Annotated in this window: 47 protein-coding genes, 3 tRNA genes and 2 pseudogenes; 36 read left to right on the forward strand and 16 right to left on the reverse strand. The window is 48.3% G+C overall.

Annotation, left to right across the window (positions count from 1 at the left end):
- Positions 1-1238 (reverse strand): glycoside hydrolase family 32 protein (locus OXH00_05960; GenBank protein ID MCY3740547.1); only part of this gene is annotated, 1238 nt, incomplete at its 3' end.
- A 197-nt stretch (positions 1239-1435) separates the two neighbouring features.
- On the opposite strand from OXH00_05960, the gene OXH00_05965 reads away from it, so the two are divergent.
- The 7 genes from OXH00_05965 to OXH00_05995 all read left to right on the forward strand — a co-directional run bounded on the left by OXH00_05965 (position 1436) and on the right by OXH00_05995 (position 10006).
- A complete protein-coding gene (locus OXH00_05965; protein ID MCY3740548.1) occupies positions 1436-2434 on the forward strand; it encodes a mannonate dehydratase in 999 nt (332 codons plus the stop codon).
- A 78-nt stretch (positions 2435-2512) separates the two neighbouring features.
- Complete coding sequence (locus tag OXH00_05970) at positions 2513-3298, forward strand: LamG domain-containing protein (GenBank protein MCY3740549.1); 786 nt, start codon at positions 2513-2515, stop codon at positions 3296-3298.
- A gap of 132 nt (positions 3299-3430) precedes the next feature.
- On the forward strand, positions 3431-4213 hold the full coding sequence (locus OXH00_05975) for a LamG domain-containing protein (protein MCY3740550.1): 783 nt from the start codon (positions 3431-3433) through the stop codon (positions 4211-4213).
- Positions 4214-4292: 79 nt separating this feature from the next.
- Positions 4293-5441 carry a tetratricopeptide repeat protein gene (locus OXH00_05980; GenBank protein ID MCY3740551.1) on the forward strand — a complete coding sequence of 383 codons (1149 nt, stop codon included), beginning with the start codon at positions 4293-4295 and terminating at the stop codon, positions 5439-5441.
- Positions 5442-5497: 56 nt separating this feature from the next.
- A complete protein-coding gene (locus OXH00_05985; protein ID MCY3740552.1) occupies positions 5498-6781 on the forward strand; it encodes a sulfatase-like hydrolase/transferase in 1284 nt (427 codons plus the stop codon).
- Positions 6782-6793: 12 nt separating this feature from the next.
- Positions 6794-7693 carry an ankyrin repeat domain-containing protein gene (locus tag OXH00_05990; protein ID MCY3740553.1) on the forward strand — a complete coding sequence of 300 codons (900 nt, stop codon included), beginning with the start codon at positions 6794-6796 and terminating at the stop codon, positions 7691-7693.
- A gap of 15 nt (positions 7694-7708) precedes the next feature.
- Positions 7709-10006 carry a glycoside hydrolase family 95 protein gene (locus OXH00_05995; GenBank protein ID MCY3740554.1) on the forward strand — a complete coding sequence of 766 codons (2298 nt, stop codon included), beginning with the start codon at positions 7709-7711 and terminating at the stop codon, positions 10004-10006.
- A gap of 6 nt (positions 10007-10012) precedes the next feature.
- On the opposite strand, the gene OXH00_06000 is transcribed toward OXH00_05995, so the two are convergent.
- The 7 genes from OXH00_06000 to OXH00_06030 form a co-directional block, all read right to left on the reverse strand.
- On the reverse strand, positions 10013-10936 hold the full coding sequence (locus OXH00_06000) for a site-specific DNA-methyltransferase (GenBank protein MCY3740555.1): 924 nt from the start codon (positions 10934-10936) through the stop codon (positions 10013-10015).
- A 26-nt stretch (positions 10937-10962) separates the two neighbouring features.
- Positions 10963-12201, reverse strand: coding sequence for a GNAT family N-acetyltransferase (locus tag OXH00_06005; GenBank protein ID MCY3740556.1), 1239 nt, complete (start codon positions 12199-12201; stop codon positions 10963-10965).
- Positions 12202-12511: 310 nt separating this feature from the next.
- Positions 12512-14500, reverse strand: a complete 1989-nt coding sequence (locus OXH00_06010; GenBank protein ID MCY3740557.1) for a leucine-rich repeat domain-containing protein — start codon at positions 14498-14500, stop codon at positions 12512-12514.
- Between the two features lie 304 nt (positions 14501-14804).
- The gene (locus OXH00_06015; protein MCY3740558.1) at positions 14805-15854 is read right to left on the reverse strand and encodes a zinc-binding alcohol dehydrogenase; all 1050 of its coding nucleotides are present in this window, start codon (positions 15852-15854) and stop codon (positions 14805-14807) included.
- 18 nt (positions 15855-15872) lie between these two features.
- On the reverse strand, positions 15873-16841 hold the full coding sequence (locus OXH00_06020; GenBank protein ID MCY3740559.1) for a phytanoyl-CoA dioxygenase family protein: 969 nt from the start codon (positions 16839-16841) through the stop codon (positions 15873-15875).
- Positions 16842-16845: 4 nt separating this feature from the next.
- Positions 16846-17880, reverse strand: coding sequence for a dTDP-glucose 4,6-dehydratase (gene rfbB, locus OXH00_06025; GenBank protein MCY3740560.1), 1035 nt, complete (start codon positions 17878-17880; stop codon positions 16846-16848).
- Positions 17881-17883: 3 nt separating this feature from the next.
- Positions 17884-18558, reverse strand: coding sequence for a hypothetical protein (locus OXH00_06030; protein MCY3740561.1), 675 nt, complete (start codon positions 18556-18558; stop codon positions 17884-17886).
- A gap of 324 nt (positions 18559-18882) precedes the next feature.
- On the opposite strand from OXH00_06030, the gene OXH00_06035 reads away from it, so the two are divergent.
- The 5 genes from OXH00_06035 (at position 18883) to OXH00_06055 (ending at position 23779) form a co-directional block, all read left to right on the forward strand.
- A complete protein-coding gene (locus tag OXH00_06035) occupies positions 18883-19821 on the forward strand; it encodes an aldo/keto reductase (protein ID MCY3740562.1) in 939 nt (312 codons plus the stop codon).
- 9 nt (positions 19822-19830) lie between these two features.
- The gene (locus OXH00_06040) at positions 19831-20139 is read left to right on the forward strand and encodes an MTH1187 family thiamine-binding protein (protein MCY3740563.1); all 309 of its coding nucleotides are present in this window, start codon (positions 19831-19833) and stop codon (positions 20137-20139) included.
- A gap of 14 nt (positions 20140-20153) precedes the next feature.
- A complete protein-coding gene (locus tag OXH00_06045; protein MCY3740564.1) occupies positions 20154-21455 on the forward strand; it encodes a hypothetical protein in 1302 nt (433 codons plus the stop codon).
- A 168-nt stretch (positions 21456-21623) separates the two neighbouring features.
- Positions 21624-22322, forward strand: coding sequence for a hypothetical protein (locus tag OXH00_06050; GenBank protein ID MCY3740565.1), 699 nt, complete (start codon positions 21624-21626; stop codon positions 22320-22322).
- 200 nt (positions 22323-22522) lie between these two features.
- Positions 22523-23779 (forward strand): hypothetical protein, encoded by a 1257-nt coding sequence (locus tag OXH00_06055; GenBank protein MCY3740566.1) that lies wholly within the window; start codon positions 22523-22525, stop codon positions 23777-23779.
- A gap of 90 nt (positions 23780-23869) precedes the next feature.
- On the opposite strand, the gene OXH00_06060 is transcribed toward OXH00_06055, so the two are convergent.
- Together OXH00_06060 and OXH00_06065 are read right to left on the reverse strand one after the other, a co-directional pair.
- The gene (locus OXH00_06060; protein MCY3740567.1) at positions 23870-24721 is read right to left on the reverse strand and encodes a sugar phosphate isomerase/epimerase; all 852 of its coding nucleotides are present in this window, start codon (positions 24719-24721) and stop codon (positions 23870-23872) included.
- A 77-nt stretch (positions 24722-24798) separates the two neighbouring features.
- Positions 24799-25692, reverse strand: a complete 894-nt coding sequence (locus tag OXH00_06065) for an NAD(P)-dependent oxidoreductase (protein ID MCY3740568.1) — start codon at positions 25690-25692, stop codon at positions 24799-24801.
- Positions 25693-25915: 223 nt separating this feature from the next.
- On the opposite strand from OXH00_06065, the pseudogene OXH00_06070 reads away from it, so the two are divergent.
- The 5 genes and pseudogenes from OXH00_06070 to OXH00_06090 all read left to right on the forward strand — a co-directional run bounded on the left by OXH00_06070 (position 25916) and on the right by OXH00_06090 (position 30851).
- Positions 25916-25980 (forward strand): annotated as a pseudogene (locus OXH00_06070) (helix-turn-helix domain-containing protein).
- A 372-nt stretch (positions 25981-26352) separates the two neighbouring features.
- Positions 26353-27207 carry a transposase gene (locus tag OXH00_06075; protein MCY3740569.1) on the forward strand — a complete coding sequence of 285 codons (855 nt, stop codon included), beginning with the start codon at positions 26353-26355 and terminating at the stop codon, positions 27205-27207.
- Positions 27208-27461: 254 nt separating this feature from the next.
- Positions 27462-28490 (forward strand): Gfo/Idh/MocA family oxidoreductase, encoded by a 1029-nt coding sequence (locus tag OXH00_06080; protein ID MCY3740570.1) that lies wholly within the window; start codon positions 27462-27464, stop codon positions 28488-28490.
- 226 nt (positions 28491-28716) lie between these two features.
- Entirely contained in the window at positions 28717-29733 is a 1017-nt protein-coding gene (locus OXH00_06085) for an alcohol dehydrogenase catalytic domain-containing protein (protein MCY3740571.1), read from the forward strand.
- Between the two features lie 278 nt (positions 29734-30011).
- On the forward strand, positions 30012-30851 hold the full coding sequence (locus OXH00_06090) for a deoxyribonuclease IV (GenBank protein ID MCY3740572.1): 840 nt from the start codon (positions 30012-30014) through the stop codon (positions 30849-30851).
- On the opposite strand, the gene OXH00_06095 is transcribed toward OXH00_06090, so the two are convergent.
- On the reverse strand, positions 30826-31032 hold the full coding sequence (locus tag OXH00_06095; GenBank protein MCY3740573.1) for a hypothetical protein: 207 nt from the start codon (positions 31030-31032) through the stop codon (positions 30826-30828). The two genes, OXH00_06090 and OXH00_06095, sit on opposite strands and share 26 nt — an antisense overlap.
- Positions 31033-31099: 67 nt before the next feature.
- On the opposite strand from OXH00_06095, the pseudogene OXH00_06100 reads away from it, so the two are divergent.
- The 6 genes and pseudogenes from OXH00_06100 to OXH00_06125 all read left to right on the forward strand — a co-directional run bounded on the left by OXH00_06100 (position 31100) and on the right by OXH00_06125 (position 39064).
- Positions 31100-31300 (forward strand): annotated as a pseudogene (locus OXH00_06100) (copper ion binding protein).
- Between the two features lie 750 nt (positions 31301-32050).
- Positions 32051-33649, forward strand: a complete 1599-nt coding sequence (locus OXH00_06105; GenBank protein MCY3740574.1) for a cation transporter — start codon at positions 32051-32053, stop codon at positions 33647-33649.
- 58 nt (positions 33650-33707) lie between these two features.
- Complete coding sequence (gene obgE, locus OXH00_06110) at positions 33708-34997, forward strand: GTPase ObgE (protein ID MCY3740575.1); 1290 nt, start codon at positions 33708-33710, stop codon at positions 34995-34997.
- Positions 34951-36114: a glutamate 5-kinase gene (gene proB / locus OXH00_06115; GenBank protein ID MCY3740576.1), complete on the forward strand. Its 1164-nt coding sequence runs from the start codon at positions 34951-34953 to the stop codon at positions 36112-36114. The genes obgE and proB overlap by 47 nt, the downstream gene beginning before the upstream one ends.
- A gap of 139 nt (positions 36115-36253) precedes the next feature.
- Complete coding sequence (locus tag OXH00_06120; GenBank protein ID MCY3740577.1) at positions 36254-37516, forward strand: glutamate-5-semialdehyde dehydrogenase; 1263 nt, start codon at positions 36254-36256, stop codon at positions 37514-37516.
- 186 nt (positions 37517-37702) lie between these two features.
- Entirely contained in the window at positions 37703-39064 is a 1362-nt protein-coding gene (locus OXH00_06125; protein ID MCY3740578.1) for a hypothetical protein, read from the forward strand.
- Here OXH00_06125 and OXH00_06130 read toward each other — a convergent pair.
- From OXH00_06130 to OXH00_06145, 4 genes are all read right to left on the reverse strand, one after another.
- Positions 39054-39770 carry a glycerophosphodiester phosphodiesterase family protein gene (locus OXH00_06130; GenBank protein ID MCY3740579.1) on the reverse strand — a complete coding sequence of 239 codons (717 nt, stop codon included), beginning with the start codon at positions 39768-39770 and terminating at the stop codon, positions 39054-39056. The two genes, OXH00_06125 and OXH00_06130, sit on opposite strands and share 11 nt — an antisense overlap.
- A gap of 61 nt (positions 39771-39831) precedes the next feature.
- Positions 39832-41274, reverse strand: a complete 1443-nt coding sequence (locus OXH00_06135; protein MCY3740580.1) for a sigma-54 dependent transcriptional regulator — start codon at positions 41272-41274, stop codon at positions 39832-39834.
- 28 nt (positions 41275-41302) lie between these two features.
- Positions 41303-42592: an LLM class flavin-dependent oxidoreductase gene (locus OXH00_06140; GenBank protein ID MCY3740581.1), complete on the reverse strand. Its 1290-nt coding sequence runs from the start codon at positions 42590-42592 to the stop codon at positions 41303-41305.
- A 38-nt stretch (positions 42593-42630) separates the two neighbouring features.
- Positions 42631-43404, reverse strand: a complete 774-nt coding sequence (locus OXH00_06145) for an aldo/keto reductase (protein MCY3740582.1) — start codon at positions 43402-43404, stop codon at positions 42631-42633.
- Between the two features lie 133 nt (positions 43405-43537).
- Between OXH00_06145 and OXH00_06150 the strand changes: the two genes are divergently transcribed.
- The 13 genes from OXH00_06150 to OXH00_06210 all read left to right on the forward strand — a co-directional run bounded on the left by OXH00_06150 (position 43538) and on the right by OXH00_06210 (position 54275).
- A tRNA-Leu gene (locus OXH00_06150) sits at positions 43538-43623 on the forward strand.
- A 23-nt stretch (positions 43624-43646) separates the two neighbouring features.
- Positions 43647-43720, forward strand: a tRNA-Met gene (locus OXH00_06155).
- 187 nt (positions 43721-43907) lie between these two features.
- A complete protein-coding gene (locus OXH00_06160; protein ID MCY3740583.1) occupies positions 43908-44579 on the forward strand; it encodes a DUF1080 domain-containing protein in 672 nt (223 codons plus the stop codon).
- Between the two features lie 16 nt (positions 44580-44595).
- Entirely contained in the window at positions 44596-45444 is an 849-nt protein-coding gene (locus tag OXH00_06165; GenBank protein ID MCY3740584.1) for a phytanoyl-CoA dioxygenase family protein, read from the forward strand.
- 174 nt (positions 45445-45618) lie between these two features.
- Positions 45619-45692: transfer RNA gene (locus tag OXH00_06170), tRNA-Met, on the forward strand.
- Positions 45693-45753: 61 nt separating this feature from the next.
- Positions 45754-47196 carry a tRNA lysidine(34) synthetase TilS gene (gene tilS / locus OXH00_06175; protein MCY3740585.1) on the forward strand — a complete coding sequence of 481 codons (1443 nt, stop codon included), beginning with the start codon at positions 45754-45756 and terminating at the stop codon, positions 47194-47196.
- Positions 47171-47734 carry a hypoxanthine phosphoribosyltransferase gene (hpt, locus tag OXH00_06180; protein MCY3740586.1) on the forward strand — a complete coding sequence of 188 codons (564 nt, stop codon included), beginning with the start codon at positions 47171-47173 and terminating at the stop codon, positions 47732-47734. The genes tilS and hpt overlap by 26 nt, the downstream gene beginning before the upstream one ends.
- Positions 47735-47840: 106 nt before the next feature.
- The gene (locus OXH00_06185) at positions 47841-48626 is read left to right on the forward strand and encodes a cytochrome c (GenBank protein MCY3740587.1); all 786 of its coding nucleotides are present in this window, start codon (positions 47841-47843) and stop codon (positions 48624-48626) included.
- 293 nt (positions 48627-48919) lie between these two features.
- Positions 48920-49465 (forward strand): hypothetical protein, encoded by a 546-nt coding sequence (locus OXH00_06190; protein MCY3740588.1) that lies wholly within the window; start codon positions 48920-48922, stop codon positions 49463-49465.
- A gap of 99 nt (positions 49466-49564) precedes the next feature.
- Complete coding sequence (locus OXH00_06195; GenBank protein MCY3740589.1) at positions 49565-50350, forward strand: M23 family metallopeptidase; 786 nt, start codon at positions 49565-49567, stop codon at positions 50348-50350.
- On the forward strand, positions 50316-51824 hold the full coding sequence (locus tag OXH00_06200; protein MCY3740590.1) for a transglycosylase SLT domain-containing protein: 1509 nt from the start codon (positions 50316-50318) through the stop codon (positions 51822-51824). Before OXH00_06195 ends, OXH00_06200 begins: the two co-directional genes overlap by 35 nt.
- Positions 51825-51872: 48 nt before the next feature.
- Positions 51873-53129, forward strand: a complete 1257-nt coding sequence (locus OXH00_06205; GenBank protein ID MCY3740591.1) for a Gfo/Idh/MocA family oxidoreductase — start codon at positions 51873-51875, stop codon at positions 53127-53129.
- Between the two features lie 81 nt (positions 53130-53210).
- Complete coding sequence (locus OXH00_06210) at positions 53211-54275, forward strand: Gfo/Idh/MocA family oxidoreductase (protein ID MCY3740592.1); 1065 nt, start codon at positions 53211-53213, stop codon at positions 54273-54275.
- Positions 54276-54365: 90 nt separating this feature from the next.
- Here OXH00_06210 and OXH00_06215 read toward each other — a convergent pair whose 3' ends face one another.
- The gene (locus OXH00_06215; protein ID MCY3740593.1) at positions 54366-55553 is read right to left on the reverse strand and encodes a mandelate racemase/muconate lactonizing enzyme family protein; all 1188 of its coding nucleotides are present in this window, start codon (positions 55551-55553) and stop codon (positions 54366-54368) included.
- Between the last annotated feature and the right edge of the window lie 33 nt (positions 55554-55586).

Consider the following 55586-nt stretch of genomic DNA (forward strand, 5'->3'; position numbering starts at 1 on the left):
CCACGTTCCCTGAAGAACGCAATACGCGTGAACTCCTCTTTCTGCGGTGAACGGAGCACATTCAGTTCAACCATCGGTGCCGATTTCGGGTCAATTTCGAGTTCAAGCTCCATCGCATTGCCATTGATGCCTTCCAGCACGATCTCTTCGTTCGCGGGGAGTGTCATCGCATTGACATGCTGATGTTCATACCGCAACGATTCAATATCACCCGCAGGCTCGATGCCGACTTCATCTCTGGAGAGGAGTGTCAAGCGACGCGGCAGCGTCATGATCTGATTCCAACCCTTGGTAGGCTTCGCCGGGTTCATGTTATAGATAACGATCAGTCCACCGTTCCCGTCAGGTGTCGCCGAGGGTGCGTGGACACCCGCTGGAGATGCCGCCCCGAAATTGTTCTTCGCACCTGCTGTCACGACGAACTTGTCGCGTTCGGTGTCATAATCACCGAGCAGATATTGTCCGCCGCTCATGTGGCTAAAGAAAAGGAGCATGTGGCGATCTCCGATGGGCCAGAAATACGGACACGCCCCATCATCACCCACCAATGTGAACATATCGTCTTCAACAAATGGGTGTAGATAGACCCAGTTCGCTAAATCGGCTGAACGGAGCAGGAAGTTGGCACGAATTGGTTTACCACCGGGTCCGTGCGGGAGTGTGCCACCGGAAAGCGAATAATACATGTCGTCTTTCTTCCAGATACACGGGTCAAAGACGCGGTAAACCGGAGTCGTGCCGTCCGCGTGTTTCGCCGGGATGACCGCTTTGCCGGATACCTTCTCCCAATTCAGAAGCAACGGATCGCTCGACACGGCAACCATATTGCCGACAACTGTGCCATGATACATCGCGATCACACGGTCTTCTTCTACAAGCGTCGCACCCGAAAAACAGCACCTTTCGGGGTTCGGGTAAATTGCATACGGCAAATCGCGCCAATGGATGAGGTCGTCGCTTATCGCGTGTCCCCAATGCTGTCGTGTGTCTTCAGGTGGATACGCCTGATAGAAGAGATGCCAGCGTCCTTGCCAGAAACAGAGCCCGTTCGGATCATTGAGCATCGCTTCGGGGTTGATGTAGTGATAAATCGGACGGTGCGGATCGCCTTCATAGGTTTTCCGATAAGCGTTAAGCCGTTGCATCAGCGGATTCGTTTCCAATTCTGCTTCTTGCGCTTCCAGCGTCTCCGCAAACGTGTAGTACGGTACACGCGAGGTGTAATCTTCGTTTGCCATCGTTTCTCCTCTGTGTAATTTCTATGAAATTCTATAGTTTTTAGCATACCATAGAATTGATCGTATGTCCAAAAAATTTTCCATTGACATTTTTGAATTGACACGATTTTTAGGGCATGCTATACTGCACAAATCCGTTCTGAGTAAAAAGTCAATATAGGACATTTAATCGTTGAATCGTTGAAGGAGGGGGAAGGATGGATAAAATTGAGAAACAACCCGGCAAAAAAGCGGAGATGCACGTCGGTGTTCAAGGTATCGGGACATCTCCCAAAGAGTTGACATTCCTCATGCGGCACGGTGTAACGCATATGGATACTACTCCCGAAGACACTGAAACCGAAACGCTGATTCGACATAAGGAAGAAGCAGCGGAAGCGGGTGTCAGTCTTGAGATGATTCATATCGGGATGCCGAGGAGCATTACGCTTGCGCAAGATCCGCAGCGCGACAAAGATATTGAGGAAGTTTGTAAGACGATTGAGAATGCTGCGGCGGCAGGTTTACGAGGTTTGAACTATAACTTTTGCATCCTGCAAAATCAACGAACTGAGAGCACGTTCGGACGTGGCGGTTCAAGCTACAGCACTTTCGATTTCTCCAAGTACGATAATGAAACACTTTCAGAAGCTGGTGAGGTAAGTCGCGAAGAAGCGTTTGATCGGATCGCTTATTTCCTTGAGCGTATAATTCCAGTCGCTGAAGAAAACAAAATCCAGATGGCATGTCATCCGAACGATCCACCCGCCCCTATCTTGAGAGGTGTCGAACGCTGGAACTACCCCGTTTTTGATGGCATGAAACGTTACGCTGAAATTGCGGAGAGCCCCTACCATGGATTTAACTTCTGCTGTGGCACTGTGTCGGAGGGTTTAGACGATCCGGGTACTGAATTCTATGAAATTATCCAGTATTTCGGCGAGCAGAAGAAACTTTTCAATATTCATTTTCGTAACATTCGCGGCGGACTGCACAACTTCCAAGAGGTCTGGCCCGACGAGGGACACCTTGACATGCACAGAGTTGCGCAGACCCTCCGAGATGTAGAATACCCCTACATGTTAATGCCTGACCACGCACCAGGGCATCCAGACGATCCATCGCCACCGGGTGTTTCTGGTAGAGTTAGACAGGCGTGGGCATTCCAGTTCGGATATATTATCGCCCTGATTCAGGCGGTCAATTCGGTAGCGTAGGTTAATTTGGTTTCAATGAGAGCAATACACTGAGTCAAAACGTATCTTAACGGTAAATTCAACCTTTGGGAGGTAAAAATGAAATCCATTATAACGCAATTAGCGATCATCACCATCAGTCTGAGTCTGATCTTCACAGTACATACTTACGCGGAGATCGATTTTAGCACCGCAAGGGGCATTTGGCTACTTGACGAAGGTGACGGCAATGTTATCAACGATATGTCTGGAAACGAGAATCATGGTGAACTTCAGGGTGGAGAATGGGTCGAAGGTCCTGATGGCCCTGCCTTAAGTCTAAATGGACAAGATGATCGGGTTATCATCGCAGATTCCGATAGTCTGTATCTCGAAGAGGCATGGACGATCACCGCATGGACTTTTGTGAATACAACCGAGAACGGTTTTGGACATATTCTTGGCAAAAGACCTGCATCTGGAACCGTGGCGAATTACGCGTTCAGGACAAGCGGCAATGGTCAAGGCTGGGAAGCATACTATGCACGAGACGGTTGGAAAGGTGCCTGGAATCAAGGTTCAGTCAAGAAAGGGGAATGGTTGTATATGACCGCAACCTATGACGGAACAGATACCATTAAAATCTATGAAAATGGCACTGAAATCGGTTCCGTTGGGGGGATGGGTGGACCGGCTCCCCGAAATGACACTGTGGTCAACATCGGCGGTTGGACCGACAACACTTCAGAGACACTTGACGGTATGCTCGCTCAGGTCGCGCTTTTCAGTGTCGCCTTGGCGGAAGAAGATATAAACACCCTCATGGAGGACGGGCTATCATCCTTAGCAGCTGTTGAGCCTTCTAACAAACTCGCAACGACGTGGGCAGACATCAAATCTCAATAATAGATGCGGCAAATTGGGTGCGGTCAGTGTGTCCTTTGCAAACTATCTGCACCCGTTTCGCAATTGCTAATTTTACCCAGTCGAAACAAGTTGGCTTATAGCAAACTGAATCTTTAAGGAGATAAAATAAAAATGAAATCCATTATAGTCAGTTTAGCGATTATCACCATCAGTCTGACCTTCGCAGTACATACTTATGCGGAGATCGACTTTGAAACCGCAAGGGGCATTTGGCTGCTCAACGAAGGCAAAGGCGATGATATCGAAGATATTTCTGGAAACGACAACCACGGTGAACTTCAAGGCGGAAAATGGATTAAAGGACCGGATGGCCCTGCCCTCAGTTTAAACGGCGTAAATGATCGGGTTATCATCGCAGACTCCGAGAGTATGTATCTGGAAAAGGCGTGGTCAATTACTTCATGGGTGTATGTCAACAAAACCGAGAACGGTTTTGGCCATATTCTCGGTAAAAGACCTGCGAATGGAACCGTAGCAAATTACGCCTTTAGGACAAGCGGCAATGGCACCGGTTGGGAAGCTTACTTTGCGCGAGACGGTTGGAAAGGTGCCTGGGGGCAAGGAAATGTGAAGAAAGATGTCTGGTTGTATATGACCGCAACGTACGACGCAAAGGATACCATCAAGATCTACGAAAATGGCGTTGAAATCGGTTCTGTTGGAGGGATGGGTAAACCAGGGCCCCAGAATGACACCGAGGTCAACATCGGCGGTTGGACTAACAATACCTCAGAGACACTTGACGGTATGCTCTATGAGGTTGCAATCTTCGCTTCCGTACTGGAAGAAGACGACATAAACGAGCTGATGGAGAAGGGGCTCCTAACACTCATGCCTGTTGAACCTTCTGGTAAACTTGCCACGACATGGGCAGGCATCAAATCTCGGCAATAGATTCGGCAAATCAAGTGCAGCTGGTGTGCTCACTGAACGACTGGCTGCACGCATTTGATATTTGCTGTAAAGAGATAGCATGACCGAACATATTGAACGTGCAAGAACATTGAATCGTCAAGCATGTAATGACGTTGATCACGGACAGCTTGATGCGGCGAAAGTTGCCTTAAATGCAGCAATTCGTCTCGCACCGGATTTGGCAGCACCGTACACTAATTTGGGTGTCTTGCACTGTTGGGAAGGTGAGTTAGACAAAGCCATCGGTTTACATCTTAAAGCACGTCGCCTCGATCCGAATCTCTCAGCACCCCACACGAATCTTGGTGTCGTTTATGCGTGGCAAGGGAAACTTGACGCAGCATTTCAATCGCTTCAGACAGCACTCCAGTGCAACCCAAACTCCGCTGAGGCATATACGAACTTAGGGTTCGTCTACATCTCCCAAGGAAAACTTGATAAGGCTATAAGCGCATCAGAAAAAGCAATTCAACTTGGCGATGGTGGAGAAGCACAGTTGAACCTCGGGCTGATTTATAGTTGGCAAGGACGGTTTGATGAAGCCATTGAACTTTATCAAAACGCGCTTGAAACCGATCCAACGCTGGCAGAACCTCATAATAATCTCGGACTCGCTTACCTGTTGCAAGGCGAACTTGCGCGTGCTATTGATGCATTCAAGACTTCAATTGAACTCGACGGTGGTGAAGAACCGCATACAAATCTTGGACTCGTGTACAGTTGGCAAGGAAAACACGAGGAGGCAATCGCGTTGCACAAGGCAGCACTGGATATGGCACCTGATTCAGCAGAAGCGCAGATCAACCTCGGTTTCGTTTACATCTGCCAAAATCGGCTTGATGAAGCAAAGGTTATGTTAGAAGGCGCACGTCGCAGTGACCCAGATTCTGGAGAGGCAAATACCAACCTCGGAATTATCCTCTTTCACGAAGGCAGTATTGAAGCGGCTGTTGCTGCATACAAAAAAGCCGGAGCAACGGCTGAAGCGCGCAACAACCTTGGCATCGTCTACCATCAACAAGGCAAACGCGATGCTGCAATCGCGGAGTTCAAAGCGGCGATCGCAGCCGAAGATTTACAAGAAGCACATACCAATCTGTCAATCGTGACAGGTAGTGTAGGAAATATAGACACGTCAGAACTCCAGATTTCGCCAATTGGCGTGCCAGTCGGTGTCCCGGCTGTATGGTGTGAATTCGTGAATTGAAAAACTAACACTATATTACCACACACCTCGCGCGACAATATATTTATGGAAAAACTATGACACAATTGCCTAACGTCCTCCTTATTCTCGCTGACGACCACGGTTATGGCGATATTTCGGCACACAACGGCCCCTCAATCCAGACCCCGAATATTGACCGGATTGCTGAACACGGAACACGGTTTACCAGATTTTACGCGAACTCCTCCGTCTGTTCGCCAAGCCGGGCATCCCTCATGACCGGACGCTATCCCGATAGGGCCGGCGTGCCAGGTGTGATTCGCACGCATCCAGAAAATAGTTGGGGGTATTTTCGACAGGATGCGGTCACGCTCCCTTCAGCCTTGAAACAGAAAGATTACCGTACCGCACTCATCGGTAAGTGGCACCTTGGACTCGAACCAGAGAATCACCCTTGCAAACGCGGATTCGATCATTTTCACGGTTTCCTCGGCGATATGATGGACGACTACTACACACACCGCAGACACGATATAAACTACATGCGTCACGGTTTTGATACCATTGATCCGAGAGGACACGCTACAGATCTCTTTACAGAATGGAGTATGGACTTCATTCGCGCACAAGCACAATCGTTTGAACCTTTTTTTCTTTATCTTGCCTACAACGCGCCGCATACCCCGATCCAACCGCCTGATGAATGGATTGCGCGGGTACAGGAACGCGAACCCGACATTTCACCGCAACGCGCAAAATATATCGCGCTCGTTGAGCACATGGACGCTGGTATTGGACGCGTACTCGACACGCTTGAGGACACCGATCAATTGTCGAATACGCTTGTTATCTACACATCGGACAACGGCGGCGCAATGAACGTTGGTGCTCACAACGGTCCGTTACGCGGGCAAAAAGGTGAAATGTACGAAGGCGGCATCCGAGTCCCTACGTGTGCAATGTGGCCCGGATACATCCAAGACGGATATGTTACGGATCAGGTTGCGCTGCTCATGGATCTGTTCCCGACGATATGTGAAGTGGCAGGCGCGTCAATTCCCGAAGGCATCGAAGGACGCTCAATTTGGCAGACGCTTCAAGGCGAACAGCAGGACTTCTCGGAGCGTATACTCTATTGGCTACGAAGAGAAGGGGGACAACGCTTCCTCGGACAGTGCCAACATGCCATCCGGCGTGGAGACACGAAATTGTTGCACAACAGCCCCTTTGAACCGTTGGAGCTCTACAATCTGTCAAACGACCCATTGGAAACAACGGATAACGCACAAACGGAGACAGCACTTTTCAGAGAAATGAGCCAACTATTTCAAGCAGAAACACAGAAGGCAGGGAGTGTGCCTTGGCAACGAGGAAATTAGGAGGATATTGTTTTGAAACAACAAAATGGACATGAGGCATCAGAACCTGACGACACTTTTGGCATGCACATCAACTCACAGAGCGCAGATAACAACAATACAATTAAACGCGTACAAAAACATGGCTATGCTACCCTTCACGATGCCGCGCGAGACAATGCCTATGAAGCCGTGGCAGCGTTGATAGAAAATGGGGCTGATGTCAACGCAAAAGACAAATATGGCTATCCACCGCTGCACTGGGCAGCGTGGCACAATGCTTATGAAGCGGCATCAGTGTTAATAGAAAATAGGGCTGATGTCAACGCAACGAACGATAAGAATTTTGCCCCGTTACACTGGGCAGCGTGGAATAATGGACACGAAACAGTAGCGGTGTTGATGAAAAATGGAGCAGATGTTAACACGAGGAACGAAGATGGGGACACGCCACTGCACTGGGCAGCATGGCGCAATGTCTATGAAGCCGAAGGCGTATCGCTCGAAAGCAACATAAATATTAATCCAAGGGACAAATCTGGTTATACCCTTCTGCACTGGGCAGCATGGCGAAACGCCTATAAAACAGCGGAAGCCCTAATCCAAAATGGTGCTGATACGAACGCAGCGAACAATAAAGGTCTCACACCGCTGCACATCGCAGCCGAGGACGATACCTCCGAAGTCGCAACGGTACTGCTTAAAAATAGCGCGAACGTCAACACAAAGGACAAAAATGGCGACACACCGCTGCACATCGCAGCATCACACAATGCACATGAGACCGCAGTAGTTCTGCTTGAAAACGGAGCAAATACCAGCGCAGCGAACGACAATGGGCATACGCCTTTGCATATTGCTGCAGAAAAGAGAGCACACGAAACCGTCAAGGTCCTCTGCGACCACCGCGAGCGAAAGGGATGGTCTTGGTAATCACTTCTCTATTCTATGATAAACACAAATAATCTCACCTTATGGTATCAGAAACCAGCCGCAGCATGGACAGACGCACTACCTCTCGGAAATGGGAGACTCGGTGCAATGGTGTTCGGCGGCGTGAAACGCGAACGCATCCAGCTCAACGAAGAAACCCTTTGGGATGGTGGTCCTCGCGATACCAATAATCCAAAGGCTTTGGAAGCACTCCCGAAGGTGCAAAAACTCCTATTCGAGGATAAAAACGAAGAAGCAACCAAACTTGCCGGTGAAACGATGCTCGGCGTGCCAGAACGCATTAAATCTTACCAGTCGCTTGGAGATGTGTTTCTGGAATTTTCACACAATGGTGCGACGCATTACCACCGAGAACTCGATTTAAACACAGGCATTGCCAAGACAACCTATCGCTGTGGTGATGTCAATTTCACAAGAGAAGTTTTTGCGACAGCCGTAGATGACCTCATCGTTATCAGAATCGAATCTGATACGACACGACAAATCGCTTTTGATATGACGATGACACGTGAGCAAGATGCCACTGTTGAGGCAATTGCCGCCAATATTCTCCGGCTTGACGGACAGTGTGGCGACGACGGCGTACGGTTTTCAGCCTACCTACAGGTGGACGCTGAAAACGGAACGATCGAGTCAACGGGAGAAAGTCTGTCTGTCAATGGCGCGGATGCTGCCACACTTTTTCTTTCCGCTGCGACGAGTTATGTAAGCCAGACGAATACGAGTGAAATGCCGAACGCGCTTTGTGAGGATTATCTGGCAGGTATTGATACAAAATCTTATGCAGCTATTCGCGCCGATCACGTTGCTGAACACCAATCCCTCTTCCAACGCGTCGATTTAGACCTCGGTGCTACGGATGCGGAAAATCTCCCTACCGACGAGCGATTAAATGCGGTAAAGGCGGGCGCGTCAGACCCAGGCCTCGTTGCACTCTATTTCCAGTATGGACGCTATCTGCTAATGGGAAGTTCCCGACCCGGATGTCTACCTGCGAATCTGCAAGGAGTCTGGAATGAACACATGAACGCCCCTTGGAACAGCGATTTCCATACCAATATCAACCTTCAGATGAACTATTGGGTCCCCGAAATCTGTAACCTACCAGAATGCCACACACCGCTATTTGATTACATGGACACACTCGTTGAACCCGGAAATCGGACAGCCAAAATCCATTACGGTGCTGATGGCTGGGTTGTTCATCATCTCTCCGATATTTGGGGGTTCACAACGCCCGCTGATGGTATCTGGGGGATTTCGCCTGTCGGTGCTGCATGGTTATGTGAACACGTCTGGGAACACTACCTTTTCGGTGGCGATAAGGACTTTCTCATAAAGCAGGGCTACCCACTGATGAAAGGTGCTGCCCGTTTTATGCTTGATTTTCTCGTGGAGGCACCCGAAGGCACACCCGTTGCGGGTAAACTGGTCACCAATCCGTCGCATTCACCCGAAAATAGTTTCCTGAAACCAGACGGCACACGCTCCCTCTTCACCTATGCCGCAACAATCGATCTGGAAATTATACATGAACTCTTCACCAACTGCATCGCTTGCATTGATGTCCTCAATGAAGATGCAGAATTCCGCGCTGAGTTAGTCTCCGCTTTAGAACGGCTTGCACCGCTCCAGATTAGCGAAAAAACGGGACGACTGCAGGAATGGGTGTTCGACTACGACGAACCTGAACCTGGCCATCGACACATGTCGCACATGTATGGACTCCATCCGAGTTGTCAGATTACGCTGCGTGGCACACCAGAGTGGGCGGCGGCGGCAAAGAAATCGCTGGAATATCGGCTGGCACACGGCGGTGGACATACGGGGTGGAGCCGCGCATGGCTCATCAACTTCTGGGCGCGACTTGAAGATGCTGAAGAGGCATACACCCATCTCCAAGCACTTCTGGCGAAATGCACCTTGACGAACCTCTTTGATACACATCCACCCTTCCAGATTGACGGCAATTTCGGAGGTGTCTCCGGTATAGCAGAGATGTTGATCCAAAGTCATGCAGGGGAGATTCACCTACTGCCTGCACTCCCGCAGGCATGGCGCACCGGACATGTCAAAGGTTTACGCGCTCGCGGTGGGTTTGAGGTAGATATGGCATGGGAGAATGGACAACTCACTGAAGCGCGACTTTATTCCACATTGGGGAATGACTGTACCGTCCGAACAACAGCCACTGTTAGCGTGACATGCAACGGACAATCGGTTGATACAGAACAATCGGATTCAGTTCTGACCTTCGGAACGGAGACTGGAAAAACATATATTTTCGCATAAGTCTGTTTATATTGATAAACGCGGTTGATCGCTGTACTGTTTAATCCGTTCGTTCGCCAGTCGAATATACTTCTCCTCAATATCGTAACCGATATAGTGCCGACCTGATTTCAACGCACTCAAACATGTCGTGCCGCTGCCACAAAACGGATCCAAGACAACATCGCCGACGAAGGTATAGAGCTGGATTAACCGATGCGGCAGCGCCTCAGGAAACGGTGCCGGATGTCCGATGCGTTTCGCTGAGACAGACGGAAAACGCCAGACGCTTTTTGTCCATTCTAAGAAATCCTCTTTACAGATTGAATTCTCTTTGCCGTTACGTTTTCGAGAGAAGGAGCCTTTAGAGAAAACGAGGATGTATTCATGAACGTCCCTCAGTACCGGATTCGCTGCTGACAACCAACTGCCCCACGCTGTTGAACTCCCGGCACTTGAGGCTTTATCCCAAATGATTTCACCCCGCATGTGGTAGCCGATCGCCAGCATATCTTCTATGATGTAACTATGCAACGGGATATACGGCTTCCGTCCTAAATTGGCGATATTGATACATGCCCTACCACCGGTGACCAATCTTCTATAGGTCTCGGCGAAAACAGTATAGAGGAGTTCCCTATATTCCGCGAGCGACAGATCTTCGTCATATTCCTTTTTGGCATTGTAAGGCGGGGATGTAACCATCAGGTGGATACTATCATCCGGGATTTCGGACATCTGTGCGCTGGAGGCACAATAGAGTCGATTGAGGTTTTCGGCGGGAATAGGATTCTCTATCCACGTATCAGGTTCCGAGAGTTCCTGATCAGCATAGAGTTTACTCCCATAAAACGCACTGGCATCGTGATTGATTCTTCCAGGGGTACCGAACGCACTGGTCTGAGTCCCACCCTTTCGAGATTCCGAATTTTTGTTATAATTATGTCCCATACCCATTTTCTGCACCTATCTATGTCTCAATACCGGTCCGGACGCCAATAAATAACATCCCGTTTTGGAAACAAAACCGCCAAAAATGCCGAGATTTCTGCGGGGACTGTAGTATCAGAACTTATCTGTTCCCACCCTATTTCGCCAAATAGGAGTTTCCAAAAATCCGCTTCAGATAAGTTCATGTCGAAATCAACTGCATCGGCATCCTCAGGGACGATTTGCAGGGTGCCATCAGCATTATGCCGCAGCACTGCTTGCTGGTCGTTGAGAGCAGGCAATTTGACAGCAAGCAGTGGAAATGTCGCTTTGACATCCGCAATTCGCGATTCCCATCCGACAACAAGACGACGCAAGAACACCGGTAGGTTCACAGCATAGAACATCATCGGTGTTCCCTCTACCCGTGTTAAGGTGCCATTACACTTCTCTACAACGCGTTGCACAAAAGGATGTTGAGACGAGATCATCGACGAAAACGTACAGCTGACTTTCTCAACGCTGTGTGTTTGAAAAAGATGAGACAGAAGCACATCCAAAATCTCCTCCGAATTGTCGGGCATGTATCCAACCTCAAGTACCTCAGCTACTTTTCCACCTAACTGATAATTGAAATATCCACCTAATTCGGAAGCAGAAGTCTCTCCTACTCGGCGCGCGACAACAGTCGGAAGAATACCCCGTAGACGAGAGGGTGCCATATCCCAGTAAGCACGCGTTCGGGCAATAACCCCGCTCTGCTGTTCATTAGCGATGTCGTATAACTTCGCCACAGCATCTAAATCCGTTTCTGGGGTAAAATCGGTTATTTGCCATCCAGGTGGAGTCTCTGCCTCTATTGACGCATTACACATCACAATAGAACTTCGCAAGGGCAAAGAAACCCAACCCAGTTTGCCGTAAAACTCGTCTGGAATGATAGTAAACAAAGCACCTATGTCGTACCCTGTTGCCTTCAAGTACCCAATAGTATCCCGCATGAGAGCGGACGCGTATCCAACACCACGATAGTGGGGATGTGTACAGACACCACCGATGCCCCCCATGGTCACGAGAGATTCCCCGACCCGTATCCGTCGCTCCCAAACGCGCAAAGTCGAGACAACCTTTTCATTCACTACAACAACACGGGTTTGTGACGGACGATAACTGCTATCACCTTGGACATACTGCCAATAGCGTTCATGATCATCTGAATCAAAAGCCAAGCAACTAAGTTCGATAACTTGCTCTAATTCTGATTTGTGAGCTGCTCTAATTTCCATATTTTTAACGATTAAGTTTCTGCTCCGATTTTGCCGTTTTGATCAACAACTCGTACCTTACTCTACTATATTTGGAGCCGAGTTGTTGGTCAAAAAATCGGTTTCCGATAAGCTTTAACAATGCCTGTTACGATCACATTCCTGGCAGGATGAAATTCCACCAGCAAAAGTAATAAAACCACCTTACACAGACTACTGGTTGTGGCGTGTTATTGGCTTCTGTGAAATCTTTACGTTGAATCCACATTATTTTCCTCACCACAACCTTTCAAGTGTTTTTCGTGAATGTATGCCCATTCTTTCGTAAGCACTAATTAACATCCAGTTTCAAATTTGGATTCTTCTCAAGTAAGATATCCAACTGTTCTTTATCTATATTCGGATTCCCAGAAATGTATAAAGACTTAAGATTGACCAATTTTATGAGTGGACTGATGTCGTTAATTCTATTATTCCGGAGAGCTAACTCTGTGAGATTTGTCAAACCTGCAAGTGGATTGATGTCACTGACTTCATTATCTATGAGATCTAACCACGTGAGTCTTATCATATCTGTGAGCGGACTAATGTCGCTGATTTCATTACTCCAAAGATATAATTCTCTGAGCCTTGTCAAACCTGCGAGTGGACTGATGTCACTGATTGCATTGATGCCGAGATCTAACCACGTGAGATTTGTCAAACCTACGAGTGGACTGATGTCACTGATTTTATTATTTGTAAGACTCAACCATGTGAGATTTGTCATATCTCTGAGTGGACTAATGTCGCTGATTACATTACGATGAAGAAATAACTCCGTGAGATTTGTTATATCTCTGAGTGGACTAATGTCGCTGATTGTATTATGATAAAGAGTTAACTCCGTGAGATTTGTCATATCTCTGAGTGGACTAATATCACTGAGTGCATTGGAACCGAGTTCTAATTTCCTAAGATATGTCAATCCCCTGAGTGGACTGACATCCCTGATTGCATTAGAGTCAAGCTCTAAATGCACGAGATTTTTCATATCTGCGAGTGGACTGATGTCACTAATTTTATTGAAGTCAAGTTCCAACAACGTGAGATTTGTCGTCAATCCCGAGAGTGGACTGATATCGCTGATTTCATTACCTGTGAGACCTAACACCTTGAGTTTTGTTAATCCTACAAGTGGACTGATGTTACTAATTTCATTGGAGGCAAGTCCTAATATCTTGAGATTTGTCAATCCTGTGAGGGGTTTGATATTGCTTATTTTGTTGCCTGATAAACCTAATTCCGACAGCCGGGTTGCATGTTCTAAGCCGGTGATATCACGTATCATTTCTTCCGGTGCCGCATCGTTCTGTGTTGAAGCATCCAAAACCGTTAATGTTGTCAGTTGCACCTTCGGAATCGCAGCCTCTGCGGGTAAATAGAGTGCCTCACGCACCCTTTTCGCCAAATTCACATCAGGGAATTCCACTTTTGTGTCCTGTAAAAGATAGTTGCTGATCATTTCCGCAGCAACTGCCCCTTTAGGGGTATCTCCTAATGTTTGGTGAACAATCGCCAGTCTGCCACGATTTCCGTCTCGGACAATGACGGGATCCGCGAAGATCCCCTGAGCGTCCCCAGTACTACTCGCAAAAACCTTTTCAGCAAACCATTCTCCTTGAAGTTGATTCAAAGGAAACGGTCTCATAGATACAAAATTGACTGAACTCGGAGCCAGTTCTTCTCCATCGGCTGTGACAGACATGAAGGGGTAAGGTGGAACATCAGGTGAGTTAGGAAAAAGAGATATAAAAGGATGGTCCATGAGGTTTCTCAAAGCCCCGTGTTCGTTTGTGCCTACGGCTTCCTTAGATTCCGGGGTCCATTCACCAATGACATCAATATCGCTGCTATAACCTAAATAACCAGCGTGATTCAGAATAGTGTCCCCATCCGGTGTTTCAATCCAGTTCTCTGCGACAGACCCATCGGGTTGGATATTTCCCACAGCATAGATCGTGGTAGGGATAACACCATAAAGAATTAAGACATTCACAGCATCGTCTGCGGTTGTCTGAAGCATCCAATCCCTGACGGATTCCTCATTTTTCGTAATTTCTACTTGAATTCCTTTAGAGGCCAAGAGTCTTTTCGTAGTTCCTGCTTCAATTGTTGCGTCCGCTTGTGTTATCCAAATAGTGCGACCTATATAAATCAAAACGTTTGCCGGTTTGTCGGTCAAAACCGGTTTGACCATTTTATTCATCTTGTCACAACCGATAAAGGAGAGCATCCAGCCGATTAAAACAACAATCAATATCCATAGATATTTTCGCACCGTTATATTCCGTAAGTATAAGATACGCTTGAACAAGGCATACCATAGCATCCTGCACAAGCATTCGTTTGGAGTTGTATAGCACATCAGCGGCTACAGTTGACGTTTCGTGTGACGCATATTATACCATAACTTAAGTTGCCATCTAAGCAAAAAGGCAAACCGATCACATAAATTGATATCAGGACATATTTTTATTATTTTTTTAAATAAATTTGCTCTAATAGAGTTGATCATACTTCAATTTGATGTCAAATCGAATCCATCTATGGATTTCAGAATAAAATTTTAGAAATAGAACAACTCATTGCATTGAAAAGATAACGCCTAATGCCTCATTCGGCGTTTGAATCAACTTTTCACACCCTTCAGATGCCTGATCAATCGGGATAATATCCGTAATCAAAGGATTCACCTGAATTTTGCCTTCGGACATCAGTCGTAGCGATAACTCCAAGTTGCGTTGTGTGGGCCACGGAACAAATACCGGTGGGTAATCCGCGCCGTGTTCATAATCCTCGTCGTGGTAGCCGGGTCCGGTACGTGCCGCGCTAATAACGTCTACATTGCCGAGTCCTGCTGCAAAACCGTGCGTAATGCTCGCACCACCAACGATGACAATCCGTCCCACCTTGTGTGTATCGGGGGCAGTCTTTAGCATCGCACGAATCTGCTGAAACGCGCTCGTCGCATCGCCACCGAAGGCGATAATCCCACAATCCATGCCATAACCGTTAGTGAATCCCTCTGCGATGGGAATCGGATCCGTTTCGGATACGTTTACAGCGCAGTGGACCCCAGCGTTTTCGGCGATACCTATTCGTAAGGGTAGTTGGTCTAAACCGATGACATAAGCCCCCGCTGTTTTGGCGATTTGACACGCAAATTGCCCAACGATACCTAACCCAGCAACAACAACGTTTTCGCCGATGCGGATACGTCCGCGTTGCACGGCGTGCAATGCCGTTGCCGCAAGATGAATAGAAGCAGCGTCCTCGTCAGCGACATCATCAGGAATCTTCGCGCATAGATTGTGCGGTACACAAGCATAAGTTGCGTGGAGCGCGTAACCACCGCCCATACCAGCCACCCGATCGCCGATCTCAAATTCGTCGCAATCGCCTTCCATACCGACAACAACACCGGAATTCGTATATCCAAAGGGACGCTGCCTCGCTTCAGCACCTGGATTCTCGCGTCGCCGTTTAACACCACCGAGTTCCGTACCCGGACTTACCATTGAGGCGCGAACTTCAACCAACAATTGACCGGGCTTCGGCGCAGGCGTTTCCTGCTCCTCCGTCCAGATACGTCCCGCTTCATTCATCACCACAACTTTTCTCGTTTTACTCATAAACAATCCTCTCTGATTTTAATTCCGGTATGGTTCCAAATCAATCCCCGGATATGCTTGCGCAAGACGTGCAAGGGCTTCCGGCGTATAATACGCATCCCCAGGTGCGGGCCACCCTAAAACGCGCCGCACAGCTGGGGTCGTTTGCGTGACAAATTTCATATAGTTTGGGCTGCCCCAACCGGGCACTGGGCGCGTCGTTTTGCACCAATCGTCATTGTCTGCCCGATGGAAGTGATACCCCATCCACCCACGCTGTCTGTTCTTGTTCTCAAACGGTTGTGCCGCATGAACCAAGTAACTGGAACGGAACGACACACTCCCCGCTTTCGCCGTAAGCGGAACCGGATCCGCGAGTTCTCCTTTAAACTCACGCAGATCAGGAATACCCATTCCGCCTGCTCTACCGGGGTACTTCGCCCATATTTTATCCAACTGGCTCTGTGAACCTGGGCAGACAAGCATCGGTGCACCGTCTAATTCAATGTCGTGTGGGAAGATAGCGGTCAAAATATATCCGTACCGTTGCCAATCCGGGTGCGGTGGCAAAGGTGAGTTCGTCGCATTGTCGATGTGATAACCCTGCCACGGATGCTCGCTATGACGGCTATCGGTAAGTCCCTCTCGAAAGAATATCTGCCCATAACCGAGCCGAATTTCTTCGGTGTCTAACAGCTGCTTTGCAATCGCCAAATATGCTTCATTTTCAATCAGTTTATCTACCGCTTCCAACCCTGTCGGGAAATGTACCGCTTTTCCAAACGGACCCGCAAGTCGTTGCATATCACTGCGTTCTTGATATGCACTTTTCAGTGCGTCTGGCTGCGGCCCCCATTTCGCTTGATATTCGGCGTAAGTTAATCCATCGTATGCATTCCGTTCAATCTCTTCTAACGCGGGCGCAATTATTTCGGGTGGAAATACGTTGGGCACCACGATGATTCCGTCCCGTTTCCATGTTGCCAATTGTTGTGTCGTCAGTTGCATGAGGTTACCTCCGTGTGAATTTTTCCCATTTATCCTCTTGAACTACTTCACTATCTGCTTTCTGTTGAATCGTCTGCCACCATTCCTGATTTTCGACGTACCATTGAATCGTCTCACGCATGCCATCTTCAAAGTCAATCGTCGGTTCCCATCCAATATCACGGTTTATCTTTCCTGAATCCAACAGGTACCGACAATCGTGTCCGGGGCGGTCAGGGACATAAGTTTTCAAATGCTGCGGTTTGTCAAGAACATCTAAGATAAAATCGCTAATATCCTCAATGCTCTTCTCCACACCACTTCCGACGTTGTAGGTTTCACCGATTTTGCCGTGCTTGATCACCGCTGCAACGGCTCGACAGTGGTCTTCAACGTGCAACCATTCTCGGCGGTTATGGCTGCTTCGGTAGAGCGTTAAGGGTAAATTTTGGATCGCATTTGTTGTGAAGAGTGGAATGAGTTTTTCTGGATGCTGGTAGGGACCGTAGTTGTTCGCACAATTAGAAATTGTTATCGGCATGTTGAAACTATGGAAGTAAGCATTCACGAGATGATCGGCTGCTGCTTTAGAAGCATTATAAGGGGTTTGTGGACGATACGGCGTGCATTCATCAAATGCGTCAGGTGAGTCCAGCGAGAGTTCACCGTAAACTTCGCACGTAGAGATATGATGGAATCGCTGGACCTCATACTTCCGAGCTGCGTCCAATAAAACCTGCGTACCCATCACATTCGTCTCAAAGAAACGTCGTGGATGTAGAATTGCACGGCTATTGTGCGACTCCGCAGCGAAATTGACTATTACATCCGATGCCTCTTTTTCCAAGACACTTTCCACCAACACCGAATCCAAAATGTCGCCATGGGTAAACGTGTAACGTTCAGGGTAACGTTCCGCTACATCCATCAAATTGGTGCTATTGCCAGCGTACGTCAGCAAATCAAGGTTAACAATGGCATCGTCCGGGTGGTGCCGTAACCAGTATCGGATGAAGTTGGCACCGATAAATCCAGCACCACCAGTGACAAGTAACTTCATTACTTAAGAGTTCCCTTCTACAAGGTCAAATATCGTCCGTTGATCCGGATGCATCGCTTCAGTGGAGGTATCGACATCACCGGGTGTTTCCGTCTTTCTGCGTCGCGTCGGTGCCAGAATGTCCAGATCCATTTTCGCATGTGATGCTACAACCCGTTTTTGTATCTGATTGAGTTCGTGCCGAAGAAAGATAAAATAGGCATCATCACCGTTTGACATGTCCTCAAGCGACTCAAGGAGCGTTAGGAATGTCTTAAGTTCGTTTTCTTCCAACCACTGCATCGACGCCGCAAAAGCGACACGTGTCTTATATTGATACATGTTATGATTACGTTTTAACAAAACCGACCAGAGTCTCTGCACTCGGTCAACATGTTGTTCGCTCAACGTGCCTTCACCGTTGAGTGCGAGTTTGCGTCTTCGCCGCTCTGCGCTCACTTCACCGCGTTTCGTCCCTGGTTGAGTTTGTTCTGCTGCGTCTAACGTTGCTTGCCCGCGCGCCTTTCTACGGGTTTTAAACCGATCGTAAAGTGCTGCGACCATCACCTCCGACATAAGCGTCTTAAATCTTTCAGGATCACGGGTTTCAAGGAACAGTAGAGACGCGTAGGCAAGTGGATCCGCATGCGGCGAATCTAACTTTACCAACCGCAAAACCCGCTCTGCGTGCTGTTCCATTTTCGTTCCGATTCCGTTCAAACAAAACTTGCCACGTTTTTTAGCCATCAGTCCACTCCCTTGGATGAATAACTATATCTTATCAGAAACAGACATAGCCTGTCAATCCAAATTCACTTTCAAATCAGTGCCATTCAGTTTCCTATTTTGTCTGGTTTCCGATCCTCGTCGATCGGGTTTGAAACTTTACCTACTAACAACTGATAACCGAAAAAACAAAAATACGCTTGACAAATAATTGCAAATATTGTAAGATAATCAATCCAAATCGTAGTACTTTCTAAGTAGAGGGACCGTGTCTCATGGTCTTGCGAAGGAACAATAATGCGCCAACGTAAATTAGGAAACACAGGACTAACCGTCTCTGAAATTGGCATGGGAACATGGGAACTCGGAGGACGTGAATGGGGAGACATCAGTGAAACAGACGCTGTTGATCTCCTCCGATATGCCTTTGAAAGCGGTGTCACCTACTACGATACGGCAGACCAATACGGTGGTGGACGCGCTGAACAGTTACTCGGTGAGGCTTTCTCAGCACTCGGCAATAGAGTCGTTATCGCCACGAAACTCGGCTATGAATTGGACTCTGATGGCTGGATTAGCCAAGGATGGGAACACCCAGCGTTTAATGTTTCACCTGATTATATCCGGTCAGCCGTTGAAGGAAGTCTCACGCGGTTGAAGAGAGATGTCATAGACATCTATCAATTCCATGGACCACCGCCGGCATCCGAGTGGGATGATGCGTTCGGCACAATGGAAGACCTCAAAACTGAAGGCAAAATCCGATTCTATGGGATGGGGCTCGGTAGTGAGGCAGACGCACTGAAAGCAATAGCAGGGACCGGTATCTCCTCGTTGATGCTCACCTACAACATCCTCACTCAAGGGATGGCGACACCAGTGATGGAAACCGCCGCTGAAAAAGGAGTCGCCATTGTCGTCCGGCAACCGCTGTCGTCCGGACTGCTCTCTGGACAACTCGGACCGGACACTGTGTTTGCAGAAAACGATTATCGGAAAACCTGGTCTCGCGAGAAATTCCTCGCTGACCTGGAACGGGTGAAACAGGTGAAGTCGATCATCGGCGATAAGGCGCGAAGCCTCCCACAAGCCGCCCTCAAATTCATCTTAGCACATCCGGCAGTCTCCTGCGTCGTGCCAGGGATGATGACACCGGCACAAGTTGACGATGGTGTAGCCACTTCAGGGGCAGCCCCTCTGCCGGCCACAGTCTTAGACCAATTACAAAACAATTAAGGGAAATATATGAAGGTTATTGCGGATCTTTGCGTCGTCCCGATGGGTGTCGGCGTTTCGGTCTCAAAATATGTCACTGCGTGTGAGAAGGTGCTAAAAGCAGCAGGTTTGGAAACGAAATTGCACGCCTACGGCACGAATATCGAGGGCGATTGGGATGTTGTATTCGCAGCAATCCGGCGGTGCCATGAGGTCGTCCATGAGATGGGCGCACCCCGAATCACAACAACACTCAAGTTCGGCACCCGAATTGATAAAAAACAAACGATGGAAGACAAGGTTACCAGCGTCCGAAAACACTTAGAATCACATAGGTAGGTTATACGCTTCAAATGGACAAAAAATTTTTCCTGATAGGGTTAGCATGTCTGATAAGCTTTCTCATGACAACAAACATCAGCCAAGCACAAGAACGTATCACCGGTCCGTGGCTCTGGATGATCGCGCTAACCGAACTTAATCAAGGCGGACAGGCTTCTACCGATATTGACTCACTCAATGAAGCCAGCAAAGGCAGAACCTCCGAAGAACAAATTGCAGAAAACGGAGCGAAAGAGGGCGATCCCGTCAGCGGTTATAAATGGACTCCCGGTGAACTTCCTGCCGATGGAAATATCAATGCGATGCTCGTTGATATAGGAATGACAGAAATCGCTGATTTCAACGATGTCACGTCTTACGCCATTATCATAATCGAATCCGACAGAGAGCAACGTAATGTAATGATGGGAGTCAGCAGCGATGATGCTATCAAAGTCTGGCTCAACGGCAGTGTCGTTCATAAGAACGCAGTCAACCGCGGACGTGGAGGCCCCAATGAATTCCAAGATGAATTTCAGGTTAACCTCAAAGAAGGGGCAAATCTGTTGATGGTCAAGGTCAGTGAACGCGGTGGCGGTTGGGGTATGAACGTCGGCATTGATGCGAATTTCGAGCACAGCCTAAACTTTGATGATTATGAACACGTTGAATTTGACGCTCAGGGAGACCCCATACCCGTACAAGAAAATGAATGGGGCGCAAATAGACGCATTACCGGCCCGTGGCTCTGGATGATCGCACCCACCAAAGCCAATCAAGGCGGACAGGCTTCTACCAATGTTGATTCGCTTGATGAGGAAAGTAACGGAAAAGTCACAGAAGAGGAAGTCGCAAAAAACGGTGCGAGAAAAGGTGATGTTGTCGGTGATTATAAATGGACGTTCGGCACCCTCCCAGCAGACGGTAACATCAATGCAACTGTCGTATCAATTGGTATGACAAACGTCGCTGACTTTAACGATGTTACATCCTACGCTTTGATTACCCTTAAAACCACGAAAGCACAGCGCGACGTTACGATGGGTGTCAATAGTGATGATTCTATCAAGGTTTGGCTCAACGGTGAAGTCATTCATACCAACGCCGTGAATCGCGGACGTGGGAACGCAAACACCTTCCAAGATACGTTTGATGTTGACCTCAAACGCGGTAGTAATCTGTTGATGGTCAAGGTCAGTGAGCGCGGCGGTGGATGGGGCATGTACGTCGGCATTGATGCAGATTTCGCTCTCACAAGCACACCAGGTTCTCTGTCCGTTGAACCTACGGGTAAACTTATAACAAAGTGGGGAGAACTAAAGCACGCCCGTTAGGCCAGTCGCTTTCAACCAAATAGTTCAAAATTCAATCGAGAAAATATATTTGGCATTTTTGGTAACCTGTGCTAACCTGTTTCGTTAGTTGAATAGACCGGACAGCTGTTGTTGTACAATTCTCTAAAACTTTTTGACAATCAATGAAAGGATGTTCTAAGTAAATAAATGCAGAAGAAATTATGGATAATAGGGCTGGTATATCTAATGAGTCTTTCGGTTATGATGCACATCGCCAATGCCGAAAAGCCAATCGCGGGACCGTGGCTCTGGATGATCGTACCTACCGATGCCGGTGTAGGCGGTCAGGCTTCTACCGATGAAGATTCTCTGGATGAAGCCAGCAAGGGCAAAGTCACCGAGGAAAAGGTCGCAAAAAATGGTGCTAAAGAAGGCGATGAAGTCGGTGATTATGAGTGGACTCCGGGCGAACTCCCAGCGAACGGCGACATCAACGTGTGTGTCGTGAATATTAAGATGACAAAAGTCGCTGATTTCAACGATGTTACGTCTTATGCACTTCTCATACTTGAATCCAGCAAAAAGCAGTCCGGTGTGACAATGGGTACCAGCAGCGATGATTCTCTCAAAGTCTGGCTTAATGGTGAAGAGGTCCATCGAATGGCTGTGAACCGTGGGCGCGGGGGTTTGCCCGCCAATATCAATGGCTACCAAGATAGGTTTGAAGTGGACCTGAAAAAAGGTGCGAATCTGTTGATGGTGAAGGTCAGTGAGCGCGGCGGCTGGGGACAGTATGTCGGTGTCGATGCTGATGTCGAACACCACATAGATTTTGATAAGTTTCAACCCGTCGAACCCGCCGGAAAACTGGCGACGCAATGGGCTGAAGTTAAAAATTCTTACTAAACTCGTTCTTTGTAAGCCTCAATCTGAAATTTGGGGCACAATTTTTTTCGCTTGATTTAATTATGGTATATCTGTTATACTACACCAAAGTGGTTGTCCTATCTGTGTCTGTGTAACCACTGACGTAATATTATTACCGGACACACAAAAACAGACAACTCTGATTCACTTAAAAAATGAAAATTAATTTGGAGGTTTTCATGTACAGGAAACTATTTACAATAGGTTTAGCATGTCTCATGGCTCTTTTTGTTATGACGGTAACACAGGTTGCCGATGCACAAGAACCCATTAAAGGACCATGGCTCTGGATGATCGCACCCACAGAAGCCAACCAAGGTGGACAGGCTTCTACCGATATCGACTCTCTCTCAGTCGCCAGTGGTGGTGATGTTACCGAAGAAATGGTCGCAGCAAACGGCGCAAACGAAGGTGACGTTGTCGGGGACTACGCATGGACGCTCGGCACGCTGCCCGATAACGGCGATACGAACGTTATGGCCGTCGACATAGGTTTGACAGAAGTTGCCGATTTCAACGACGTGAGTTCTTATTCACTTATCTACCTTGCCTCCGCTACAGCACAGTCCGGCGTAACGCTGGGGGTCAGCAGCGATGACTCTATCAAAGTCTGGCTCAACGGTGAAGTCGTCCATACAAACGCTGTCAACCGCGGACGCGGCGGGACACCCGCTAATATAGACGCCTACCAAGATAAAATTGAAGTGAACCTATTAGAAGGGGCTAATCTGTTGCTCGTGAAGGTGAGTGAACGCGGGGGTGGATGGGGACAGTACGTCGGTATCGATGCCGATGTCACTACCTCACCTACGCCACCTATCTTCCACATTCAAGGTGAATGGCTCTGGATGATCGCACCCACAGAAGCCAACCAAGGCGGACAAGCTTCCACCGATATCGATTCGCTCGCAGTTGCCAGTAACGACGATGTCACCGAAGAAGATGTCGCAATGAACGGCGCAACTGAAGGCGATGAAGTCGGGGATTACGCATGGACACTCGGCGAACTGCCAGCAGACGGAAACATCAACGCAATGCTCGTCGAACTCGGTGTGACAGAAAATGCTGATTTCAATGACGTTACCTCTTACGCACTTATCACGCTCGTAGCCGATGACGATATGGAAGGCGTGATGATAGGTGTCAGCAGTGACGACTCCGTCAAAGTCTGGCTCAACGGTGAAGTCGTTCATACAAACGCTGTCAACCGCGGGCGCGGCAACGCAGCCTCCTTCCAAGATACGTTCTCAGCCAACCTTGTAAAAGGTGACAACATTCTGATGATAAAAGTCAGTGAACGTGGCGGCGGATGGGGTATGTACGCTGGTATCAACGCCCCTGTCGAGGCTATCTATAAGTCAAGTGCACAGTTAGGCACATCTGTTGAAGCCGCTGGCAAACTGCCAACAACTTGGGGCAGCTTGAAAATTAAGTAATTGCCAAGTGCCTACACGAGGATTTGTACCTCGAAAAGAAAAGGACGCAGCTGCAGTATGTCGGCTGCGTCCTTTTCTTTTCTTGTATATTTATCGTCCCATAAGTTCCATAAAAACCGGCAGCGATTCTCTGAATCCATCTTCGCGCGTCCCACCCACCGGCGTATAGACACTCTCTAAAGAGATTGTGCCTTCGTAGCCGTCCCGTTTCAAAGCGTCCACAATGTCGTTATAGTAAGGATCCATCTGCCCTTGGCGCATCGCGCAGAAATCAAATGTCGCCGCTGGTAGATTGACAACGCCGTCTTTGAGATGAATATGCACAATATGCTCACGAATGACTTCATAGCCATCTGGATACGGGACCTCTGTACAATAGAGCGAACTGCATGGATCCCATAGTACTTTCAGATGCGGCACGTCCAATTCGTCAATTAACTTTCTCGCAAGGAATGCCGACGTCACGTTCCCAGAGATTGCCGTCTCCATCACAAGCGTGATACCCGCCGCGTCAGCGATTTGCAACGGTTCTTCCAATCGGTTCATGAGCGTCGCCCATGCGCCTTCGGAGATAACCGGTTCCGCACCGAAAAGCACCATCTCTTTCCGGAAACTGAAAATCCGCACGAGGTTTGTACCGAGTGCTTGCGCAACATCAATACACCGTTGTAACGTCGTAATATGTTCACGATAGGCAGGTGCAACTATCGCCGTATCAACAGGGAGTGCCGACAAATTATGGTGTGAGATACACGATACTTTTAAATTCCGAGCGTCGATTAACCCTTTAACGCGTTCCACATCCGCATCCGTTAAATCTCCAACCTGTTTCTCCCAAAGATACTGTAACTCAACGTATTCCAAGCCGGTCTCTACCATAGTGTCCAACGCATATTCAAAATCCCGACTGATTCCATCCGTGATAACTCCCAATTTGAACATTCAACACCCTCTCACTTTTCATCTTTGTAGAGTTTCCAAAGCACCAAACAACACACCAACAAAACCCTATCCCGTGATTATTCTGTTCTCTTAATCTCAACACCGGCGATATTTTCCAATACTTTGATAATCGTCCAGTTATCCTCATCGGGGTTTACTGCTTTCCCTGCTTGAAACAGTTCAAAAGCGGCACTCGCTGCAAAGAGTGGCACACCACAATCGTTTGCCATATTTTTTGCCAAACTCAGGTCTTTATACATTGTACCGATATTGCTCTGTCCCTTGAAGTTACGTGATAAAATGTTCTCCGTTGTATCCGTGAAGAGGAAATTCCCAACAACACTTGTGCTGACAACATCGCGGAGCGTTTCCGGTGCCACACCTGCCTTTACCGCAAGCGTCAAAGCCTCAAAGATACCCGCATAAGTCGTGCCTATCAGCACTGCAAGAGCAGACTTGACAGTTTGACCCATACCGATCTCCTCGCCAACGTGATAGATGTCCTTGCCGACTGCTGCGAGCACCGGTTTCGATGCCTCAAATGTCTCGGTTTGTACCGCTACCATCATTGTAAGCGTTCCTGCAGCTGCCCCCGGAGCACCACCACTTACAGGGGCATCAACGATGTTAACCCCTTTTGCTGTCACGAGTTCGGCGACCTCTATCACCTGTGAACGCCCGATAGTCGCTGTACAGATGACTGTAGAGCCGGGGGCAAGCCCGGTCAGCAGTCCGTCTTCACCCAAGAGCGATGCTTTAACCTGTTCAACATTCAGCACCATAATAAAAACCGTATCTGCAGCGGCACCGAGTTCTCGCGGCGATGCAGCAGCATGCGCGCCCTCTGCTACCAACGTTTCCATCGCTTCAGGACGGACATCATACACCGTCAATTCGTGTCCGGCTTTCAAGATGTTTCTTGACATGCCCGCCCCCATGTTCCCAACACCGATGAGTCCAACTTTTGCCATAAATTACCTCAAGGGAATAGTCGGTTTTTCCTCCCAATCCTTTAGATTTGGGAGGAAAAACCGCCCTCGTTAATGAGACCAAACCTTTGAAAAAAGATTTGATGTTCGGTTAAAAATGTAGTATAATGATAGTATCAGGTTGGCAGACATGTCAAGCATTACCTCACGGTAATGTGTCTGCCTCTCACTTGACAGGAGATAAACCCCTGATACCTGATATACCATGAGATTGACATTTAAATATTCTGTATATCCAACACAAGAACAGGAAACAACAATAGAAAAATGGCTTGACCACCTTTGTAACCTTCAGAACTCAGCACGCCATGATAGGCTTGTTGCGTATGAGACTGAAGGTGCTTTTGTTTCTCTTGATGCCCAACAGCAACTTCTAAAAGCCGCTCGTGAAAAGTATAACGATTTTCAAGAAGTGCCTCAAGATTTTCAGAACCACGCGCTACGGAGAAATGATAAAGCGTTTGCGAATTTCCGCAGACGTTGTAAAGAAGGTGCTGCGAGAAAAGGGTATCCTCGCTACAAAACACGGGTGCGTTCTCTGACGTGGAGTCTCCGTAAATATCCGAAAGTGGTTCGTCGAAAGACCAAAGACGTTGAGAAACAGACGATACGTGTTCGCGAGAATCCTATCCGAGAGACAGCATGGAAACACAACCGTTTGAAAGTGCCGAAGCTTGGCGAACTCAAGATACACATGCACCGCCCCTTCAAGGCGACCCAAAAGAAGTTACGCTCGTCAAGAAAGCCTCGGGTTGGTATGCACATATCAGTTGCGATATTGGTGATACACCGAAAGTTGAACCGACTGACGCAATAGCCGTTGACGTAGGCAGTACACATTATTTGACAACCTCTGAAGGCGAAAAAGAGGACAACCCGCGCTGGCATCGTCAAGCAGAGGGGTTACTCCGAAAACACTCTAAAGACCTCTGTCGTAAAAAGTTAGGTAGCCACCGAAGAAAGAAACAACAACACAAACTCGCATTACACCATGAACGAACAACAAATAGACGCAAAGACTTTATCGGGAAACTCGTCTATAAACTCTACCACCATCTGAAAAACAACGTCTTGGTCACAGAGAAATTAGGCATATCTAACATGGTAAAGAACAAACACCTCAGTAAGAGTATCAGCGATGCGTCTTGGGGGACCTTCTTTAAGTGGTGTGGAGACATAGCCGAAAGAGACGGTTTCCATTTCCACCAAGTCGATCCCAAGAATACCTCGCAAACATGCTCCTGTTGCGGTCAGAGAGCACCGAAAAAGTTATCCTTATCGGTGAGAACCTTTAACTGTCAGTCTTGTGGCGCGTCTTTAGACCGAGACTACAATGCTGCGATAAACATACTTTTCAAGGCTGCTGCAGCCTTTCGTGGAGAGCGGTGGGTTACCTCCCTCTATGAAACGAGAAACAAGAACGAAGCACGAGATACGGGTTTGCAAGGAGCAATACAACTCACGTTGTTTGACGCGACTACAAGCCCAAGTCTTTAGGCTTGGGTAGTTGACAGAATATTGTCCAGAATTGATGCGTCCTATGCTTCTACGAAAGCACCTAAGGTTCACACTTCTTTGCCATTGTGCCTTGCAAATGCCCAGAAACAAACCGTGCTAACTGAAAATCGGTAGAGTTTACCACAAATCCTGAGAAACGTCAATCTATTTTCCGTACACGGAATTTTTACACATTTTTCCTCCTTTGTGCTATAATGACGCATTCATACACGAAAAAGAAGGAGCCAGAATACATGGCAGATACCATCAAAGGTGCCGTACTTGGATATGGCGCAGCATTTAATATGGGCAAAGCCCACGCAAATATGATGCAGAACACCGACGGCATTGAATGCGTCGCTGTCTGCGACATAGATCCAGAACGAACAGATGCCGCAAAAAAGGATTTCCCCGGCATTCGCACCTATAATTCAGTTGAAGCACTCAACGCCGACGACGGTGTCGATCTTATCGCCAACGTTTTACCGCATAGCTTGCACTGCGAGCCAACGGTGGCAAGCCTCAAAGCAGGCAAGCATGTTGTCGTTGAAAAACCGATGTGCGTCACAATCGCAGAAGCCACAGAAATGATTACAACCGCCAAAGAGAATGACGTTATGTTGTCTGTTCATCACAACCGACGGTGGGATGCTGATTTCTGGACGCTTCGTGAACTCGTTCAATCCGGTATCATCGGTAAGGTCTTTAGCGTTGAGATGTGGGGCGGGGGTTACGGAAGACCCAATCCGGATTGGTGGCGCAGCGTCAAAGCCATCTCCGGCGGGCAATTTTATGATTGGGGCGCTCACTACCTCGACTGGCTACTCAATGTCCTTGAAGCACCGATGATTAACGTCACTGGCTTCTATCAACCGAACCTCGTCTGGGACGATATTACCAATGAGGACCACGTCCAAGCAATTATTCGCTTCGCTGGCGGAAAAGTAGTCGCGGATGGAGCATCGGCAAACATTCAAATGTCCAATATCGCCAAAATCGGTGGAGAGCGGTGGAAACTGCTCGGTTCACACGGCGCAATTACCTCTGCAGGCGGCGAATTTAAGGTCCTATCCGAAGTCAAAGGACACCCCAAAGAGCAAGAAGTCAGCCATCACGGTAGACCTGGACCGAGTTACTATCAGAATATCGTCGCTCATTTAAACGACGGCACGCCGTTACTCGTGACACCAGAATCCGCTCGCCGCGTCATTGCCATCATGGATTTAGCAGAAAAGTCCGCTAAGACACATCAGGCAGAGACAGTGCCTTACGAGTTTGAATAACCGCGGCGGAATAATCGTCAGAGGAAATAGTCATCAGTTATCGGTTATCAGTTTTCAGTTAAGAGGGTTCTTGTGACAGTTGAGGTTACGGTTCAAGCAACAGCAACCCTCTTTAACTCTCACTATGAGGCAGACTGATAACTCTTAAAACTGACTGCTATGCCTTCTGACAACTGAAGATTTTTTTCAAAAAAAATCGTACTGAAAACTGATAACTTATAAATACATGAAAGCTATTGTTTTTGAGAAAATTCAGCAATTAAGCGTCCAAGAAAAACCTATCCCGGCACTCACTGACGGAGACGTCCTCATTCAGACGGAACTCTGCGGTATCTGCGCTTCTGACCTCGCCGCGCTGCGTGGCGATGTATCAGATTACGCACCACCCGTTGTAATGGGACACGAACTCGCAGGTGTGATTGTAGACAGCCGACACCCAGATGTCAAAGTTGGTGAACGGGTAACGGTTAACCCCATGCTCTCTTGCGGCACATGTGCCGAATGCCAGAACGACCTTGATAAATACTGCAATACCATTGAAGGTATCGGGCACGATATTGATGGCGGCTACGCCGAATATATGCGGATGCCAAAGCACGGTGTCAATACAGGCAAACTCATTCGGGTCCCAGATAGTATACCGCACGAAGAATTGTTATTTCTCGAACCGTTGGGCTGCTGCTTGAATGCGATGCAAGAAACGCTTTTTAAGGATTCTGTCGCTATCCTCGGTGCTGGTCCCATCGGGTTACTGCTCACGCAATTGACGAAACGAGCAGGTTTAGCTACCTACGTAATGGAACCGCTGCCCCACCGTAGAACTGTCGCAGAAACACTCGGTGCCGACCTCACACTCGATACATCGCCTGAGTCGGTAGCATATCTCCAAGACATCACCAAAGGCGGCGTTGATACCGTCATCTCCGCAACAACAAACAACGCCTCGGCAATCGCATTCGCTTTTGAGATCGTCCGCAGAGGCGGATGCCTCAACTTCTTTGGGCTCGCTCCAGAAGGTGAAGAACTTCGCATCAATCTTGAAGAATTTCACTATGCGGGGCACAAACTGATGGCTTCATGGGCATTCTCCCGCGCCAGTCTTAAAGCATCCAAACAACTACTCATAGAGAAGGCACTCAATTTTGAACCCTTGTTAACCGATCGGTTCCCGATTGCCCAAGGTCTAATAGCGTTTGATAATGCCGCTGCCCAGCGCGGGGTCAAAACAGCGGTCCATCCATAATCATCACGAATTTAAAATCGGTAAAACAGTTTACGCATCCTATTTCATTATTAAATAGTAAAAATTTTGCATAAAAATCCCTCAATAACGTACATTAAACGTTTTTTATTTGATTTAGACACGATTTTGTGGTATTTTTATATTAATGGCAAATATTAAAAACCCTTAACTATCAATCTCATTATGTAAGGAGATGTCAATTTCGGTGCGGTCCCAAGTTCCCAAAACTTACCACATAGGAGCGGTGAATTCGCAAGCCGAAATTTGTTATAAAAAATATGGTCCTTGGTGCACATGTATCCACTTCCGGTGGAATACACAATGCCATCAAAAATGGCACCGACCTCCAGTGCGATACAATACAAATTTTCTTGCGAAATCCCAACCAGTGGCAAGGAAAACCTCCCACCCCAGAGATAACCGAAAAATTTAGCACAGCATGGTCAGAAGCTGACCTCGGCGATGTAATTGTTCACGACATCCACTTGAGCAATCTCGCTTCTCCGAAAATAGATGTCCTGGAAAAATCACGCCAAGCGTTTCGTGAGCAGATGGAACTCGCGCAGCTGCTCGGTATCCGCTACATTGTCACGCACCTCGGGGCACACCTCGGCGAAGGCGAAAAATTCGGTTTAAAGCAGTTAACTGACAGTTTCGATTTTCTGTTTGAAAATACTGAGGCACCCGATGTCATGCTCCTTCTCGAAACGACTGCCGGGCAAGGTACAAATCTCGGCTACTGTTTTGAACACCTGCGAGACGTGATCGGCATGTCAAAATACCCAGACCGGTTCGGTGTCTGTTTGGATACATGCCACGTCTTTGCTGCTGGCTACGACATGCGAACTGAATCGGATTGCGAAGCGACCTTTAACCAGTTTGATGATATCATCGGGCTTAACCGACTCAAAGCCTTTCATCTCAATGACGCGAAATCAGAATATCAGAGTCGCGTTGACAGACATGAACACATCGGAGAGGGGAACATCGGGGCAATAGCATTCGCGTATATCCTCAACGATGCCCGATTTGCCGAAACCCCACTCATTATTGAAACACCACAGATGAAAACGATGCATGAGGTAAACCTCTCTACCTTACGGGATTTGAAGGTGTAACTTGCAGACTTTCTATATCGGCGTGTAGAAAGCACCGGAGGTTGAAAGCGTGTCTATCGGTTTTTGGGAAGTTGCCTTTCTCATCACCCTTTTTTTCGGAATTATCATCGTGGCTCGCCTCGTCGAACGCTTTCGGACGAAACGCATCTGTCCAGAGTGCGGCTTGGCAATTTCGACACATACATCGACCTGTCCATCGTGTAAACGCAGTTTTCTGACAAAGAGTAAAGGCGGAAAGGAATAATACCATGCAAAAAACGAAACTAAAAATCAGTGGTATGTCCTGTCAACACTGTGTCAAAACGGTCACAGACGTGTTGACAGAACTTGAAGGCGTTCAGCGCGCAAAAGTCAACCTTCGCAAAGGTGAAGCGATTGTCCATTTTGATGCCTCTCGCACCACCATCAGCAACCTCACAGAAGCAATAACAGATGCCGGTTTTGAAGCGGTAGCGAAAACCACACCTTTATCATTAAAATCAATCGGCACAATTCTAATCGTGCTTTTCAGCCTAATCGGCTGCACCGATGTCCCCTACACCGGTCCAATGCTAACAGTTGACCACGTAGACCGCTATCTGAACTCCCTTGGTGAAGATACAATCTGTTTACAAGATGGGTTTGATTCCATCTGCATAAAAGTCGTACCGGGAAAAAGCGGCGATGCAAATGACATCATTCCTATCGTCCACGTTCACCCAACAAGCCTCATTTACATGTTCTACTACGAAAGCAAACCCATTTTGCGAGCAGAAAGGGTAATGGACACCACCCAGATTACACAGGAATTGACCGGCGAACCCATAGCAAACGACAACGCCCAAGGTATTGATAGCACTATCTTTAAAGACTGGACCATCCAGATATATTACCCAGATTCGTTGCCAGAAGCAAATCGCGGTGCAACACCCGAAACCAGTGGACTCGACCTCAGAGTTGTCGAAGGAATGAAAATAGGAACTGAGAAAAAAAAAGACCTTCAGATAATGAACTTTACACAAATCAACGGACTTGACAGCAGCCGTATCGCTCAATTCACCATTGAAACGGAGGCACAGGAGATAACGATCCAAGTGGATGGGTTAGTCACCGAGCATACCGCAACATTCTACATCAACGCAGATAGTGTGGCATCAAATGAAAGCACCAGTTCCCTTCAACTGCAACCGCTATAATAGCCGCCGCGAAGGAGTAACGTCATGGCAAAAACAAAATTAGAAATTCGTGGTATGTCTTGCCAGCACTGCGTTAAAACCGTGACAGATGCCTTGACAACGCTTGAAGGGGTGCAGCGCGTAAAGGTAAACCTACGTAAAGGTGAGGCGATTGTACGCTATGACGCATCCTACATTACCGATGCCAATCTCGTGGCGGCAATAACAAAAGTCGGTTTTGAAGCGGGAACGAAAACCAAACTCTTATCGTTAAGATTAATAGGTGGCATCCTAATCGCACTTCTCAGCATACCCGGTTGTTCCAATATGCCTTATACAGGTTCAATGTTGACAGCTGAAGATGTTGACCGATATATTACTATAGGTGAAGATTCTGCCTGCCTCCTGAGTGGACACGAGTCAATTTGTATAACACTTATACCGGAAACGGAAGACGACAGTAGACCTGTCATCCACATCTATCCAAGGAAACTCATTTATGTGTTCTATTATGAAGGCGTGCAAATTATGCGGGCAGAACGGGTAATGGACACCACCGAGATTATGGAGCAAGTGAGGGGTCCGGGAGAAGATGATCAGCCACCAAGCGGGAACGGTGGTGTTCGCGATGACGACGGAGATGGCACTATCAATGGCGGCGGTGACACACAGCAACCCGGTGATGGCAGCACCCAGAAACCCGATGGTGGCACGCAACAAGTCGGTGATGGCAGCACCCAGAAACCCGATGGTGGTAACGGCGGCACCCAGCAGCCACCACCACTTCCTCCTTCAGAGGGTGGCAATCAAAATGGTGGCCAAAACGGTGATGGAAATGGGAATAGGGACGGAAATGGAAACGGAAATGGAAACGGAAAGGGGAATGGTGATGGAAACGGAAAGGGAAACGGAAATGGAAACGGAAAGGGGAACGGTGATGGAAACGGGAATGGAGACGGAAATGGGAATGGGAATGGTGATGGAAACGGGGATGGCAATGGTGATGGAAACGGAAATGGGAATGGAAACGGCAATGGAGACGGAAACGGAAATGGGAATGGGAATGGTGATGGAAACGGAAATGGAAATGGAAATGGAAATGGGAACGGAAATGGAAACGGAAATGGAAATGGAAATGGGAACGGAAACGGGAATGGCAATGGAAACGGAAACGGCAATGGAAACGGCAATGGAAACGGAGACGGAAACAGCAGGAACAACGTTGTTGGCGACTCCGACCTATCAACACACTACTATTACACTAACAAGGATCCCATAGAAGGAAACGGATGGTTAGTGCATATATACTACCCGGAAAACTACAACGGCCCGCGTGGGTTAGGAGAAGACCCTCAAGGGTACGGGTTTACAGTCACCTTAAGCGGCACTGAGGCCGAGATAACACAATTCGTACAAACTGCTGGACCCTGTCGTGACGACGATAAACCCTGCAACAGAGCTATTGAGCCAAGCAACCCATCGACGTACAGTGTTCAGATATACATTGAAACGAAGGAAACGACACTATCAATTACTGTGAATTGGAAATCACCGTACTCTCATCTTACCAAAACGTACACCCTTAATGCAGCCGTTAATATCGCAGAAGACAGCCTCTATCATACCAGCCAAGAGAATAATTAGTATCCAGTGTAAAACCGAAAAGAAAATTCGGAGTTACACTTTCTGAAATGTGGTACCTATGGATACAGCAAGAATTCAGGTCAAAGCAGGCAACGGTGGGAACGGATGCATCAGTTTTCGCAGAGAGAAATTCGTCCCTCGTGGTGGTCCCGATGGCGGAGACGGGGGGAACGGTGGGAACGTCATCCTTACCGCTACCCTTGGGATGAGTACGCTGATTGACCTGCATCATAACCCACGCCAAGTTGCAGAAAACGGTGGACACGGCACTGGTAAACAACGCGACGGTGCTGATGGCGCAGACCGTATCATTAAAGTACCCGCCGGAACTATCGTTAGAGACCATGATACACTGGAAATGCTCGCAGATCTGACGGAACCCGATCAGACCGTTGTTGTCGCACGGGGCGGCATCGGTGGCAAGGGGAATATCCGCTTTAAAAGCAGTACCTTTCAAGCACCGCGCGTCGCAGAAAAGGGTGAACCCGGCGAAGCACGCGAAATCAGCCTCGAAATCAAACTCATCGCTGATGTCGGATTGGTCGGCTATCCCAACGCCGGTAAATCAACACTGTTGGCGCGGACCTCTGCCGCAACTCCGAAAATCGCAGCGTATCCGTTCACCACGCTGCGTCCAAACCTCGGTGTCGTTCGCATCAACCGAGAACAGAATTTCGTTCTCGCAGACATCCCCGGGTTAATAGAAGGCGCGCATCAGGGCACAGGCTTAGGACACCAATTTTTGCGGCATATTGAGCGCACCAAAATGCTCATTCATGTCATCGACCTAAGTGCCACAGATGGGCGGGACCCGATTAAAGACTACGAACAACTCAACCGCGAATTGGGTCATTATAACGAACTGCTAACGAAACTGCCACAAATTATCGCACTCAACAAGACTGACATGCCCGAAGCTGAGGCGAATTTGGAGCGTGTGCAGACATATTTCGGCGAACGGAAAGTTTTCCCTATCTCCGCAATTACTGGCACGGGTGTAAATCAACTCATGCAGCAAGCCTATCGTTCCTTACAATACTTGGAAACACGCGCCCGAAAGGAAGCAGAAACGACGATTACCTTAGAACAAGAACTACCACCGGAACCCTCAGCACGGTTTGAACTCCTCGAAACCGAGGAAGGGTTCATTGTCACAGGTGCTGAACCACGCCGTGCTGTCCTCATGACCGATATGGAAAATGAACAGGCAGTGATTTTGTTGTATCGGAAACTGAAAAACATAGGAGTGATCAATGCCCTCGCCCGCGCAGGTGCGGTGGAAGGAGACACAGTCCAGATTGATGAATTCGAGTTCACCTATAGCCCAAAATCGATGCAATCCAGTTGAACAGCGCACCTGTTTGAGGGACGTGCAACGTATCGTTGTGAAGGTTGGCAGTAGTACGATCTCAGACGGGGCACACCTCAACGAAGCTGCCCTTGATGGGTTAGTCCACGATTTAGCACTTGTCAAGCAGGACGGTGTGGAGGTCATCCTTGTCACATCTGGCGCAATCGCTGCTGGGTGGCCCCAACTCGGTCTGAAGCAGCGTCCGAACACGCTACCACATTTACAAGCTGCCGCCGCTGTAGGGCAGATACGATTGATGGCAGCTTATAAGGATCGCTTTTCAAACTATGAGCAACGCGCCGCGAGCATGCTACTCACACGCGACGATTTCTCGAATCGGGAACGCTATACCCGCATGAACGACACGATGCGTGCCCTCCTTCATTTTGGCGTGATACCTATCATCAACGAAAACGACACCGTCGCAGTTGACGAAATCAAAGTTGGTGATAATGATACCCTCTCTGCTTACGTGACAAACCTCGCCCAAGCACAACTTCTCATTATCCTCTCCGATCAAATAGGGTTCTACACCGCCGACCCGAGGCGCAACCCTAACCCAGAACTGATTCACACTGTTACCACTATTTCAGATGAAATCTGGCAAGCCGCTGGCGCAGCTGGCACAACAAGCGGCACCGGTGGGATGGTGACAAAGTTACGAGCAGCAGAAATCGTTACCAACTCAGGAGAGATGATGGTGATGGCACACGGACAAGAACCGCTTGTCGTTACAAGGCTCTTGAAGGGCGAATTGCTCGGAACTCTCTTCCTCCCGCAATCTCGTATCTCTGGACGAAAGCGGTGGATCGCTTATTCCCGGCCACCGAAAGGCAGGCTCATTGTAGATAACGGTGCCCGCGACGCACTCGTGCAAGGCGGTAAAAGCCTACTCCCTGCCGGCATCCGACGCGTGGAAGGCAATTTCGACTACAGCGACACCGTCTCATGCTTCACCGAAAACGGTGTAGAATTCGCACGCGGTTTGGTGAACTACAACGCTGTAAATACCGCTAAACTCGCTGGAAAACATACCAAAGACATTGAAAACATCCTCGGTTACCGCGATTACGACGAAATTATACATCGCGATAACCTGGTACTGCTCGATTGATGCCGTCCTATCCACTGCCTAACACTTTGTCTATCTTGAAATGAAAGATAATCCCTTGAAAATTTTCCAACCGACATGCTATAATACTCATGCTTATTTTGACCTACAATTCATCTATCGCAAACTTCAAAGGAATATTATGAGCGAAAATATCCAAGAACTGATCCAATCACAAGCGAAAAAAGCAAAATCGGCGATGCGTGTTTTATCGCGGAGCTCCGCTGACGTACGAAACCACGCGCTTTTAGCAATGGCAGAGCGTCTACAGAATTCAAAAGATAAAATCCAGACCGCAAACCGCACTGATCTTGATAACGGCGAAAAAACCGGAGTCCCCGCCCCTCTCATGGAACGCCTTTTGATAGACGAGAAAAAAATCGAACGGATGGTGGACAACCTCCGTCAAGTCGCCGCACTCCCTGACCCAATCGGTGCGGTTATCAGTATGGGAGAACGTCCGAACGGCCTCAAGATTGGCACAGTCCGTGTACCTATCGGTGTCGTCGGTGTGGTATATGAGTCTCGACCCGATGTGACCGTTGAAGTCTCAGCTCTCTGTATCAAATCCGGGAACGGAGTTATCCTCCGAGGCGGTTCCGAGGCAATCCACTCCAACGCAACGCTTGCCCGTATACTCAGCGATACCGCCGCCGCAGAAGGTGTACCTGATGCTATCCAATTCGTTGACACCACTGACCGACAGGCAGTCTACGAACTCATCCGCCTGCCAGACTACGTTGACCTCGTCATTCCGCGCGGCAGCAACGAATTCGTCCAGTTTTTGATGAAAGAATCCGATGTCCCAGTTCTCGGACATGCCGACGGTATCTGCCATATCTATATTGATGAAGCCGCCGACCTTGAAATGGCAAATAATATCTGTATGAATGCGAAGGTTGGATACAAAGTCGCTGTCTGCAACGCATTAGAAACCCTCCTTGTCCATGCCGATACTGCCGAGAAATTCCTCCCCGCTTTCTGTGAGACTTTACAGGATTCGGATGTTGAAATCCGCGGATGCGAACGGACACAGCAGCTTTATCCCACCGCCAAACCTGCGACTGAAGAAGATTGGCGCACAGAATACCTCGATTACATCTTATCCATTCGCGTGGTGGACGACATAGACACTGCAATTGATCACATAGAAACCTACGGATCGCACCATTCCGATGCGATCATCACCGAAAGCTACAGCACAGCCCAACGCTTCCTCAAAGAGGTGGATTCCGCTGCAGTCTACGTTAACGCCAGTACCGTTTTTACCGACGGCTATGAATTCGGCTTAGGTGCCGAAGTCGGGATTAGCACGCAGAAACTCCATTCCCGTGGTCCCATGGGACTTGAAGGGTTAACAACTTATAAATATATCGTCTACGGAAACGGGCAGGTACGTGAATAGGAGCACACTACGCTCTCCTAACTCAGTCCATTACCGGAGGAAAATCATGGCAACCCGTGCAGCACAAACACGCCTGACACCCGAAGAATACATCGCTTTTAGAGAGTTACCGAACTGACAGAGTTGGAGCACGGGTACCCAGTATCTACAACGCTGGCAACTTTAAACACGCGCCTCAATCACTGCATGTCAAATAATGCTGCCCAGACAAATCCTCCTATTCTCAAAAATGTCCTCCTTACTGCACCGCTCAGCCTGATCGGACGTGCTGGCACATTTCTTATCTACATCGCCCTCGCTAATTGGTTCGGTGACCCGGCGGAGATGGATTTTATTTACTACTATTGGGGCATCGCTGCATTCCTTATTGAGCTGCTCAGTGCCGCCTCCGCCTATTCCGTCCTCGTCCCTCTGTTAGCCGAAGCCCGTGCGAAAGGTGAAACTGAGGCACAACGCTGTGTACAATCCATCTTTTCCCGTTATATCACGACAATGCCATGGCTCTGTTGTCTCCTCGTTGTCATTTCCTGGGCAATTTCCCAACTTTTTTTTCCAAATGCCGGGCTCACACCCACTACCACAATCAGTATCGTGTGTGGGTTCCTCTGTTTCACGACGATTGCATCAGTCCGTTGGATGCTCAAGGCGATATTAGACACTTATCAAGTGTTTCAACTCCCAGTTATTGTACAAGGATTCCGTGCTGCACTTGTTATTGGGATTATCTACCTATGTAAACCGTCTCTAACTTGGTTCAGTATACCGCTCGCGCTCATCCTTGGTGAACTTTTTCAAGTGATCGTCTTGTTCCCGCGATGCTGTACCATCCTGAACCTGCAAGCGCGGCATCTGAAACTAAATTTACAAGAAACACCATACACCAAACAGTTCCTACACCAATGCCTACTCATGATGGGTGCTGCGATTGCCGATGGAATCAACCCAGTCGTCGATAGGGGCATGGCAAGCACATTAGGGACAAGTTCCGTCTCGAAACTTGATTACGCACTCCGCTTGTGCGCAATCCCTGAAACGCTCACAGGTGTAACGCTTCCGGTCCTATTATCGCATTGGGCGAAGATCTCTTCGTCAGAATCACAATCAGAAAACGGCTTAACCACCAACGGGACGCAATTACAGCGAAGTGTCTGGCAAGGAGTCGTTGCGCTACTGGCACTGATGGTGCCCTTCTTGGCAGGCTTTTATCTTTTTCGGGAAAATATCGTTTCGGTTTCGTATGGACACGGTGAATTGTCTGAGGTGGGGCAGTTTCATATCGCTTCGTTGCTTGGTATCTATCTATTAGGGATGCTCCCACGTTTAATCAGCCGATTGCTAATCCGAGCACACCTCGCGCGTCAAGCGCATGGGACCGTTGTCACGGCAACTCTCATCAGACTTATCCTAAATCCGGTTCTTAATTGGTTGTTTATGCAGTATTGGGGATTAGACGGGGTCGCTTGGTCAACAGCATTGTTGTCTTATCCGATTCTCGCGTATATCGCAACCACGTTTTGGTGGGGCCAAGGGAGGCAAACTAAACGATAGCAAAGCGTTCCGGGTAATTTGACGTGATACCTTGCACACCGAACCTCTGCATCTCGCGCATGCGAGCGATGTCATCTACGGTCCAACACCACAGCGCAACACCGCGCCGCAGGACTTCATAAGCAAATTCCGCCGTGATTAACTCGTGATTGACATTCAGCAGACTGCTACCAAGCTCACCTAATTGCTGGCACAACTGGATAGGAGACACGTGTTTATCGCTGTTCCCGATGAGCCAACCCGTTGCGATACGAGGTTCTAATGCTCGGATAGTCTGTAAAACCGCGGTGTAAAAGGAGATAACAACGACGACATCCAGCGTATGCGTCTCATGAATCTTTGCGACAACTGCCTCAGCTATCAGCGGATCTTTGATTTCGAGAACAGCAATTGTCTCTTTTCCGATGCATGCTAACGCCTCTGTAAGCGTCGGTATTGGTTCACCCGCAAATTCGGTATCAAACCATCCGCCAGCATCGGCATTTTGAATCGTTTCTAAAGTAGTTTCGTTGATACGCCCATGGAGGTCCGTCGTCCGATCCAAGGTAGAGTCGTGTATCACGACAATCTCACCATCAGCAGTGCCGTGCAGATCAAGTTCAACGGCATCCACACCGATTTCGAGTGCCTTCTTGAATGCCGCAAGCGTATTTTCCGGCGCACTTCCGGATGCACCACGGTGCGCAATCCGAATCCACGAGCACATGATATCTTATCTCCTATTGTGTCTATTGACACTCCCGCAGCCAAAGCAGTGGGATTGTTAATTAAGTCCCTTCAATATCAGCACCACCACTCTGTTTAATCTTCTTTAAAAGTGTGGTCCGACTCATACCGAGCAATTCGGCTGTTTTACTGTGATTCCCTGAAAACTCATCTAACACCAACTCAATTAACGCCTTATCCAACTGAGCAATGATTTCCTCGTAAAGCCCTTGTTTTCCTTCAGCAACAGCCGTTTTTGTAGCGTCCTGTAAAACGGACTTGAGAGAAGTAAGTAGTTGCGATGTGTTTGTAGGATCCGCAATGGATCCTGTACGAATTTCTGGAGGTAGGTCGTCTGGAAGGATCACATCCGACCGACAGAGCGCCGCCGCGCTTCTGAGGCAATTCTCCAATTCTCGGACGTTGCCGGGCCATGTGTAATCTTGTAGCAGTTTCATGCCGTCTTCGGAGATACCACGAATCGGCTTGCCAAGCTCCTCTTGAATAAGTTGCAGAAAATGTGTAACGAGCAACGGAATATCTTCTTGGCGATCCCGCAAGGGTGGAAGATGGAGCGCGATACGTCTGAAACGATAGTAAAGATCCTCGCGAAATTGCCCGCGCTTCACCATGTCCCCGAGATCTTGGTTTGTCGCAGCAACGACGCGGACATCTACTTTAAGCGTACGGGTTCCACCCAATCGCTCTATTTCTTGCGTCTGTAGTGCGCGAAGCAGCTTCACCTGTAACGCCGGGGTCATGTTACCAACTTCATCAAGAAAAAGAGTACCACCATCTGCCAGCTCAAATCGCCCGGGTTTCCCTTCCGTTTTCGCGCCTGTGAACGCCCCCGCTTCATAGCCGAAGAGTTCGCTCTCCAAAAGTTCATCAGGGAGGGCACCACAATCAACAGGAATAAACGGTTTCTCTTTGCGTTCACTACCCGCGTGGATCGCGCGGGCAACAAGGTCTTTGCCTGTTCCCGTTTCACCGTCAATCAGGACTGTTACCGTATTGCTTGCCATAAGCCCGATGAGTTTGTAAATCTCGCGCATCTGGCTGCTTTTTCCAACCAGTCGGTGTCCACCAATCTGCGCCGTTGGTGATTCATCTGCTATTCCGACAGGTAAGGTGCTGCGAACGGATTGTGTTCGGAAGGCGCGCTCCAGTACACTTTTGACGATATCCAGATCAATCGGTTTCGGAACAAAGTCGAACGCCTGTAAGCGCATCGCCTCTATTGTCGTTTCTACATCGTCATAAGCCGTGATAATAATCACAATCACCCATGGGTGATTCGCTTTTATCTCACCTAATGCCTCCAAACCACTCATACCGGGTAGGTTCACATCGAGTAAAACGATATCTGGCTTGTCAGCTGCGATGCGGCGTAAACCCTCCTCAGCACTGTTCGCAATACCGACGGCGTAGCCTTCGCCTTCTAAGAACTGCTCGAATGCCCAACAGATTTTCTCATCGTCGTCAACGACCAATACATTTCTCATTTTGAACCCCGCACAAGCGCGTCAGTGTCTACGTGTCCTTCTCAGCCCGCTTTCCACCTTCTATAGACAACAGAAATTTTTCGCCATCATCGCTCATTTCAGTAGCACCAACTTCTTCTGTTTTTTCTTCTAACTTCCGTTTGAGGACCGGATAGGCATCCACAACCGGTACCTCGCTGAGAGGCGTCAATGCCGGTTTTTGTTTTTCAGCACTCTCAATTGCCTTGGCAAGCCGTTTATTTTTTTTCTCAACGTGTGCTGCGTCCCGCGCCTTGAAATCTGGGAGCACGCGTTCCGCAAACAGTTCCAGCGATTCCATTATGTCTTCATGGCGGTTCGCACCAGCCTGCTGAATGAAAACGACTTGGTCCACGCCAGCATCCTCCATCACCTCAAGATGTTCACGCACTTGATCTGGCGTTCCGATGCCTGCTCTACCCTCTGCAGGCTCCTGCGTTGTCTGTCTGTATAACTGCCAAATATCTGTTTGCCCTGGTATCTGTGAGCCGTTGTGATAGTAGTGTGCAAGCGCGAATCGGAAGAAACGCAACCCATCCAACCCACGCGCAACAGCCGTCTCCTCATTATTATGGCATGAAAATCCCGACACCATGGCGATGTTAGGGTTTACTCGCTGTGTCAGCGGTTCGCATTCCTTCTCAAAAATCTCGTAATACTCTTCCACCCAAAATTTGGCTTCGCTCGCATCGACAAAAGCAAAGGTTAACGCGCCAAGTCCATATCTGGCGGCGTAACGAAGGCTATCGCGACTGGAACAAGCCACCCATGGCGGTGGGTGCGGTGTCTGCAACGGTTTTGGAACCACATTGCGTGTCGGCATCGAAAAATACTGTCCATCATAACCAGCATAAGGCGATTGCGTCATCATTTTCGCCGTCTCGCGTGTGCATTCTGCCCACATCTCGCGTTTATGTTTCGGGTCAACATTGAAGCCACCGAGCTCTATATGCGAAGCAGACTCCCCTGTTCCCCATTCTACACGTCCATTTGATACTAAATCAAGCGTCGAAATCCGTTCAGCGACACGTGCGGGATGGTTATACGCTGGGGGCATCAACACAATCCCGTGTCCTAACCGAATCTGTGTCGTCCGCTGGCTACAAGCCGCAAGGAATACCTCCGGTGCAGAAGAGTGCGAATATTCCTCAAGGAAATGGTGTTCAACCTCCCAAATATAGTCGAAACCAAGTGCGTCAGCGAGTTCTACCTGCGCCAACGCATCTTGAAAAAGTTGATGTTCCGCGCCCTCATGCCACGGACGCGGAATCTGATGTTCATAAAACAGTCCAAATTTCATGCGCTTCTACCGTTCCTTATCAATTTAATAGTAATGCCCTACGTTGCAGTATCAAGCGTTTGCATCTCTGCGTCAGTCAACGCCCACGCGAAGACATCTAAATTCTCTTGCAAATGTGGCACCGAACCCGACTTCGGAATCGTGATAATGTCCTGCTGTATCAACCATCGGAGTGCCACCTGTGCTGCGGTTTTTCCGTGATTCTCACCAATCTCACGCAATACGGTGTCACTGGCGAGGTTACCAACAGCCAAAGGACGATGCGCTGTCATCACAATGTCGCGGGTATGGCAATAGTCTCGCAATTCTGCACGATTTCTCCGAACATGATACTCCACCTGATTCGTGCAAATCGGAAGTTCCGAGACCTCACACGCCTCTTCAACCTGGGCAATGCTAAAGTTACTGATACCGATGCTTTTCACCTGACCCGCGTCGTACAGTTTTTGGAACGCATCAAAAGTTTCAGCAACCGGAACAGAGCCGCTCGGATGGTGAATTAATAACAGATCAACATAATCCATTTGCAGATCGCTGAGGCACTCCTCAAATTGAGCGAGGACCTCGGCATGCTTGAGATGGGTGTGCCAAATTTTAGTGGTCAGAAAAATATCTTCGCGGTCGATGTGAACGTCGCGAAGCGCTTTTCCAATCTCGCGCTGGTTCTGGTACATCCACGCTGTGTCGATATGGGTATACCCCAAATCAATGGCTTCTTTGACGATGCGCCGGCACTGCCTGCCTTTGAGCTGCCAAGTTCCTAAACCCAGTATCGGTATTTCGTGGCCTGATGAAAGTTTGATGTTTTTCATAATACCCTATGATATGCGATTCCGAAAAAAAAGTCAAGTGCTAAGAAAACCCTCTCACAGTACTTTTAGAAAAATAAAATCAAAAAAAGTTGACAAACATCTACCGATGGTGTATACTATTAACACTATTTGCGGTCGAGTGGTGGAATCGGTAGACACAACGGACTTAAAATCCGTCGCCCGTAAAAAGGTGTGAGGGTTCAAGTCCCTCCTCGACCATGATTTAGGAAAATAAAACTTGCCGCAGGGTAGAGCAGCCAGGTAGCTCGTCGGGCTCATAACCCGGAGGACGGGGGTTCAAATCCCCCCCCTGCAATCCTTTTCAACCTTCCCTTTACAATCTTCTTGAACTTTTTCCGCTCCTTTGGTAAGATAACAACCGATACCTGTCTTTCAACGAACACTTCCAAACACGCTCTAAGCAAGTGATACCGTTACAGGAAAATAATAATTCGGGGAGTCATCAATGGCTCGTCTCAACGAGTCAAAGATTGGAGGAACCTATGCGTTATTTCAATGTAGTAACTGTTATATTCATGGTCGCCATATTAACTCCGACCGTATCAGCAGGGATATGGCAAGAAAACTTTGACAAAGGGCTGCCTGACGGATGGAACGAAGTCAGTGGTGAGTGGAAAATCGAGAAAGATGCCTACGCCGAGACTTCTGCTGGACCGTACGCCAAGACGATGTTTGGGGATGAAAATTGGACGGATTACACCCTTGAAGTGGATGTAACCTTGGTGAAAAATGTGAGCGACGTGAATGCAGCGGGGGTGTTAATCCGTGCCGATACGGACGGAGACAACGGCATGCGATTCTGGATTCGCACAGACCAGCATAAATGCCAATTCTCCCGATGGAGAGAGAATAAATGGGACCACATCGTAACGCCTTTACCTATTGACCCAGAAGTTGGCGAAACCTATCGTTTTAAAGTTGTTGCAGAGGGTCAAAATTATCAGTGTTTCATCGATGATGAACTCCTGTTCGAGGGTGACGATGATGCAAAATTCCGTGACAGTGGACGTATCGGCTTTATTACGCACTCGGCAAACGCCCACTTCGATAATCTGGTCATTGACGGAGCAGACATCCCTTCCTTCGCAGTTGAGCCGAATGGTAAACTCACAACGCGTTGGGGACAATTGAAAACAGATGTTCGAGTTCAGTAATGGACAGGAGACAACAATGGTAAGTGTTGAACGCCCATCTGAAATAGGCACACCGCAATGGAACGGTCCACAGCAACGACCACTGCATTTCGCACTTGATACCGCTGAAGTTGAGGCGTATCGCGAGAAAGGATTCCTCATTCTCCGTGATGTGTTCCAACCTACAGAGATTGAGACCTACCGCCAAGAAGCAGAACAGATTGTTGAGCGTGCGTTTGCGTTGAGCCATGAATTTCAGCTCGAACCGAAATACAACCTCCGCTTTGAGATATTGGCAAATGGACAACCATGGAAAATCGATCCGTTTGTGAGCATCTCACCACTATTTTCTGCACTCGCTCGGGACAGACGGATTATGGATCGGTTGGCATCGCTGTATAATGGCTACGAAGCCGTACTGTTCAAAGATAAACTCATCTTCAAACCACCGGACAGCCACGGTAATGGACTGCACCAGGATTACAATTGGTGGCAAGGCTTCCCGCAGAGTCTCCTTACGGTTTCAGTCGCGCTTGATGCCAGCACGAAAGAGAACGGATGCACAGAACTCTGGACGGGGCATCATCAAGGGTTTTTACATGAACCCGGTTCGCTTGATAAAGGCTCAATTGATCCCGAACATCTCGCAAACGAGGAACACGTCTACGTGGACTTAGCACCCGGAGACATGGCGATCTTTACCTGTTTGACGCCACACGCGGCGGCATCCAATAAATCGAAGCGTGCGCGGCGAATGTTGTTCCTCAGCTACAATGACAGTCGAGATGGCGAACACTATACCGCTCACTATGAACACTTCCGCTGGTATCGAACCCGCCCAGATCGTACGCCAGAAACTGAACGGTCAAAGTATTATTTTCTTTAACTTCAATTTGACCTAACCCTCAAATGTTTTGAATACCTGAAAGCACGACTATCCGCCATCAAAGCAACGGTTTTAGCGGGTAAACCTGACAAAAACATTTGACTTTTTTTATAATGTGTGTTATACTTAAAATAAAATGTTGGGGTAGAATTTACTAACTCGCCCCAGACACGTGCCGGTGTAGCTCAGTGGTTTAGAGCACACGACTCATAATCGTGCTGTCCGGAGTTCGACTCTCCGCACCGGCATTGCTCTTATTGGCGCAGCTGGCAGGTTCCCCGAACTTGCTGTTAAAAATTGGCACACCTCATGACAATCGACTTTGTGCGACAGATGCACCGTCTCATTGCACAACACAAGATGATTGAAGATGGTGAGACTGTGCTTGTTGCGGTCTCAGGCGGCGCGGATTCGCTTGCCCTTCTGTACGGGCTGCATGCTTTACGCGCACAACTTAACTGCAAACTTCACATTGTGCATTTGAATCACTGTCTCCGCCCGGATGCAGATGCAGACGCGGAGTTTGTTCGACAGCACGCAGCACGCTTGGAATTGCCTTGCACTATTCAAAGTGCGGAAGTGCCTCGTTTGGTAAAACAGTGGAAACTGTCTGTAGAGGCGGCAGGTCGGAAGGCGCGCTATCAATTTTACGAATCCGTCTGTACGGAAGTTAGTGCCACTAAAGTAGCCTTAGGACACCATCAGGATGATATCGCTGAGACGGTTTTGATGAACCTCATCCGCGGGAGCGGTGCGACTGGTTTGAAAGGCATCTCACCTGTCAGGGATATGAAATTTATTAGACCGCTCGCGGGGTTTACACGTCAAAAAATTGAAACGTTTCTTACATCCATTGGTATTGTCCCACGACATGACGCAACTAACACGGATACAGATTATCTTCGTAACCGTATCCGTGGCGAATTGATACCGCAACTTGAGCGTGATTATAATCCGAATATCAAGACCGGATTAAGTCGTACTGCCGACGTGTTGCGTGCTGAATCGGGATACCTCGACACAGCAGCGCGGGAGGCATTTGAGACGTGTCAGATACAAGGTCCAGACAAGAGTGTTGTACTAAATAGGGTGAAATTTCGCCAATATCACATCGCATTGCAGAGGCGGATGCTTCGACAGAGCGTCTCTGAAATGTTGGGCGATATGAACGATCTCTATTTCGCACATTGTGAAGCGATGCTAAACCTTGTCGAAGGGGATACCCCGAACACCGTGTTAGCACTTCCAAACGATTTGCGGTTTCGACGCGCATATCAGCAGCTCATCTTTGAAAGAAAACCAGTAGAAATAGAAAGTTTCACTTATCCGGTCACTATTGGTGGTAAAACATCTATAGCAATTTTAAATACTGAAATTACTGCTGAATTGGGGGATGTTGAGTCCCGCAGGACGCTCGCATTGCCTGATGGCAAGTTTGAAGCGATATTTGACCACGAAAAATTAAGGAAGGTGTTTGCAAAACCCACTTCAGAAACAGTTCCGCTCATAGTGCGTAATCGGCGGCAAGGCGACCGGTTTCAGCCATACGGTATGCGAGGAACGAAAAAGATTAAGGACTTTTTGATAGATGCTAAGGTGCCTCGCTACGAACGCGATAGCATTCCATTGCTTGTTTGTGGCGACGCGATTTTGTGGGTTATCGGCTACACTACCAGCGAATCTTTCAAGATCAAACCTGACACACGGCAATATCTCTATCTACATTATGTCAGCGACCAAACTTCTTCCTGAATCCGTTCTCATCTCTGAATCCTGTCTTCGAAACCGCATTGGTGAACTTGGAGCGCAGATTTCCACCGATTACGAAAATCAAGAGTTAGTCCTCCTCGGCGTACTCAGGGGAAGTGTGTTATTTTTCGCGGATCTCGCGCGTGCCATTTTTAGCGCACAACTTACTGATTCAGATAGAGAAGTCCAGGTCCGCTTTGAATTCGTGCAACTCACGAGTTACCATAACGGCACAAAACCATCAAGGGTCCAACTCATTCGCGGTGGCAGTGATTATCTTCAACAACAACACGTCCTCATTGTTGAGGATATTGTTGATACCGGGCACACTGTGAAGTCTCTTCGTGAACACCTCCGAACGCTGAATCCGAAAACCGTTAAGGTATGCACATTACTTGACAAACCTTCTCAACGCCAAGTACCCGTCGCTATCGACTATATCGGTTTTGAGATCCCAGACGCGTTCGTGGTTGGCTATGGACTTGATTACGCACAGCAATATCGGAATTTGCCCTATATTGCACGGTTGGAATCGACTTAAGTGCCTCAATATCTAATGAAAACGCTTTATCCTAAACAATTTAATTGACAATAAATTGCATATTTGGTATAATACTCAGATAATACATCATTAAAAAGGGAGATTTATGATGCGTAAATTCGTTTCGTTTGCCCTATGTGGCGTTTTGATCACGGCATTCATCCTTTTCACACATGCACAAATGTCGGACAAAGCGCAACTGGGGCGCGAACTTTTTCACGATCCGACTTTTAAAGGAACAATTAAACCAGGTAAGACAAAAGGGCACGCGACTGGGCTTACCTGCGCAAACTGCCACGCAGATTTTGACGATACAGCCAATCCAGACGGTGTTATTCGCGCGGGGCATAGTGTCGTCGGTGTCCCACACCGTGGACAGGCAAAAGGTGGAATGATTTCAGCTGAAAACTTTGCCCGCGCCGCTGGTGGCGGTGGCTTCTGTTATCAACATTTCTTACAGCGAATCCCAGGTACCGAAGTCAATCCGACTGCGATTCCAGAGGAACATGCCGAAGCACTCATGGCTTATTTTGAAGCGATCTCTGGTGATAACAAGGGTCCCCAGTTTGAAATGGCTATGTTAGATGACGACGCCAAAAAGGCTGCAGGTGAAAAACTTGCTGCGATGAGCGGCGATGCAGAGAATGGGTGGCAACTTTTCGGACGCGCTTGTGTCGTCTGCCATCCGACACCTTACAAAGCCGGGATTGGCCCCCAACTCATCCGCACGAGACCACCTCGCAACATAGATGCGACGTTGGTACGTTGGGCTACTAAAATTCGCGGAGGCGGTGTCTTGATGCCGTTCTATGCACCGGACATCCTTAGCGATCAACAGGTCGCTGATCTTCTCGCATTTCTGCGTCAAGAGTTAGAAAATGCCGGAAATTAAGCGCAGATAGGGATTTATCCTCCCAGCCAAACTTTTATTGCTAAACCCACTATTTTTGTAACTGACTCTCTTCACGACTCGTTACTGCTAACAAACCAACAAGTTTCTTGACTTGAACGATTAGGGTATAATTTGCGTATTCGTTTGTTTTACGTCCGTTTAAGTACTGTGAAAAATACGAAATAACGATTCGCCTCAGTCCAAAAGTCCACAGGTTGGTAAAACAGTAAACCTATGCCTTTGTAACACATCAGTGTTTCACCCGATCCGAAGTATGAAGAGAGGACGGTATCATGAGAGTATCTCAACGCGACATGTTGTTCTACATGTCCTTAGCCGGTATTTACATTCTCGTAGCAGGTCTCGTATTAAGTTTCGTAGGCTGCGGTGGTAGCAATCTAAAAAATCCTGTCGCAGAAGAGAGTCCAACAGTAGAAGATAGCGAAGCTACAGACGATATTGTTGAACTTACACAAATCCCGGACGTAGCGGAGCCGGAGCAGGTTACCGATCTTGACGTAAAAATCACCGTTACCAAGAAAACGGTGCAACCTGGTGAAGACGTTGAATTAACTGCTTCGGTGAAAGGGGTTAGAGGGACCAGTGTTACGTTGAACTGGCTGAACATTACCCAGTTTGGCGAACTTTCCGCATCCACCGAAAACCCGGTCACCTGGACTGCTCCCCAAACACTTGACGGGGAGAACGTTCAAGTTGAAGTTATTCAACTTGTTGTGACTGTGATCAGTGAAGTCGTTTCAGTTGGATCTTCTGGCATTGAAACCGACACGCAAATTTTCACAGACACGAAAAATGTCTTGCTGACTGTTAGAGATTAGTTAGGAGTAGATTCTGTCAAAATGAGCAATATCTACTCGGCTCAGGCTTTGACAGAGTTTGCCGCAGTTTTATTTTATTTTCTTTTGTCAGGGTAACAAATGAAGAGAAGGTTAATTCACATTTTTATAGGTGTTTTGTTTGCAATAGCACCTTTCGGAACAGCACTCGCTGCTGGTGTTCAGCAACATCTGGTTCAGAAAGGTGAGACATTGTCGGAAATCGCGCAGAAGTACAAAGTACCCCTCAAATCGATTATCCAAGCGAATAGTATTAAGTCAGCACACCGCATACGGACTGGGAGGACGCTGCGTATTCCCAGAGAAACTCTCGCATTTGAAGACATCTGGTATAAGGTTCAGCCCGGGGATACCCTGTTTAGTATCGGTCGCCGTCATAACATTGAATGGCGCGATCTTCAAAGGATTAACGGTATCTCCTCGCCGCGCAGCCTCCAGATTGGCAGAATGATACGGATTAGTGAGGATAGTCCAGGTTTCGCAAAACCGCTCAAGGTACCTTTAGTCGTTACATCAAAATACGGCTACCGACCTCACCCCGTAACGGGGCGCTACCAGCACCACGCTGGGATTGACTTCCGTGCTGCCACAGGCACACGTGTTTACGCTTCTAAAGCAGGTAGAGTTATCTTTGCCGGTCGAAAAGGTGGGTACGGGAAACTTGTCGGTATAGAACACGCGGACGATTTTACCACTTGGTATGGACATTTGTCACGCATCAGGGTAAAAGTCGGGCAAACTGTAAGCCAAGGAAAGGTAATTGGCTTGTCGGGAAACACCGGTATCTCCACCGGACCCCATTTACATTTTGAAATTAGGTACAAAGGCAGAAGTGAAAAACCAACTAAGTACATTACCATACCGTAAACGGGGTCTGCTACTTATAGCGACTATCTTTCTCTTATTCGCGTATTTTCTCGGTCAAAAAAGCACATTATCAGATCCACTCAACCTAAGACCCGAAGTTGGCACGCGTGGCATCGGATTAGGTGGTGCATTTATCAGTGCTGCAGATGATGCAACAAGCCCCCTCTGGAATCCTGCGGGGCTTGCGACGCTGCAGCGTGGAAACCTTATCTACGACCTGTCTCAAGGTGCTGTCTCCTTCGCTTATCCTATCAAATCTATCGGGACATTCGGCGTAAATTTCCTCGACTTAAATCGCGGCGATCGGTTTCTGATAGATCACGTTGCGAACCCGATCGGTAGTTTTGAACTCGGCAATAACCAGGCATTGCTCTCTTATGCCAGGAAATTCGGTCCTCTGCAACTCGGTGCCAGCACAGGGTATAGCCGCGCACCTTATTATGGTAGCCTTTGGGCACAAAACTATGATGTCGGTGTGTTGACAGCCCCTAACGCTCACTTTGCTTTCGGAATTCGGCTACGCGATATTTCTGGAGTTACCATTCGGCATAGAAACGGAGAGGTTCTGCAAACCTTTGACCAGCAACTTGCTCTCGGTGCCGTTCTTACACCCCACCCAATTATCCGATGGCACAACCGGTTAGATATTACACATCCAAGCCTTGGTACAAGCTTAGAAATCGGGAGCAAAACAATTGCTGCCCGTGTCGGCTCAACATTTGCCTTCAGCGACGAGGCACCATCTCAATCATGGAGTCTCGGATTTTCACTTAACCAATTGGGAAAGCAGCTCCATTACACCTACCTCAACCAAGAAAACCTCAACCACAGACATCTTGTTTCAATAGGCATGTCTTTTGGTGGAACACAACCTACCTCACAGAAGCCAGGCCCGATTGCTTTAAGTGCATCACAGAAGCCAGGCCCGATCGCTTTAAGTGCACCGCAAGTACCAGTATCTGAATCAGCAACTGAAAGAGAAAAAATACAACAACCAAAGTCCGCGGACAAGGCGGTCCAAATAGCGAAGCAATACGATATTGATGTAGAACTTATGCTTGCCATTATTCACGCCGAATCCAACTTTAATCCGATTGCTGTGTCTAAGAACGGCGCAGGCGGATTGATGCAGATGATGCCTGAAACTGCCCGTGAACTTGGACTTACAGTACCGAAGTATCAGGATAAAAGGAAACCAAAACTTGATTCACACATAGATGAACGATTTGATCCACATAAAAATTTGCACGCCGGTTTAACTTATTTTAAGATGCTTTTGGAAAAGTATAGAGGGGATATGACTTTAGCACTCGGTGCTTATAACGTCGGCCCCGGTAAGGTGAAAGTCGCTGGTCCCCTTATCAACAGCGGTAAAAGATATGCTAACAAGGTGCTTAGCCGTTCCCAACACTACCGTGACAACTCAGCGCAAATGGAAACTGATCTCAAGCGGTTAGACGCACTCCTGAAGTAAAAAGAGGACGCGCTTCCAAAACGCATCTATAGACTGCAAGGGGGTAATATGGATAAAATTAGATTGGCAATCGTTGGATGTGGCGGGATGGGACACCGGCACATGTATGGGTTAGCAGAACTCCATCGGGCAGGTTGGACACGGTTTAACCTTGTCGGTGCATGTGACCCAGTCCTTGCCAATGCCGAGTCACTCGCTGCGCAAGCAGAAGAACGTTTTGGTGAAAAACCTGCTGTCGTTGGAAGTCTCGAAGAACTCGCTGAAGTCGGTGTTGATGCCGTGGATGTAACAACTACACCCCCATATCACCACACCGTCGCCATCGAAACCCTCGAACGCGGCTGGCACACAATGGTCGAAAAACCGATGGGGTTAACTGTCCGGGCGTGTAATCTCATTCGGCGTGCCGCTGATGCATCTGAGGCAATCCTCAGCGTCGCAGAGAACTATCGGCGGGATCCGATCAACCGACTTGCCAAAGCACTGCTTGAGGCAGAAGTTATCGGGACACCTCGCCTCCTTATCCATCATGCCATCGGGGGCAACAACCGCATGCTTATCTCCGTCTGGCGACATCAGAAAGATCAGAGCGGTGTACTGCTGGATGTCGGTGTCCACTATGCTGACATGATGGAGTATCTCCTCGGTGAAATTGACACCGTCTATGCGCAAACCCGTCTTCATGAACCTATCCGACATAATTCTGCCGCAGTGACCGGTGAATCTGGCTCTAATCCTGCTGGTGTCTATACGAAATGGCAGCGCGAAATGCCCGCTGAATTTGAGGCAACTGCTGAGGATGCCGCTTATGCAACCCTGACTTTCAAAAACGGTGCCGTCGGACAATATATTGAGGATCACGCGGCGTGGGGACAAGGCAGCTGGCTCCGCAAAATTCACGGTTCTCAAGGTTCTATGACGCTCCCCGGTGACCGAGGCGGTGGAACTATTACCCTGAATATTGACGGCCAGGAAACGATTAACGACCAACGGATCTTGGACCTCGTTCCAGACTTCCGCTTAGACGCTGTCACAGCAGATCTGTTCGGCGGCGACCGATTGTGGAACTACTCGTTTAAGGAAGGGGACGCGAAAAATATCGCCATGGAATATGGTGAATTTGCTGAAGTTATTGCCGGAAAGCGCGAAGTTGAAGTCAACGCCTATCAAGGCACACGTTCCGTCGCTGTCTCCTACGCAATCCTCGAGTCCGGTGCAACAGGACAAATCGTTCAGATGGATCAGATGCTTGATGAATCCATTAATACCTATCAACGCGAGATTGACGAAGGATTGGGCCTCTGATTTTCCGATCTCATGCCCCCCTGATAAGGGGGGTTAGGGGGGTTACCTGCTTAAAAGCGTTTACTTATTTAGGGACCAGCGATGACAGACATACAAGAATTCGGCATCGGGCTAATCGGATTAGGGATCGGGCAGCAGCACCTACTCGGCTACCAGCGCCGAGGCCTGCACGTTGCTGCGATCTGCGACAAAGACGTTACACGCCTCAATGAAGTTGGTAACGCGTTTGGCATTGATAAACGATACACCCGTATCGCTGACCTGATTGCCGATACAGATGTTGACGTAGTTGACATGGCGGTGCAACCGTGGATCCGTTCTCCGATTGTCAAAGCCGCCGCCGAAGCCGGTAAACACATACTCTGCCAAAAACCGTTCTCAATGTCGATGCAACAGGCTATTGAAATGGTCAACATCTGTGAGCAACACAACGTGCAGCTGATGGTGAACCAAAACTCCTGCTTTGTTCCGGGTTTCCTCGCCATTGAACCCTACATCAACGCCGAATACCTCGGCGAAATCTACCACGTCTCCATAACCTGCAACGGATTTTACACCGAATTCCCTGAACGCCACTTGATTCCAGCGATGCAGGTGCATCACGTTGGACTTGTCTATAAATGGTTTGGCGAATATGAAAGTGTTTACTGTCAAGCACACGGACATAACCGCCCAATTGAGGCAGGCGAAACTCTTTCTGTCGCGCTCTTCAAAAGTCGGAGCGGTGTACAGGGTTTGCTTTCGTGTAACTGGGCATTTCTTGCCAACCCCGGACGCAACTTACAACATCCGCACGAGGAAATCCGCATCCAAGGCACCAAAGGGGCTATCTACGGGAACAGTGATGATATGACGGTTCACCTCACAGAACCAGAAACCCGAGAAATTAAACCGTCAATAGAGGGGACGTGGTTCCCAGATGCTTTTGGGAATGTGATGGCTCACTTTTTGGAGTGCTTACAAACAGGTGAAAAACCGATCACGGATGGGCGGGGTAACCTACACGTTGTCCAGACGCTTTTCGCCATGCATCAGTCTGCCACATCAGGAGCAGTCATTATGCTTGATGATATTCCGCTGGATGGCGCCCACAATCTGAATCCGCATCCCGTCCATAGCGCAGATGACACTACTATTTTGCAATGACATCACTACAGCCACACCTTCTAATTTCCTGCACAGCGGCAGCCTAATAATTAACCCCAAAAAGTTGCGCTCGCCTTCCGCTTAATGCCTCTACCAATCGCCTCTCCGATTATCCCAGAGATGCGCCTTGACAACCTCTTCGTTGAGTTCAGTTCCCCACCCCGGACGCGTCGGGGTTTTCATGTAGCCGTTCACAATATCTGGAACGTGCGTCGTTAAGTCGTCCTTCCACGGAACATCATCAATATCAATCTCCATGATTCGCACATTAGGTAAGACAGCACAAAGACTTGCACTCATATAAGTCGCGAGATGGCTATAATAGTTATGGGGAGCGACATTGAGCTGGAACACATTCGCCAAGTCACCAATTTTCTTTGACGGTGCGAACCCGTTCCACGGTACATCTATCATGAACACATCGGCAGCACGGCATTCAAAATAGGGTAAATACTCCCGCATGTAATAGAGATTTTCGCCGGTGCATATCTTCGTCGTCGTGGAATCCTTGATTTGACGGAGTGCCTCATGGTCGTACATATCGATTTCCAACCATAGCATGTCAAACGGTTCAAGCACTTTGGCAATACGCATGCACGCTTCTGGTTTGAAATTGAAGTTCAGATCGAGGTTGATACCAACATCGGGCCCAACTGCCTCTCTAAAGGTACCGATTAAGGTCTCAATGTGCCGTAGGAGTTGAGGCGTTACATTTCCATCAGTGGTACCCGGTCCATTGCTGAAGCCTGGGAAATAGACAGAAGCAGGGTCACCGGGAATGACAATGTTGGTTTTAAGAGCGGTGAACCCCTTCTCAACAACTTCTCGCCCCAACGCGGCGATGTCATCCATCGTTCTTAAAGGTGGCACACCAATGAGTTCAAAGTTGCGTGCGCGAGAGGAACCGCAGTGGGACCAATAGACGCGCACATTATCGCGTGTCGGTCCACCGAACAGTTCCACAACGGAGATCCCCAACGCTTTCGCCTTAATATCCACCAACGCGCACTCAATACCAGCGATCCCTTTCGCAGCGATGCCGCCAGGGCTTTGTCGAGAACCACGAATCATATCCGAAAACCGCATCTCATAAGGGCGCGGATCGCGTCCGATAAGCAGCGGCGTGAGGTCTTTGATAGTCCCCGCAACGCCGTTAGGATTCCTACCATCACTACATTCGCCGTAGCCGGTGACACCTTCATCGGTTCCCACCTTCACAAAAATCCAAGGCCGCCACCCCGCATCCACAATAAACGTTTCAATGTTTGTAATTTTCATATTATTTCCCTATAGTTTAACAACCTCTTTTCG

It is taken from the genome of Candidatus Poribacteria bacterium (genome assembly GCA_026706025.1).
GTDB lineage: Bacteria > Poribacteria > WGA-4E > WGA-4E > WGA-3G > WGA-3G.

What these genes read in the sequence shown, in the direction of transcription:
- OXH00_05965 (MCY3740548.1), top strand. Translation starts at nt 1,436, where the DNA reads ATGGATAAAATTGAGAAACAACCCGGCAAAAAAGCGGAGATGCACGTC.
- OXH00_05970 (MCY3740549.1), top strand. Translation starts at nt 2,513, where the DNA reads ATGAAATCCATTATAACGCAATTAGCGATCATCACCATCAGTCTGAGT.
- OXH00_05975 (MCY3740550.1), top strand. Translation starts at nt 3,431, where the DNA reads ATGAAATCCATTATAGTCAGTTTAGCGATTATCACCATCAGTCTGACC.
- OXH00_05980 (MCY3740551.1), top strand. Translation starts at nt 4,293, where the DNA reads ATGACCGAACATATTGAACGTGCAAGAACATTGAATCGTCAAGCATGT.
- OXH00_05985 (MCY3740552.1), top strand. Translation starts at nt 5,498, where the DNA reads ATGACACAATTGCCTAACGTCCTCCTTATTCTCGCTGACGACCACGGT.
- OXH00_05995 (MCY3740554.1), top strand. Translation starts at nt 7,709, where the DNA reads ATGATAAACACAAATAATCTCACCTTATGGTATCAGAAACCAGCCGCA.
- OXH00_06000 (MCY3740555.1), bottom strand. Translation starts at nt 10,936, where the DNA reads ATGGGACATAATTATAACAAAAATTCGGAATCTCGAAAGGGTGGGACT.
- OXH00_06005 (MCY3740556.1), bottom strand. Translation starts at nt 12,201, where the DNA reads ATGGAAATTAGAGCAGCTCACAAATCAGAATTAGAGCAAGTTATCGAA.
- OXH00_06015 (MCY3740558.1), bottom strand. Translation starts at nt 15,854, where the DNA reads ATGAGTAAAACGAGAAAAGTTGTGGTGATGAATGAAGCGGGACGTATC.
- OXH00_06020 (MCY3740559.1), bottom strand. Translation starts at nt 16,841, where the DNA reads ATGCAACTGACGACACAACAATTGGCAACATGGAAACGGGACGGAATC.
- rfbB (MCY3740560.1), bottom strand. Translation starts at nt 17,880, where the DNA reads ATGAAGTTACTTGTCACTGGTGGTGCTGGATTTATCGGTGCCAACTTC.
- OXH00_06030 (MCY3740561.1), bottom strand. Translation starts at nt 18,558, where the DNA reads ATGGAACAGCACGCAGAGCGGGTTTTGCGGTTGGTAAAGTTAGATTCG.
- OXH00_06035 (MCY3740562.1), top strand. Translation starts at nt 18,883, where the DNA reads ATGCGCCAACGTAAATTAGGAAACACAGGACTAACCGTCTCTGAAATT.
- OXH00_06040 (MCY3740563.1), top strand. Translation starts at nt 19,831, where the DNA reads ATGAAGGTTATTGCGGATCTTTGCGTCGTCCCGATGGGTGTCGGCGTT.
- OXH00_06045 (MCY3740564.1), top strand. Translation starts at nt 20,154, where the DNA reads ATGGACAAAAAATTTTTCCTGATAGGGTTAGCATGTCTGATAAGCTTT.
- OXH00_06050 (MCY3740565.1), top strand. Translation starts at nt 21,624, where the DNA reads ATGCAGAAGAAATTATGGATAATAGGGCTGGTATATCTAATGAGTCTT.
- OXH00_06055 (MCY3740566.1), top strand. Translation starts at nt 22,523, where the DNA reads ATGTACAGGAAACTATTTACAATAGGTTTAGCATGTCTCATGGCTCTT.
- OXH00_06060 (MCY3740567.1), bottom strand. Translation starts at nt 24,721, where the DNA reads ATGTTCAAATTGGGAGTTATCACGGATGGAATCAGTCGGGATTTTGAA.
- OXH00_06065 (MCY3740568.1), bottom strand. Translation starts at nt 25,692, where the DNA reads ATGGCAAAAGTTGGACTCATCGGTGTTGGGAACATGGGGGCGGGCATG.
- OXH00_06075 (MCY3740569.1), top strand. Translation starts at nt 26,353, where the DNA reads ATGGAAACACAACCGTTTGAAAGTGCCGAAGCTTGGCGAACTCAAGAT.
- OXH00_06080 (MCY3740570.1), top strand. Translation starts at nt 27,462, where the DNA reads ATGGCAGATACCATCAAAGGTGCCGTACTTGGATATGGCGCAGCATTT.
- OXH00_06085 (MCY3740571.1), top strand. Translation starts at nt 28,717, where the DNA reads ATGAAAGCTATTGTTTTTGAGAAAATTCAGCAATTAAGCGTCCAAGAA.
- OXH00_06090 (MCY3740572.1), top strand. Translation starts at nt 30,012, where the DNA reads ATGGTCCTTGGTGCACATGTATCCACTTCCGGTGGAATACACAATGCC.
- OXH00_06095 (MCY3740573.1), bottom strand. Translation starts at nt 31,032, where the DNA reads ATGTGTCGAAATTGCCAAGCCGCACTCTGGACAGATGCGTTTCGTCCG.
- OXH00_06105 (MCY3740574.1), top strand. Translation starts at nt 32,051, where the DNA reads ATGGCAAAAACAAAATTAGAAATTCGTGGTATGTCTTGCCAGCACTGC.
- obgE (MCY3740575.1), top strand. Translation starts at nt 33,708, where the DNA reads ATGGATACAGCAAGAATTCAGGTCAAAGCAGGCAACGGTGGGAACGGA.
- proB (MCY3740576.1), top strand. Translation starts at nt 34,951, where the DNA reads ATGAATTCGAGTTCACCTATAGCCCAAAATCGATGCAATCCAGTTGAA.
- OXH00_06120 (MCY3740577.1), top strand. Translation starts at nt 36,254, where the DNA reads ATGAGCGAAAATATCCAAGAACTGATCCAATCACAAGCGAAAAAAGCA.
- OXH00_06125 (MCY3740578.1), top strand. Translation starts at nt 37,703, where the DNA reads ATGTCAAATAATGCTGCCCAGACAAATCCTCCTATTCTCAAAAATGTC.
- OXH00_06130 (MCY3740579.1), bottom strand. Translation starts at nt 39,770, where the DNA reads ATGTGCTCGTGGATTCGGATTGCGCACCGTGGTGCATCCGGAAGTGCG.
- OXH00_06135 (MCY3740580.1), bottom strand. Translation starts at nt 41,274, where the DNA reads ATGAGAAATGTATTGGTCGTTGACGACGATGAGAAAATCTGTTGGGCA.
- OXH00_06140 (MCY3740581.1), bottom strand. Translation starts at nt 42,592, where the DNA reads ATGAAATTTGGACTGTTTTATGAACATCAGATTCCGCGTCCGTGGCAT.
- OXH00_06145 (MCY3740582.1), bottom strand. Translation starts at nt 43,404, where the DNA reads ATGAAAAACATCAAACTTTCATCAGGCCACGAAATACCGATACTGGGT.
- OXH00_06160 (MCY3740583.1), top strand. Translation starts at nt 43,908, where the DNA reads ATGCGTTATTTCAATGTAGTAACTGTTATATTCATGGTCGCCATATTA.
- OXH00_06165 (MCY3740584.1), top strand. Translation starts at nt 44,596, where the DNA reads ATGGTAAGTGTTGAACGCCCATCTGAAATAGGCACACCGCAATGGAAC.
- tilS (MCY3740585.1), top strand. Translation starts at nt 45,754, where the DNA reads ATGACAATCGACTTTGTGCGACAGATGCACCGTCTCATTGCACAACAC.
- hpt (MCY3740586.1), top strand. Translation starts at nt 47,171, where the DNA reads ATGTCAGCGACCAAACTTCTTCCTGAATCCGTTCTCATCTCTGAATCC.
- OXH00_06185 (MCY3740587.1), top strand. Translation starts at nt 47,841, where the DNA reads ATGATGCGTAAATTCGTTTCGTTTGCCCTATGTGGCGTTTTGATCACG.
- OXH00_06190 (MCY3740588.1), top strand. Translation starts at nt 48,920, where the DNA reads ATGAGAGTATCTCAACGCGACATGTTGTTCTACATGTCCTTAGCCGGT.
- OXH00_06195 (MCY3740589.1), top strand. Translation starts at nt 49,565, where the DNA reads ATGAAGAGAAGGTTAATTCACATTTTTATAGGTGTTTTGTTTGCAATA.
- OXH00_06205 (MCY3740591.1), top strand. Translation starts at nt 51,873, where the DNA reads ATGGATAAAATTAGATTGGCAATCGTTGGATGTGGCGGGATGGGACAC.
- OXH00_06210 (MCY3740592.1), top strand. Translation starts at nt 53,211, where the DNA reads ATGACAGACATACAAGAATTCGGCATCGGGCTAATCGGATTAGGGATC.
- OXH00_06215 (MCY3740593.1), bottom strand. Translation starts at nt 55,553, where the DNA reads ATGAAAATTACAAACATTGAAACGTTTATTGTGGATGCGGGGTGGCGG.